The sequence below is a fragment of the Limnohabitans sp. genome, from assembly GCF_034680285.1.
Classification (GTDB): domain Bacteria; phylum Pseudomonadota; class Gammaproteobacteria; order Burkholderiales; family Burkholderiaceae_C; genus Limnohabitans_A.
This window is the reverse complement of record NZ_JAXITC010000013.1, coordinates 57,672-112,595: the sequence shown is the minus strand read 5'-3', so window position 1 is coordinate 112,595 and position 54,924 is coordinate 57,672. Positions and strand designations below refer to the sequence as shown.

The 54,924-nt window shown below is 61.0% G+C and carries 56 protein-coding genes (1 of these 56 cut by a window edge); 25 read left to right on the top strand and 31 right to left on the bottom strand.

Going from position 1 to position 54,924, the window contains the following annotated elements; translation table 11 throughout:
* Positions 1–248, bottom strand: partial view of a cytochrome c biogenesis heme-transporting ATPase CcmA gene (gene ccmA / locus SWE17_RS11855; RefSeq protein ID WP_322993303.1) — the 5' end (the start) only. It extends 394 nt beyond the left edge of the window; the window shows 248 of its 642 coding nt (coding positions 1–248); it begins with the start codon at positions 246–248; its stop codon lies beyond the left edge, outside the window.
* 196 nt (positions 249–444) lie between these two features.
* On the bottom strand, positions 445–771 hold the full coding sequence (locus SWE17_RS11850; protein WP_322993302.1) for a high-potential iron-sulfur protein: 327 nt from the start codon (positions 769–771) through the stop codon (positions 445–447).
* A 193-nt stretch (positions 772–964) separates the two neighbouring features.
* Here SWE17_RS11850 and SWE17_RS11845 point away from each other — a divergent pair, with 193 nt between their 5' ends.
* The 5 genes from SWE17_RS11845 (at position 965) to bchO (ending at position 6,758) form a co-directional block, all read left to right on the top strand.
* Positions 965–1,555 carry an NnrU family protein gene (locus SWE17_RS11845; protein ID WP_322993301.1) on the top strand — a complete coding sequence of 197 codons (591 nt, stop codon included), beginning with the start codon at positions 965–967 and terminating at the stop codon, positions 1,553–1,555.
* Positions 1,556–1,576: 21 nt separating this feature from the next.
* Positions 1,577–2,857, top strand: coding sequence for a Coenzyme F420 hydrogenase/dehydrogenase, beta subunit C-terminal domain (locus SWE17_RS11840; RefSeq protein WP_322993300.1), 1,281 nt, complete (start codon positions 1,577–1,579; stop codon positions 2,855–2,857).
* A gap of 81 nt (positions 2,858–2,938) precedes the next feature.
* The gene (gene bchI, locus SWE17_RS11835; RefSeq protein WP_322993299.1) at positions 2,939–3,964 is read left to right on the top strand and encodes a magnesium chelatase ATPase subunit I; all 1,026 of its coding nucleotides are present in this window, start codon (positions 2,939–2,941) and stop codon (positions 3,962–3,964) included.
* A gap of 13 nt (positions 3,965–3,977) precedes the next feature.
* On the top strand, positions 3,978–5,855 hold the full coding sequence (locus SWE17_RS11830; protein ID WP_322993298.1) for a magnesium chelatase subunit D: 1,878 nt from the start codon (positions 3,978–3,980) through the stop codon (positions 5,853–5,855).
* Positions 5,856–5,861: 6 nt separating this feature from the next.
* Complete coding sequence (bchO, locus tag SWE17_RS11825; RefSeq protein ID WP_322993297.1) at positions 5,862–6,758, top strand: alpha/beta fold hydrolase BchO; 897 nt, start codon at positions 5,862–5,864, stop codon at positions 6,756–6,758.
* A gap of 33 nt (positions 6,759–6,791) precedes the next feature.
* Here the strand turns inward: bchO and SWE17_RS11820 are convergent, their stop codons facing one another.
* The 8 genes from SWE17_RS11820 to SWE17_RS11785 all read right to left on the bottom strand — a co-directional run bounded on the left by SWE17_RS11820 (position 6,792) and on the right by SWE17_RS11785 (position 14,617).
* Positions 6,792–7,625: a cobalamin B12-binding domain-containing protein gene (locus tag SWE17_RS11820; protein WP_322993296.1), complete on the bottom strand. Its 834-nt coding sequence runs from the start codon at positions 7,623–7,625 to the stop codon at positions 6,792–6,794.
* 258 nt (positions 7,626–7,883) lie between these two features.
* Positions 7,884–8,378 carry a TspO/MBR family protein gene (locus SWE17_RS11815; protein ID WP_322993295.1) on the bottom strand — a complete coding sequence of 165 codons (495 nt, stop codon included), beginning with the start codon at positions 8,376–8,378 and terminating at the stop codon, positions 7,884–7,886.
* Positions 8,379–8,465: 87 nt separating this feature from the next.
* The gene (locus tag SWE17_RS11810; protein ID WP_322993294.1) at positions 8,466–8,645 is read right to left on the bottom strand and encodes a hypothetical protein; all 180 of its coding nucleotides are present in this window, start codon (positions 8,643–8,645) and stop codon (positions 8,466–8,468) included.
* A gap of 29 nt (positions 8,646–8,674) precedes the next feature.
* The gene (locus SWE17_RS11805) at positions 8,675–9,883 is read right to left on the bottom strand and encodes a geranylgeranyl diphosphate reductase (protein WP_322993293.1); all 1,209 of its coding nucleotides are present in this window, start codon (positions 9,881–9,883) and stop codon (positions 8,675–8,677) included.
* The gene (locus SWE17_RS11800) at positions 9,880–11,253 is read right to left on the bottom strand and encodes a BCD family MFS transporter (protein ID WP_322993292.1); all 1,374 of its coding nucleotides are present in this window, start codon (positions 11,251–11,253) and stop codon (positions 9,880–9,882) included. The genes SWE17_RS11805 and SWE17_RS11800 overlap by 4 nt, the downstream gene beginning before the upstream one ends.
* Positions 11,250–12,218 (bottom strand): chlorophyll synthase ChlG, encoded by a 969-nt coding sequence (gene chlG, locus SWE17_RS11795; RefSeq protein WP_322993291.1) that lies wholly within the window; start codon positions 12,216–12,218, stop codon positions 11,250–11,252. The genes SWE17_RS11800 and chlG overlap by 4 nt, the downstream gene beginning before the upstream one ends.
* Before the next feature lie 73 nt (positions 12,219–12,291).
* Positions 12,292–13,680 (bottom strand): transcriptional regulator PpsR, encoded by a 1,389-nt coding sequence (gene ppsR / locus SWE17_RS11790; protein ID WP_322993290.1) that lies wholly within the window; start codon positions 13,678–13,680, stop codon positions 12,292–12,294.
* A gap of 130 nt (positions 13,681–13,810) precedes the next feature.
* On the bottom strand, positions 13,811–14,617 hold the full coding sequence (locus tag SWE17_RS11785; RefSeq protein WP_322993289.1) for a cobalamin B12-binding domain-containing protein: 807 nt from the start codon (positions 14,615–14,617) through the stop codon (positions 13,811–13,813).
* Between the two features lie 246 nt (positions 14,618–14,863).
* On the opposite strand from SWE17_RS11785, the gene bchF reads away from it, so the two are divergent.
* Genes bchF through SWE17_RS11710 form a run of 15 tightly spaced genes read left to right on the top strand, consistent with a single transcriptional unit; the run spans position 14,864 to position 32,195 of the window.
* A complete protein-coding gene (gene bchF / locus SWE17_RS11780) occupies positions 14,864–15,373 on the top strand; it encodes a 2-vinyl bacteriochlorophyllide hydratase (protein ID WP_322993288.1) in 510 nt (169 codons plus the stop codon).
* Entirely contained in the window at positions 15,370–16,662 is a 1,293-nt protein-coding gene (locus SWE17_RS11775) for a ferredoxin:protochlorophyllide reductase (ATP-dependent) subunit N (RefSeq protein ID WP_322993287.1), read from the top strand. The genes bchF and SWE17_RS11775 overlap by 4 nt, the downstream gene beginning before the upstream one ends.
* A gap of 16 nt (positions 16,663–16,678) precedes the next feature.
* Positions 16,679–18,328 (top strand): ferredoxin:protochlorophyllide reductase (ATP-dependent) subunit B, encoded by a 1,650-nt coding sequence (bchB, locus tag SWE17_RS11770; RefSeq protein ID WP_322993286.1) that lies wholly within the window; start codon positions 16,679–16,681, stop codon positions 18,326–18,328.
* Positions 18,303–22,133: a magnesium chelatase subunit H gene (locus SWE17_RS11765; RefSeq protein WP_322993285.1), complete on the top strand. Its 3,831-nt coding sequence runs from the start codon at positions 18,303–18,305 to the stop codon at positions 22,131–22,133. The genes bchB and SWE17_RS11765 overlap by 26 nt, the downstream gene beginning before the upstream one ends.
* Positions 22,130–23,041 (top strand): ferredoxin:protochlorophyllide reductase (ATP-dependent) iron-sulfur ATP-binding protein, encoded by a 912-nt coding sequence (gene bchL / locus SWE17_RS11760; RefSeq protein WP_019429120.1) that lies wholly within the window; start codon positions 22,130–22,132, stop codon positions 23,039–23,041. Before SWE17_RS11765 ends, bchL begins: the two co-directional genes overlap by 4 nt.
* 32 nt (positions 23,042–23,073) lie before the next feature.
* On the top strand, positions 23,074–23,784 hold the full coding sequence (gene bchM / locus SWE17_RS11755; RefSeq protein ID WP_322993284.1) for a magnesium protoporphyrin IX methyltransferase: 711 nt from the start codon (positions 23,074–23,076) through the stop codon (positions 23,782–23,784).
* Positions 23,781–25,238, top strand: a complete 1,458-nt coding sequence (locus SWE17_RS11750) for a BCD family MFS transporter (protein WP_322993283.1) — start codon at positions 23,781–23,783, stop codon at positions 25,236–25,238. Before bchM ends, SWE17_RS11750 begins: the two co-directional genes overlap by 4 nt.
* 27 nt (positions 25,239–25,265) lie before the next feature.
* Positions 25,266–26,027: a photosynthetic reaction center subunit H gene (gene puhA, locus SWE17_RS11745; protein ID WP_322993282.1), complete on the top strand. Its 762-nt coding sequence runs from the start codon at positions 25,266–25,268 to the stop codon at positions 26,025–26,027.
* Positions 26,024–26,701 (top strand): photosynthetic complex putative assembly protein PuhB, encoded by a 678-nt coding sequence (gene puhB / locus SWE17_RS11740; RefSeq protein ID WP_322993281.1) that lies wholly within the window; start codon positions 26,024–26,026, stop codon positions 26,699–26,701. Before puhA ends, puhB begins: the two co-directional genes overlap by 4 nt.
* Positions 26,698–27,171 carry a photosynthetic complex assembly protein PuhC gene (puhC, locus tag SWE17_RS11735; RefSeq protein WP_322993280.1) on the top strand — a complete coding sequence of 158 codons (474 nt, stop codon included), beginning with the start codon at positions 26,698–26,700 and terminating at the stop codon, positions 27,169–27,171. The genes puhB and puhC overlap by 4 nt, the downstream gene beginning before the upstream one ends.
* A 38-nt stretch (positions 27,172–27,209) precedes the next feature.
* Positions 27,210–28,292: a magnesium-protoporphyrin IX monomethyl ester (oxidative) cyclase gene (gene acsF / locus SWE17_RS11730; protein ID WP_322993279.1), complete on the top strand. Its 1,083-nt coding sequence runs from the start codon at positions 27,210–27,212 to the stop codon at positions 28,290–28,292.
* Positions 28,286–29,071 carry a putative photosynthetic complex assembly protein PuhE gene (gene puhE, locus SWE17_RS11725; protein WP_322993278.1) on the top strand — a complete coding sequence of 262 codons (786 nt, stop codon included), beginning with the start codon at positions 28,286–28,288 and terminating at the stop codon, positions 29,069–29,071. Before acsF ends, puhE begins: the two co-directional genes overlap by 7 nt.
* Positions 29,072–29,079: 8 nt before the next feature.
* The gene (locus SWE17_RS11720) at positions 29,080–30,663 is read left to right on the top strand and encodes a phytoene desaturase (RefSeq protein WP_322993277.1); all 1,584 of its coding nucleotides are present in this window, start codon (positions 29,080–29,082) and stop codon (positions 30,661–30,663) included.
* Positions 30,650–31,741, top strand: a complete 1,092-nt coding sequence (locus SWE17_RS11715) for a phytoene/squalene synthase family protein (RefSeq protein WP_322993276.1) — start codon at positions 30,650–30,652, stop codon at positions 31,739–31,741. Before SWE17_RS11720 ends, SWE17_RS11715 begins: the two co-directional genes overlap by 14 nt.
* Positions 31,742–31,751: 10 nt before the next feature.
* Positions 31,752–32,195, top strand: a complete 444-nt coding sequence (locus SWE17_RS11710; protein ID WP_322993275.1) for a BLUF domain-containing protein — start codon at positions 31,752–31,754, stop codon at positions 32,193–32,195.
* On the opposite strand, the gene SWE17_RS11705 is transcribed toward SWE17_RS11710, so the two are convergent.
* On the bottom strand, positions 32,168–32,392 hold the full coding sequence (locus SWE17_RS11705) for a hypothetical protein (RefSeq protein ID WP_322993274.1): 225 nt from the start codon (positions 32,390–32,392) through the stop codon (positions 32,168–32,170). The two genes, SWE17_RS11710 and SWE17_RS11705, sit on opposite strands and share 28 nt — an antisense overlap.
* Here SWE17_RS11705 and SWE17_RS11700 point away from each other — a divergent pair.
* Complete coding sequence (locus tag SWE17_RS11700) at positions 32,391–33,038, top strand: LysE/ArgO family amino acid transporter (RefSeq protein WP_322993273.1); 648 nt, start codon at positions 32,391–32,393, stop codon at positions 33,036–33,038. The two genes, SWE17_RS11705 and SWE17_RS11700, sit on opposite strands and share 2 nt — an antisense overlap.
* Before the next feature lie 217 nt (positions 33,039–33,255).
* Here SWE17_RS11700 and SWE17_RS11695 read toward each other — a convergent pair whose 3' ends face one another.
* The 18 genes from SWE17_RS11695 to SWE17_RS11610 form a co-directional block, all read right to left on the bottom strand.
* Positions 33,256–34,653 (bottom strand): PucC family protein, encoded by a 1,398-nt coding sequence (locus SWE17_RS11695; RefSeq protein ID WP_322993272.1) that lies wholly within the window; start codon positions 34,651–34,653, stop codon positions 33,256–33,258.
* A gap of 51 nt (positions 34,654–34,704) precedes the next feature.
* Positions 34,705–34,899, bottom strand: coding sequence for a light-harvesting protein (locus SWE17_RS11690; RefSeq protein ID WP_100120016.1), 195 nt, complete (start codon positions 34,897–34,899; stop codon positions 34,705–34,707).
* Positions 34,900–34,911: 12 nt separating this feature from the next.
* The gene (pufB, locus tag SWE17_RS11685) at positions 34,912–35,064 is read right to left on the bottom strand and encodes a light-harvesting antenna LH1, beta subunit (RefSeq protein WP_019429105.1); all 153 of its coding nucleotides are present in this window, start codon (positions 35,062–35,064) and stop codon (positions 34,912–34,914) included.
* A 104-nt stretch (positions 35,065–35,168) separates the two neighbouring features.
* A complete protein-coding gene (locus SWE17_RS11680; protein ID WP_322993271.1) occupies positions 35,169–36,032 on the bottom strand; it encodes a carotenoid 1,2-hydratase in 864 nt (287 codons plus the stop codon).
* Positions 36,029–37,561 carry a 1-hydroxycarotenoid 3,4-desaturase CrtD gene (gene crtD / locus SWE17_RS11675; RefSeq protein WP_322993270.1) on the bottom strand — a complete coding sequence of 511 codons (1,533 nt, stop codon included), beginning with the start codon at positions 37,559–37,561 and terminating at the stop codon, positions 36,029–36,031. The genes SWE17_RS11680 and crtD overlap by 4 nt, the downstream gene beginning before the upstream one ends.
* Positions 37,554–38,393, bottom strand: coding sequence for a hypothetical protein (locus SWE17_RS11670; protein WP_322993269.1), 840 nt, complete (start codon positions 38,391–38,393; stop codon positions 37,554–37,556). The genes crtD and SWE17_RS11670 overlap by 8 nt, the downstream gene beginning before the upstream one ends.
* 29 nt (positions 38,394–38,422) lie before the next feature.
* Complete coding sequence (pufC, locus tag SWE17_RS11665) at positions 38,423–39,484, bottom strand: photosynthetic reaction center cytochrome PufC (protein ID WP_322993268.1); 1,062 nt, start codon at positions 39,482–39,484, stop codon at positions 38,423–38,425.
* The gene (pufM, locus tag SWE17_RS11660) at positions 39,481–40,458 is read right to left on the bottom strand and encodes a photosynthetic reaction center subunit M (protein WP_322993267.1); all 978 of its coding nucleotides are present in this window, start codon (positions 40,456–40,458) and stop codon (positions 39,481–39,483) included. Before pufM ends, pufC begins: the two co-directional genes overlap by 4 nt.
* A 49-nt stretch (positions 40,459–40,507) precedes the next feature.
* Positions 40,508–41,344: a photosynthetic reaction center subunit L gene (pufL, locus tag SWE17_RS11655; RefSeq protein WP_322993266.1), complete on the bottom strand. Its 837-nt coding sequence runs from the start codon at positions 41,342–41,344 to the stop codon at positions 40,508–40,510.
* A gap of 83 nt (positions 41,345–41,427) precedes the next feature.
* Positions 41,428–41,637 carry a light-harvesting antenna LH1, alpha subunit gene (gene pufA / locus SWE17_RS11650; protein ID WP_053168888.1) on the bottom strand — a complete coding sequence of 70 codons (210 nt, stop codon included), beginning with the start codon at positions 41,635–41,637 and terminating at the stop codon, positions 41,428–41,430.
* Positions 41,638–41,647: 10 nt separating this feature from the next.
* On the bottom strand, positions 41,648–41,872 hold the full coding sequence (locus SWE17_RS11645; protein WP_100120009.1) for a hypothetical protein: 225 nt from the start codon (positions 41,870–41,872) through the stop codon (positions 41,648–41,650).
* Between the two features lie 44 nt (positions 41,873–41,916).
* Entirely contained in the window at positions 41,917–42,060 is a 144-nt protein-coding gene (gene pufB, locus SWE17_RS11640; RefSeq protein ID WP_019425952.1) for a light-harvesting antenna LH1, beta subunit, read from the bottom strand.
* Between the two features lie 143 nt (positions 42,061–42,203).
* Entirely contained in the window at positions 42,204–43,730 is a 1,527-nt protein-coding gene (gene bchZ, locus SWE17_RS11635; protein WP_322993265.1) for a chlorophyllide a reductase subunit Z, read from the bottom strand.
* Entirely contained in the window at positions 43,727–45,280 is a 1,554-nt protein-coding gene (bchY, locus tag SWE17_RS11630; protein WP_322993264.1) for a chlorophyllide a reductase subunit Y, read from the bottom strand. Before bchY ends, bchZ begins: the two co-directional genes overlap by 4 nt.
* A gap of 30 nt (positions 45,281–45,310) precedes the next feature.
* On the bottom strand, positions 45,311–46,327 hold the full coding sequence (locus tag SWE17_RS11625) for a chlorophyllide a reductase iron protein subunit X (RefSeq protein ID WP_322993263.1): 1,017 nt from the start codon (positions 46,325–46,327) through the stop codon (positions 45,311–45,313).
* A complete protein-coding gene (gene bchC / locus SWE17_RS11620; protein WP_322993262.1) occupies positions 46,324–47,277 on the bottom strand; it encodes a chlorophyll synthesis pathway protein BchC in 954 nt (317 codons plus the stop codon). Before bchC ends, SWE17_RS11625 begins: the two co-directional genes overlap by 4 nt.
* Before the next feature lie 37 nt (positions 47,278–47,314).
* Complete coding sequence (locus SWE17_RS11615; protein WP_322993261.1) at positions 47,315–48,529, bottom strand: methyltransferase; 1,215 nt, start codon at positions 48,527–48,529, stop codon at positions 47,315–47,317.
* A 32-nt stretch (positions 48,530–48,561) separates the two neighbouring features.
* Positions 48,562–49,476, bottom strand: a complete 915-nt coding sequence (locus SWE17_RS11610; RefSeq protein ID WP_322993260.1) for a polyprenyl synthetase family protein — start codon at positions 49,474–49,476, stop codon at positions 48,562–48,564.
* A gap of 173 nt (positions 49,477–49,649) precedes the next feature.
* Between SWE17_RS11610 and SWE17_RS11605 the strand changes: the two genes are divergently transcribed.
* A complete protein-coding gene (locus tag SWE17_RS11605; RefSeq protein ID WP_322993259.1) occupies positions 49,650–49,850 on the top strand; it encodes a hypothetical protein in 201 nt (66 codons plus the stop codon).
* A 99-nt stretch (positions 49,851–49,949) separates the two neighbouring features.
* Here SWE17_RS11605 and SWE17_RS11600 read toward each other — a convergent pair whose 3' ends face one another.
* Positions 49,950–51,710, bottom strand: a complete 1,761-nt coding sequence (locus SWE17_RS11600; RefSeq protein WP_322993258.1) for an ABC transporter transmembrane domain-containing protein — start codon at positions 51,708–51,710, stop codon at positions 49,950–49,952.
* Between the two features lie 107 nt (positions 51,711–51,817).
* Between SWE17_RS11600 and SWE17_RS11595 the strand changes: the two genes are divergently transcribed.
* Genes SWE17_RS11595 through SWE17_RS11585 form a run of 3 tightly spaced genes read left to right on the top strand, consistent with a single transcriptional unit; the run spans position 51,818 to position 53,896 of the window.
* Positions 51,818–52,156, top strand: a complete 339-nt coding sequence (locus SWE17_RS11595) for a zinc ribbon domain-containing protein YjdM (protein ID WP_322993257.1) — start codon at positions 51,818–51,820, stop codon at positions 52,154–52,156.
* A 7-nt stretch (positions 52,157–52,163) separates the two neighbouring features.
* On the top strand, positions 52,164–52,505 hold the full coding sequence (locus SWE17_RS11590; protein ID WP_322993256.1) for an ATPase with chaperone activity: 342 nt from the start codon (positions 52,164–52,166) through the stop codon (positions 52,503–52,505).
* Between the two features lie 38 nt (positions 52,506–52,543).
* Positions 52,544–53,896, top strand: coding sequence for an MATE family efflux transporter (locus SWE17_RS11585; RefSeq protein WP_322993255.1), 1,353 nt, complete (start codon positions 52,544–52,546; stop codon positions 53,894–53,896).
* A 25-nt stretch (positions 53,897–53,921) separates the two neighbouring features.
* Here the strand turns inward: SWE17_RS11585 and SWE17_RS11580 are convergent, their stop codons facing one another.
* Positions 53,922–54,794, bottom strand: coding sequence for an amidohydrolase family protein (locus SWE17_RS11580; RefSeq protein ID WP_322993254.1), 873 nt, complete (start codon positions 54,792–54,794; stop codon positions 53,922–53,924).
* Between the last annotated feature and the right edge of the window lie 130 nt (positions 54,795–54,924).

The following is a 54,924-nucleotide window of genomic DNA, read 5'->3' as shown; positions in this document are numbered from 1 at the left end:
ATGTAATGGAGCACTGAGCGATCGGGGCGCGCAAGATGGGAATGTGAAGCAGAAGGCCAGAGCACTTGACCCCGTGAGGCAGGTGACAAGCCGCAGAGGATGCGCAACAAACTGGTTTTGCCGCAACCATTGCTGCCTTCGATGTGCAGCCAATGACCTGCGGGGACGGAAAAGCTCACGCCCTCGAACAAGGTCCGCTGGGCCTTTTGGCAGGCCAGGTCCATCGCTGTGAGCACCCAAGACGCCATGAAAGGGCTTTCTGGTCGGTTGAAGACAAGGCAAAGTGTAATGACAGATTGACACTTTGTGTGTTCAAAGCCTTGATTCAGTCCAGTAAATCAGGGTATGCCCTGACATTGAGCATGCCAATGGGCACAAAAAAACCGCCCTGAGGCGGTTTTTGGGGTCTCAGCAGGTCTCAGACCGCTGAAAACTGCTGGGTCATCAGGCCTTTTTGGCCCATGCCGAGCACCAGGCCTTGGCGGACACTTGCTTGCCTGCAAACAAGGGGCAACCGCCTGCAGCGGCACCGGCCTTGGCTTGGAACAAAGCGCAGTTGGCGCAGTTGGAACCCGCGACGAACTTGGGATTCTTGGCTTTATCGACCTTGGTGGCATCAGCCTTGTAGGCCAAACCAGCAGCCTGGGGGTCTTTCTCATCGACCATGGCTTGGGCAGAGGCTTCGCTCACGGCCAAAACAGCTGTAGCGGCAGTGGCCACTTGCATCATGAACACGCGGCGGGTAGAGGAGGAATTGGCAAAACGGGACATGGACAGCTCCAGAAAGAGATAGCCAGAAAATACTGGACAGTTCATTGTGCGCCACATCAGTCACGATGTCACCAAAAACGGGATACCCGAGCAATTCACACAGGAAAGCCCTGCCATTTAAATGTCAACCGCAGTGGACATGCCCGTGTCAGAATGCAGCTCAAGCTCCCTCCTCCCTCGCAAAGGTTTTGACATGTTGCAACTGCTGATCGGTTTGGCGCTCTTTTTGGGCATTCACTCGCTGCAAAGTCTGACCCCGCAGCTGCGTCAAAGCGGCATTGAGCGCTGGGGGGCGCTGGGCTTCAAGGCTGTTTACGCCGCAGTGGCGGCACTGGGCCTGTACCTGCTGGTGCAAGGCTATGGCTTGGCACGGCTAGAGCCGGTGGTGTTGTGGACACCGCCTCGCGGCATGCAGCATGCCACCATTTTGCTGATGTGGGTGGCGATGGTTTTGCTCGTGGCCTCTTATGTGCCCGGTAACCAGATCAAGGCCAAACTGCGCCACCCCATGACTTTGTCTGTCAAGGTGTGGTCGCTGGGGCATTTGCTGTCCAATGGCAATCTGGCCGATGTGATCCTTTTTGGTGGCTTTTTGGTGTGGTCGGTGCTGGTGTTCCGCGCCGCCCGAAAGCGCGATCGCCAAAGCCTGCACTCTGCGCCTGAAGGCAAGCTGATGGGAACCCTGCTGACCGTGGTGGTGGGCACTGGCGTCTGGGCGGCCTTCCTGATGGGTGGCTTGCACGTCTGGCTGGTGGGTGTGATGCTTTTCACCCGCGCCGTTTGATCGCCAACTGCCGTAACAGCCATGGGTACACCTTCCGCCCTGACCGTTGCTGGGGCTGCTGCTGAAGCGCCCAGCCGCAAGCTCTGCACCGACTGCGGTCTGTCGCGCACCAACGACCCCAAGCGCTGCGGCCAAGCGTGCCAATTCATCCAGCCCGATTACCCGGGGCTGGAGCGCCGAGTGCATGGCCGGGTGCGCCAACAGGGCAATGCCATTCAACCAGCCCAGCCCGACGAGTTGTTTTTCGGGCCTTACCAACAGATTCTGAGCGCACGCCTCGACCCGCCCACCCAAGGCGCGCAGTGGACCGGCATCACCACCCGCTTGGCCGAGGTGTTGCTCGAACAAGGCCTGGTCGACGCCGTGATCGCCATGGCCGCTGACCCGCACGACCGCTGGCGGCCGCGCCCGGTGCTGGTCACCCGCGCTGAAGACATGGCGCAGTGCCGTGGCATGCGCATGGGTTACGCGCCGCTGCTGAGCCTGGTGGAGCCCGCGCTGGCACAAGGCCACAAACGGCTGGCCGTGATCGGCATCCCCTGCCAGATTTACGCCCTGCGCGCCATCCAGCCGCAGCTCGAACGCGAGCAAGGCCTGGAGCAGCTCTACGTCATTGGCACACCGTGTTCCGACAACACCACGACCGAAAACTTCCACCAGTTTCTGGGCCTGATTTCGGACCGGCCACAAGACATCAGCTACGTCGAGTTCCGTGCCGACTACAAGGTGGAGGTGCGAACCGACCAGGGCGACAAGCGCCTGATCCCGTTTTTGAACCTGCCGCTATCCACCTTGCCGCCGGACTTTTTCCCGCTGACTTGCCGCACCTGCGTGGATTACACCAATGTGCTGGCCGACATCACCGTGGGTTACATGGGCGGGCACGGCCAGCAGTGGTTGCTGGTGCGCAACGCACGCGGGCAAGCGGTGCTCGACGGCATTCAATCGCAATTGGTCACCAGCGCGCCCATCAGCCAAGGCAAACGGGATGGCCCGGTGCGCGGCTTCATGGCCAACACCGAGCGCGCCGCAGGGGGCCTGCCGCTGCGGCGCATGCCCGCCTGGATCAAGCCGCTGGTCAACTGGCTCATGCCCCGGGTGGGGCCGCGCGGCCTGGAGTTTGCACGCGCCCGGGTCGAGATGAAGGCCATCGAATCCATCTTGCACCTGCGCCGCGAGGCGCCAGCCCGCATCAAAAACATGCTGCCGCAGCACGTTTGGGATTTGGCGGCGCGTTACGGTTTGAAACCGGAAGGTCAACCCGAATCCGACAAAGTGGGCACCAGCACCCCCAAAAACTGAGCTCAAGTGTAAATTTAACTTGACACTCCGCTGTGTCTTTTGGATGATGGGGCGAGATCAGTTTTGCGGAATGCACCCCCTATGGCATTGACCTTCCCTTTTGCGGCCATCGTTGGTCAAGATGAAATGACCCTCGCCATCCAGGTGGTGGCGGTTGACCCGTCGATTGGCGGCGTGCTGGTGCTGGGCGACCGGGGCACGGGCAAATCCACCGCCGTTCGCGCCTTGGCCGACCTGCTCCCCCCCATTTCGGTCGTCAAAGGTTGCCCTTACCGTTGCGACCCGGCCAAACCGGCGAGTGCCTGCCCGGTTTGCCAAGCCCGCGACCCCAAGGCCAAAGTGGTGACCGAACGCCAGCCAGTGGCCGTGGTCGACCTGCCTTTGGGTGCCACCGAAGACCGTGTGGTGGGCGCGCTCGACTTGGAAAAAGCCCTGTCGCAAGGCGTGAAGTCTTTCGCGCCCGGCCTGCTGGCCCAGGCGCACCGGGGCTTTTTGTACATCGACGAGGTCAATCTGCTCGACGACCACTTGGTGGACCTCTTGATCGACGTGGCCGCCTCGGGCGAGAACCTGGTCGAACGCGAAGGCCTGAGCGTGCGCCACCCCGCCCGCTTTGTGTTGGTGGGCAGCGGCAACCCCGAAGAAGGCGAGCTGCGCCCGCAACTGCTGGACCGCTTTGGCCTGTCGGTGCAGGTGCGCACGCCACAAGACCTGGCCCTGCGCGTGAGCATCATCAAACGCCGCGACGCCTTCGACAAAGACCCCGCCGCCTTCAAAGCGCTGTGGCACAAGGACAACCAGAAGCTGCAAAAGCGCATCCTCAAAGCGCGTGACCTGTTGGACGAGGTCGAGGTGAGCGACGACATGCTGATGTTGTGCGCCCGCCTGTGCCAGCAACTGGGCACCGACGGCCTGCGCGCCGAACTCACCCTGCTGCGGGCCACACGCGCTTATGCCGCGCTGCAAGGCCACAAAGCGGTGAAGGCCGAGCACCTGCAAAGCATGGCTCCGCTGGCCCTGCGCCACCGACTGCGCCGCAACCCGCTGGACGACACCGACTCGGGCGCGCGCGTGCAGCGCAGCTTGCAAGAAGTGCTGGCCGCCTGAATTGGCTGCAAGCATGGCCAGCGAAGCCCCACCACCCTCCTCGCCTTCAGAGCCGCTGGAGCGCTGGAACGATGCGCTGACGGCGCTGCAATTGCTGCAACTCGACCCCCATGGTTTTGGCGGTGTGTGCCTGCGCGCGCCGCACGGCCCGGTGCGCGAGCGCTGGTTGCAAGCGCTGGCGGGGCTGGGCATCGGCTTGGTGAAAGTGCCCGGCTCGGTGGACAGCGAGCGGCTGCTGGGCGGCATCGACCTGGCCCACACGCTGCAAACCGGCCAATTGCACCTGCAAGCGGGCTTGCTGCAACAAGCCGACCAAGGCTTAGTGTGCCTGCCCATGGCCGAGCGCCTCGCGCCCGTCCTGCTCGCGCCTTTGGTGCAAGCGCTGGAGCAAGGCCAGGTGCCGCCCACCCGCCACAGCGCAGCCCCCACACCCACCCGTTTTGGCGTGGTGGCGCTCGACGAATCTTTGCCCGATGAGTCCGGCGTGGGCGCGGCCCTGGCCGAGCGCCTGGGCGTGTGGCTGGACCTGAACGAACTCTCACCGACCGACATCCACGCGGCGTGGCAAGGCGACAGCGAATCGGATGGCCTGCAGATTCGCCTCAGCCCCGGCGCTTTGGTCCGTGCCCGCGAACAGCTGCCGCAAGTGCAAGCGAGCGACGAACACATGCAAGCGCTGTGCGCCGCCGCTTTGGGCTTGGGCATTGGTTCTTTGCGCGTGCCCAGCTTGGCACTGCGCGTGGCTTGCGGCCATGCGGCGCTGAATGGTCGCAGCACGCTGGACGCCGACGACCTCGGCTTTGCCGCGCGCTGTGTGCTTGCGCCTCGTGCCACGCAGTGGCCAGCCGAGCCGTCTGCGCAAGAAGCAGCGCCCGAGCAACAAGAAGACACCACACCGCCACCAGATCCGCCAGAATCACCCGAAGATTCAGGCGAAGCACCTGAGAACGAGGCTGAAGCAGACAACACCCAAGACCCTGGCCCACCGCCCGAACAGAACACCGAACCGAGTGCCGAAGACCTGCAAGAAATGATGGTCGCAGCGGCCCTGGCCAGCTTGCCGCCACACATGCTCGACGCGCTGATGACGCGCCAGGGAGCGGCCAGCCACAACACCTCGGGCCGCAGCGGCCAAACCCGCGCGGGCTCGCAACGCGGCCGCCCCCTGCCCCCGCGCCCGGGCCGCCCCGGCGGTCAGGCGCGCCTGCATGTGCTGGCCACCTTGCGTGCGGCCGCGCCCAAACAGCGTTTGCGGCAAGCGCACAACACGGGTCGCGTCGCGATCCGCGCAGAAGACTTCCACATCCAGCGCTACCAGCAGCGCGCCTCCAGCTGCCTGATCCTGGCGCTTGACGCTTCGGGCTCGGCCGCGCTGCAACGCTTGGCCGAAGCCAAAGGCGCGGTCGAGTTGCTGTTGCAGCAATCCTATGCCCGGCGCGACAGCGTGTGCATCGTCGCCTTTCGGGGCGCGCAAGCCCAACTGCTCTTGCCCATGACACGCTCGCTGGTGCGCGCCAAACGCGCCATGACCGGCCTGCCCGGTGGTGGTGGCACGCCCTTGGCGCTGGCTCTGAAAATGGCGCACGAACAAGCGGCGCAACTGCAACGCCAAGGCGTCACACCCATCTTGGTGGTGCTGAGCGACGGCCGCGCCAACGTGACGCTGCAAGGCCTGGGTGGCCGCGCCCAAGCGCAACTGGACGCGCAAAGCTGGGGCCAGCAGTGGCGCGCCAGTGGCCACCGCGCCTTGTGGATCGACACGTCCATGCACCCCGACGCTCAAGCGCAACAACTGGCGGCCACCATGGGTGCGAGCTATTTGCCCATGCCGCAGGTACAGTCGCAGCGCATGGCCCACGCCATCGAGCGGGTGCGCAGACCGCAGGCTTGAGTCGCCATGTTTGACAGCTTCTACCCCGGCATGGCCTGGGCCGACCACCAGGCCCGACCGGACATTTGGCCGCATGCGCAGCACAGCCGTTTGATTCAAGCGGGCGGCATCCAGTGGCATGTGCAGCAAATGGGCCAAGGCCCGTGCATGCTGCTTTTGCACGGCACAGGCTCGGGTCATTTCAGCTGGCGAGGCCTGCTGCCCGCGCTGTCCCAGCATTTCACCGTGGTCGCACCCGACCTGCCCGGCCACGCCTTCACCAGCCGTGGCCCCGAAGGCGCGCTGTCGCTGCCCGGCATGGCCGAGGGCTTGCGTGCACTGATGCTGCAGCTCAAGCTCTCGCCCCAGGTCATCGTGGGCCATTCGGCAGGCGCGGCGATTGCCGCGCACATGGCGCTGCACTTTGACAGCGCAGCGCGCAGCAAGCTGATCGGCCTGAACCCCGCTTGGTTGCCGCTGCCCGGCGTGGCCTCGTGGTTGTTCGGTCCCGCGGCCAAACTGGCTGCGCTCAACCCACTGTCTGCCTGGGCCACCGCCAAAATGGCCGCCAAACCGGGAGCCGTGGCAGAGTGGATCGCGCGAACCGGCTCCACACTCGATGCGCAGGGGATAGACCTTTATTCCCGCGTGCTCAGCGACTCGGGGCATGTGCACGGCGTGCTGTCCATGATGGCCGCATGGCGGCTCAAGCCCCTGGCCGCGCGCCTGCACGAGATCCGGAACCCGGTGTTCATCCACATCGGTGCGCAAGACCTGACCGTCCCCCCGGCCTTGGCCCATGAGGCCTGCCTGCAATGGCCCCATGCGCAACTTCATTCAACACCAGGCTTGGGACATCTGGCCCACGAGCAAGACCCGATGGGCACGGCGCAACAGATTTTGAAATGGTGTGCAGCCTGCTGAGCGCAGGCTGATTCGATCGCCGTTCAGCAGGACTCAGCGAGCGCGAACCAAACGCTGGACCGCACCAACGGCCTCGCGGGCGTCGGTGAAAATAGCGTCGGCCCCCAAGTTGTCGGGGCTGAAATCATGGATCAAGAAGATCGGACCGCCCAACACCACCCTCACTTGGGGATTGCCTGAGCTGGCCCGCAAGTGCGCGATCAAGTCGGGCAGTGTTTGGAGCTGGGCTTCCAGGGCCACAGAAATGCCCACCACGTCAAACCACTCATTCGCCACCGCGCGCAGCAGCTCGGATTCGGAGGAAGAGATCTCGAGCACCACTTCCGAGCCCGCTTGGCGAAAAAAGTCAGCCACGATGGTCAAGCCGAGGAAATGCTGAGAACCCGGCGCACAGGCCAGCATGACCCGTTCACTCGCGCCTTCTCTGTTTTGCCCGGCTGGCGATTCGTATCCCAGCCGGTAAATCATCTGGTGCATCATCGCCAAGCCGCAGGTCACTTGGGTGAAATCGCACAGGTCTTGCTCCCACAACGCACCCAGATGGCGAGCGGCAGGGGTGATCAGCTCCAAAAAAATACGGTCGTGGGCCAACCCTCTCGCGGTGAGCGAATCCACGATCTGATTCGCCTTCACAGCATCACCCTTCAGGCAGTGTTGCGTGAACGCCTCAAATTCAGGCTGCTCGGCACCCAAGATTTCCTCGGCCGAGTTGGTGGCTTTGCCCGGGAAAAACTGTTGCACATTGAGCAGACGCGGAATGATCTGCTCCTCAATCACCGCCAACAAGGAGTCTTTGCAGTCATCCTGCAGGCTCGCTGCCCGCTTCACACCACCTGCTTGGCCACCCGAAGCACTGAACTCAGACATGCGCATTCCTTGCAGCACGAGCGTGTCAACCTGTCAAAAGGTGAAAACCGGGGCGTGTATTCGCCAGCGAGATAGCTTGCCGGTCCGCAGCTGCAAGGTGTTTATAAAATTTTTGACCTGGGTCAACAAGCATGAGAAACCCTAGGTGTGAGCACCTAAGAATTACATTCAAGCAAGTACTCAGCTTGATTTCAACGTTTTTCCCAAAATTTTTAGTTCAATGGTGGGGCGCTCAGCCGCCTGGACGGCTTCATCCAGTCAAGCAACCAGCCCTTGAAATGGCCCGTTGAGTTGAACCGTTTCCCAATTCAGCACGGCGGCAATGCCGACCCACAGCAAGTAGGGGAGCATCAACCCGCTGGCCAGCCGGGACAAACGCCAAAGGCCCACGATCAAGGCCAAGATGGACAACCACAGGAACACCACCTCGAACAAAGCCCAGTCGGGTCGTTGCAATTTGAAGTACAGCGCGCTCCACAGGATGTTGAGCACCGCATTGGCACCGAACAAGACCCCGACTCGGCGGCACAGAGCAGGGGTATCCGCCGCCTGCCAAGCCAGCCAGCCGCTGATGGCGCAGAGCGTGAAGATGGTGGTCCAGATCACACCAAAAGCGGCATCCGGTGGTTTCCAGGAAGGGTGTTTCAGAGCGAAATACCAAGGGCCCAACTCGGTCAAAGCCCCGCCGATGCCGGCAGTGGCGTAACTCAGCACAAAGGCCAAGGCCAGTCGGGTCCATGCATTTTTTTTCATGCACCCGATTGTCCTAGACTTTGGGCCACTGGCCCTGTGCCCTCATCTCCAGAAGGTCTGTTCAGCCAGGCATGGCCTGCTCAACGCTCAGATGGCAAACATCAGCAGCAACACCATTTGCAGACCGTAGATGATCATCAGGCCCAATTTGTAGGTGTCGCGCAAGGTGTCGGACAGTCGGAGCATTTTTCGATCCAACCACCAATAGGCGGCTCCGGACAAACCCGTCATCAATAAGAAAATCGTGGCCATCATTGAAGGCTGCATACCGCTCTCCCGCTCAACAATCCGTTTTTTCAGGTTCGCGCCAAACCCAGCAGGTGCGCCATGTCTTTGAGGAAAATGCGCACATGGGCCATCGGGTCTTTGCGCGCCAACTCTTTGTTCATGTAGGACTCGAACGTCAGGCGCTGCACATCGCGGTCTTCGCAGATCTTGACGAACTTTTCGCGGCGTTTGTCGTTTTGGTACCAGAAGTACTGCATCACGCCCAAAATCCAGAACACCCGGCCGTGCTGCTTCATGAAGCTCTTGCGGCCTTGCTTCAGGTAGGCGCTGTTGCCGGTTTTCAGGGCCTCATGGGCGGCCTTGGCCACGCGGCGGGCGCAGTCCATGGCGTAGTAAATGCCTTCGCCCGACGAGGGGGCCACCACGCCAGCGGCGTCGCCAATCACCACCACGTCGCGGCCGTTGTCCCACTGGGGCAAAGGTTTGAGCGGAATGGGTGCGCCTTCGCGGCGCAAAGTGGGTGCGTGGGTCAAACCCGCAATTTCTCGCAAACGCACCGTGGCGCTGCGCAGCGAATAGCCCTTGTCGGCGCTGCCCATGCCCACACTCATGGTCTTGCCGTGCGGAAACACCCAGCCATAAAAGTCGGGCGAGACCTCGCCTTGGTAGTACACGTCGCAGCGGGCCGCATCATAGCCGGGTTGGCCCACGGGCGACTCGATGATCTCGTGGTACGCGAACACATACTTGGTTTTGTGCGCATTGGGAATGGCTTGGCGTGCGACTTCCGAACGTGCACCATCGGCGCCCACCACCATGCGGGTAGACACTTTGACGGCTTGAGCGTGCTCCAAGGCCGCATGCTCTTTGGAAGTCACCGGGGTGAAGTGCACCCACAGCTGACCACTGTCATCGTGCTCCAATTTGTCAAAAATGGCCTGACGACGGACGGCACCCGATTGCGCAGCGCGTTCGCGCAAATATTCGTCAAACTCATCGCGATCCACCATGCCGACAAAGCCATTGTCGATCGGGATGTCAACCTGGTTGTCGGTGGGCGAGATCATGCGAGCGCAACGCACCTTGGCCACCAAGAGGTGGTCGGGGATGTCAAAGTCCTTGATGAGCCGTGGCGGAATTGCACCGCCACAAGGCTTGGTGCGGCCTTGCCGGTCCAACAGCAACACGCGCCAGCCTTGACGCACCAAATCGTGGGCGGCGGTCGCCCCGGAAGGCCCGCCCCCCACCACCACAAAATCAAAATCGGTCTGGTTCATGAGCTTGACCCACCTTTCAGCAATACGGAACTGTCAAAACGCATCGGTATGTGAGGGGCGACAGTGCGTGAACGCAAACGCAAGGCCACCACCGCCGACAGGGCGAACATCAGCCCTTGCAAGGCAAACACGGCCGCATAGGCCGCACGTTGTTCGCCCAAGAGCGCGTGGGCCAAGTCGCTGGCGGCTGTGCCCAGCAACCCACCCAAGCCAAAAGCCGCAGCTTGCGCTGCGCCCCATAAACCCATGCGCGTGCCTTCGCGGCCCGCGCCGCCCTCCCCGGCCAAGCGCATCATGGTGGCGATGGCGGCGATCGAAAACGCGCCATTGGCTACACCCAAAAACACCACATTGGCCTTGAGCGGCCATGCGGCAGACAAAGCCGAACTGACCAAGCCCACCGTGGCCAGCGCCGAGAAAAGGCAGCCACCCACCATCCAGGCTTGCACCGAACCCAAGCGTCCCGCCACCCAGCGCGAACCGGCACCAGCCACCGCCAGCATGCCGACCAGCACACCCATGTGGTGCCAGCCCGACAGCTGTGTGGTCTGACCCGGCGTGAAGCCGTGAACCGCACCCGCGAAGGGCTCCAAGATCAAATCTTGTGCGCTGTAGGCCAGCATGGACATGAACACAAACACGGTGAAAGTGCGTGCAGCCGGGTCGGCCCACACCTCTTTGAACGCTTCTTTGAAATCTTGCTTTTGCAAGCGCTCACTGGCCGCGTTGCGCTCAGGCAAGGGCTGCGGTTCACCGTCTTTCTCAAGGCCCCACAAACACACGGCCGTGATCAGCGCGGTCACCACACTCAAGCTCGCCGAGACCTGCAACAAGACTTGCGGGCTGTAGGGGTCGATCAGTTTGCCCACCACCCCGGCTGTGACGGCAAAACCCACAATCATCATCAGCCACACCGTGGTGGCCGCAGGCGCCCGGCGCTCGTCGGGCACGCGCTTGGCCATCAGCGCCAAAAGCGAAGTGCCACACGCGCTCACACCCAAACCAATCAGGCTGAAGGACAGCCAGGCCAGCAGTGCCCCGTAAAACGGCTCGGAGGCCATCCACACCGTGGCCCATGCGGCCATGAAGCCGCCCCCGCCCAACACCAACATGCCGCCCATCATCCAGGGCGTGCTGCGGCGCCCCTTGTCAGCGCCAAAACCCATGCGTGGGCGCACCATTTGCACGGCGTAATGCCAAGCAACCAAGAAACCGGGCAGCAGGGCCGGCAGGGCCAGCTCGACCACCATGATGCGGTTCAGCGTGGACGTGGTCACCACCACCACCGCGCCCAAACAGGCCTGGATCAGACCCAAGCGGACGATTTGAAACCAGCCAAATTGGGATGCCATGGAGGATGTGCGCATCATGTCCCCACCGTGTGTTGCAACATCGACAACTGGCGCAGCCCCCAGGCGCTGACCATCATGCCGCTGACAAAGAGCGGCACGCCAAAGGCCGACACATGCAAGGCACGCTCAACCGGTTGGCGCAAAAACTTGAGCATCAATGGCCCTTGCAAAACCGCCAACGCCAAGACGGCCGCAGCGTGCCATGGCAATTGCCAGTTCACAAGCAAAGCCGCCACCACCAGTTGCGGCACCAACATGAACACGCAGGCCGTGCGGGCTGCGCAGTGCGCACCCAACTGCACGGGCAGTGAGGCCACACCCATTTGGCGATCGCCCTCAATGGCCTTGAAATCGTTCAACGTCATGATGCCGTGCGCCCCCACGCTATAGAGCAGCGCCAGCGCCACCGAATAGGGGCCCGGCCAAGCCCCGCCCAGCATGACGGCCGTGCCTGTGAGCCAAGCCAGTCCCTCGTAACTCAGGGCGCAGGCAGCGTTGCCCCACCAGCCATTGTTTTTGAGGCGAACGGGGGGAGCGCTGTATGCCCAAGACAAAGCAATGGCCAAGGCGCAAGCAGCAAAACCCCAAGGCCCCATGAGCGTGGCCCAGAACAGCGACAGCAAAGTCCAGGCAATGGCAATGCCCAAACCCCAGCGGCCAGGCATGCGGCCCGAGGGAATGGGACGGTTCGGTTCGTTGATGGCGTCCACATGACGGTCAAACCAGTCGTTGACGGCCTGGCTGCTGGCGCACACCAGTGGGCCCGTGAGCACCAGACCCAACAGGAGCAAACCCCACTGCGCACTCAGCGCTTGCCCAGAAGCCACCACCCCACAGGCAAATGCCCACATGGGTGGGAACCAGGTGATGGGTTTGAGCAATTCAGCCACCGTGCGCAGCTCGGGCCGACTCCGCGCCGCTGCATCTGAGTCAGCGTGAGCGGCCTGAGGAGGGTTGGCGTGGGCCAGAGGCGGGGTGTCCATACCCCCATTGTGAAGAGCGAAATTAAAATGTCAACTAGGATTGACACTTAATGTCAATTTAAATTGACGGTCTTCAAAGATTTTCTGTCTCAGCGTCGGCCACCATGCCGAAACGGCGCAGTTTGACGTAAAGACTTTGGCGCGACAAACCCAACATTTCCGCTGCCGACGCGCGGTTGTTGTGGGTCAATTCGAGTGCTGATTCGATGCACATGCGCTCAATCGTGTCCACCGTTTCGCCCACGATGTCCTTGATCGGGCGACGTCCTACCAACTGCGACAAATCGGCAAAGGGGTTCGCCTGGCTTTGTGCCACCGATGCACCACCTTGCAGGCGGCGATCCATGTCGCGGACAAAGAAGGCGTACATCGGTTCGGGCCGAGTGAGGTAGACGGCCGAAACCTCGACGGGCAAGGTCATGCCCGACAAAGTACGCACTTCGGTGGCGAAATTGCGCACCGGCAACTGTTGACGCAAGCTGGTGTTGAGCACACCCCAGTCCACCGCGCCACGCAAGAACCAACGCTCCAGACTTTGCCCCACCACCTGAGAAGAGGCGGTCAGGCCCAACAAGGCCATCCCTTCTTCGTTGACGCTTTTGATGGTGCCCGCGGTGTCCGTGAGCAACCAACCATCCGGGAAGCGCTCCATGGCTTCGCTTAAAACAGCCGAAGACCCAGCCTCATGGTGAGCAACCGCCATGCTTTCGCGAGCGACCAGACGCACCAAGAACTGCGCGCCACCCTCTTGTCGAAACACGGTGGCCGAGACGGTCCAAGCTGTTGGCAAACCCGCCACGCGGGCCGAACACATTTCGATGCGGCCCGTCGCCAGCGCCATGCGCAGCAAAGACTGCACCTCGGCTTGGCTGTCGCCTTCAAAACATTCCCGAACATCGCGGCCCACCAGACGTTTGCCAGCGTCTTTGAGCAAGGTTTGCGCACCCACGTTCGCTTCGAGCACACGCTGTGTCGCAGCGTCCACCATCAGTACGGCCTCGGACGACGTATCAAACAAGACACGGTATCGCGCCTCGATGTGGCGCAGTCGCAAATAGTCGCGCTCCATGGACTGCTGGGTTTCCACCAGGCGGCGCTGCAGTTCGGCCAGACTTTCCAAGTCGCGGCCCATGGCCAGCAGCTTGCCTCCACCGAGCGGCAAGACCACATATTGCAAAGCCACTTCGTTGCCCAAAGGGGACATGTGGTTCACATGCCGCCAGCGCATGACGTCTGGGCTGCCCTGAGATTGCAGCATTTCTTGAATCTTGGGCCGGCTTTCGGTGGTGACGGTGTCCAACCAGCGGCGGCCCAACCATGACTGACAAGACAGGGCGGCCAAGGTGTCACGCCCAGTCGACACATCCTCGATGGTCCCCTGGAGGTCCATGACCAAGGTGACGTCCGACACCACGCCCAGCAACTGGGAAAACGTAGACGGATCGAGTGAAGGAAGCTTCATGTGTAAATCAACGGCGTTTGAGCATCAGGAAGTTGACACTTTAATTTGTCATACAAGTATAGGCGCATCTGCGCACCAAAATACTTGCTTTTCGGCTTTGAATGACGGAAAACAGGTACAAGCGGTCATTTCAAGCCCCTTTTGGGGAACCGCCTGACATGCACAGCGCCAAATGCGCCACTGTGGCGGGCGCATCTTGAGCCAAAACCTCGGCAGCCAAGCCTTTGAGGCGCTCGGGGGAGACAAAAGCCATGGGGCCACCCACGAAAACCCGAAGTTCCAAATTGTCCGAGCTCTCGCGCAACTGCGGCAGCAAATGGGTCAGCGTGTCGAGGTGACGGTCGGTGCTGACCGAAACCCCCACCGCGTCAAACCAATCGGATTGGAACAAGCGCTTGAATTCGGCCACGTCTTGCGGCACACCCACGGTCACGGTCCAACCTGCGCGCTTGAAAAACTCGCTGAGCATGAACAGTCCCATGCTGTGCTGCGCGCCCGGCTCGGTCAACAAAAGAAGACTCCAGCCCTTGCGCTGCTGGGGTGACTCCTGCAAGAACTCGTTGCTGAAGTCGTGCAAGAGTTGCTGCAAATGGGACGAAGCAATGGTGGTCATGGCGAAGTCCAAGCGATCGGCACACCACCAGTCTCCGAGCAATCGGGCGCAAGGCGTGATGCCCTGCATATAAATGTCTTCCAGCGATTGGCCTTGCCGCTGCCAACCAAACACCACCTGCCGCGCAGCATCCAAGCCCTGCAAGCAAGCTTGCGCCAGGATCTGAATTTGCGACAAATCCAGCGCGGATTTGCCAGCGAAGGAAGTCCCCCCGACCAAGCGAGGGCCCACTGGCGTGCCTTGACGCATCGCCTCAGGCAACAGGTGGGCTGGCCCCTGCACCGAGGGCGGGGACTGGGAGTTTTCTAGGTTGAATTTCGCCATGACAAGCACCGATCATCAAAGAGAGACACCAGCGGCAGGCTCCGGGGCGTCGGAGTGCTCGTCGCAAGAGTTGGGTTGAAACAAACCCCTTGGGGGATCTGAAAAACACAGTCTTGAGTGTCCAAGAATTTGGAGGGCTTGTGTTGAGTGTAAACCCTATGATTCTAAATATATGTCAATTAATGTTGACACACTGTGAAGTGCGATTTACATTCATTCCAAGCCCTCACCTCCAACAAGGTCCCCATGCCCACTTCCACCCCCCAGGTTTTGTACACGCCAGCGCAACGCGCCCGGCGTGACGCGACCGCTTGGACGATGGTGCAAGGCATTTTGGCACCCGTGCAGTTCCTGATTTTCGGCATCAGTCTCTATTTGGTCATCAACAGCCTGCACACCGGCGAGCACACCGACTGGGCCCTGGCCTCGGTGGTACTCAAGACCGTGGTGCTCTACGCCATCATGGTCACGGGCGCCATTTGGGAAAAAGTGGTCTTCGGCCAATACCTGTTTGCCCCTGCCTTCTACTGGGAAGACGTGGTCAGCATGGGAGTCATGGTGCTGCACACCGCCTATGTCTGGGCTTGGTGGCAAGGCGCTTGGAATGCCAACGACTTGCTGTGGCTGGCCCTGGCCGCTTATGGCAGCTACGCCATCAACGCCGCGCAATACATCCGCAAGCTGCGCATGGCGCGGCTGCAAAAACACCCCTCATCCATCTCTTTGCCCGATACGGGCGCACAGGCCAGCACATGAGCACTGTCATCCCGATCCGCGCAGAAACTTCCGCTCAAACCTCCGGCTGCACCGACGTTGTGCCCTTGGTCGAACGCGGCCAGCGCGAGGTATTTTGTGGCCTGACCGGCATCATCTGGCTGCACCGCAAGATACAGGACGCCTTCTTTCTGGTGGTGGGCTCACGCACCTGCGCCCACCTGATCCAGTCAGCCGCGGGCGTGATGATCTTTGCCGAGCCCCGCTTTGGGACCGCCATCATCGACGAGCGCGACTTGGCGGGCCTGGCCGATGTGCACGAAGAACTCGACCGCGTGGTCGGCCAGTTGCTGGCACGCCGCCCCGACATCCGTTTGTTGTTTTTGGTGGGCTCTTGCCCGTCTGAGGTGATCAAGCTCGATCTGTCACGCGCCGCCGAGCGCCAAAACCAGATCCACCACCCCAAGGTGCGCGTGCTCAACTACTCGGGCAGCGGCATCGAAACCACCTTCACCCAAGGCGAAGACGCTTGCCTGGCGGCCATGGTCCCCGGACTGCCCGCCAGCACCGACACCGCACCCGCCTTGATGGTGGTCGGCACACTGGCCGACGTGGTCGAAGACCAGATGCGCAGCCTGTTTGATCGCATGGATTTGCAGGTCAGCTTCTTCCCTCCGCGCAACAGCCAGGCCATGCCGGTGGTTGGCCCGAACACCCGCTATTTGTTGGCCCAGCCCTTCTTGGCAGACACCGCCCGCGCCCTGCAGTCACGGGGTGCGCAGCATTTGCCCGCGCCCTTCCCGCTGGGCGTGGAAGGCACGACCGCTTGGTTGCAAGCGGCCGCCACCGAGTTGGGTGTGGCCCCCGAGGTGTTTGAACAAGCCACCGCCGCCCCGCGCCAGCGGGCCGAAAAAGCCCTGGCCGTGCAGCGACAAATGCTGCAGGGCCAACGCATCTTTTTCTTCCCCGACTCGCAGCTCGAAATTCCGCTGGCGCGCTTTGTGCACCGCGAACTGGGTATGGATTTGGTGGAAGTGGGCACGCCCTATTTGCACCGCCAGCACATGGCCGCCGAACTCGCGCTCATGCCCGCAGGCACCCGCATCAGCGAAGGCCAGGATGTGGACCTGCAGCTCGACCGTTGCATCGCCGATGCGCCCGACCTGGTGGTCTGCGGCCTTGGTTTGGCCAACCCGCTGGAGGCCCAAGGGATCACCACCAAGTGGGCCATCGAGTTGGTCTTCACCCCCATTCAGGGCTACGAACAAGCGGCCGATCTGGCCGGTCTGTTCAGCCGCCCCCTCAAACGCCGCCTCAAGCTGGCGGCATAAAGCGCAGGAACACCCCATGCAACTGACGCTCTGGACTTACGAAGGACCGCCCCATGTGGGCGCGATGCGCGTAGCCACCGCCATGACGGACGTGCACTACGTGCTGCACGCCCCACAAGGCGACACCTACGCCGACCTGCTGTTCACCATGATCGAGCGCCTGCCCCGCCGCCCGCCCGTCACCTACACCACCTTCCAGGCGCGCGATCTGGGCGGCGACACCGCAGAACTCTTCAAAGACGCTGCACGCCAAGCCATGGCGCGCTTCAATCCTGCGGCCATGCTAGTGGGCTCGTCCTGCACCGCCGAGCTGATACAGGATGACCCAGGTGGTTTGGCCCAAGCATTGCAGCTGACGATCCCAGTAGTGGCGCTGGAATTGCCTTCGTACCAACGCAAGGAAAACTGGGGCGCGAGCGAAACCTTTTACCAACTGTGCCGCCACCTGGTGCACAAGCCTGCCGCTGACAAAGCCACCAAGGCGCGGCCCACTTGTAACATCTTGGGCCCCAGTGCCCTGGGCTTTCGCCACCGCGACGACGTCAAGGAAATCACCCAACTGCTCAACCAACTCGGTGTCGATGTCGCCGTGGTCGCGCCTTTGAGCGCAAGCGTGGCCGACGTGCAAAAGCTGGCCGAAGCCGACTTCAACGTGGTCCTTTACCCCGAAATTGGCCTGGCCGCCGCGCAGTGGCTGCAGCGCCAGTTTGACCAGCCGTACACCAAGACCGTGCCCCTCGGTAGCCACGCCACACGCGACTTCATCGCCGAAGTCTGCACGCTGACCGGCCTGCCCCAGCCCGCACAAGACCCGAGCAACGCCCACGCCCACTGGTACGCCAAGTCGGTCGACTCGACCTACCTGACCGGCAAGCGCGTCTACATTTTTGGCGACGCCACGCATGTGGTGGCCGCTGCCCGCATCGCCAGCCAAGAGATGGGCTTTGAGGTGGTGGGCCTGGGCACTTACAGCCGCGAATTTGCCCGCGAAGTGCGCGACTGCGCCAAACGCTACGGCGTCGAAGCCCTGATCACCGACGACTACCTGGAAGTCGAAACCCAGATCAACGCGCTGCAGCCCGAGCTGATCTTGGGCACGCAAATGGAGCGCCACATCGCCAAGCGCCAGGGCATCCCCTGCGCAGTGATTTCCGCCCCGGTGCATGTGCAGGACTTCCCCGCCCGCTACGCGCCGCAAATGGGTTTTGAAGGCGCCAACGTCTTGTTCGACACCTGGGTGCACCCACTGATGATGGGCTTGGAAGAACACCTGATCGGCATGTTCCGCGAAGACTTCGAGTTCCACGCCGGCGCTGCGCCGTCGCACTTGGGCAGCACACGGCCTGCGGCAGAGAACGTGGCTCCATTTGTCGCAGCGCCGGTCAGTGCACCCGTCGTAACACCCGTTACAGCAGTTGCTTCACCAACGGCACCCGCACCCACCAACACCCTGACCACCGACAGCGTTCAAAAGGTCGCCGCCCCCGCCCAAGCCGCTTCGAACCAGGCCACCTGGAGCCCCGAAGCCGAAAAGGAGCTGGGCAAGATCCCGTTCTTTGTGCGGGGCAAAGCGCGCCGGAACACCGAACGATTTGCCCAAGACCAGGGCGTGGCGACCATCACCGTGGAGACGCTCTACGATGCCAAAGCCCATTACAGCCGGTAAACAGGCATCCTCAACAACACCGCGCATGAGCGTGGTGCTGTTGACCATGGACAGCCACCTGGCCAGCGCCGCCGAGAGCGCTGCCGAGCGCCTGGCCCGCGACCTGCCCGGCCTGCACCTGCAAACCCACAGCGCCTCGGCCTGGCGTGACAGCGACAAGGCCCTGGCTGCGTGCTTGGCCGCCGTGGCGCAAGCCGACTTGATCATCGTCACCATGCTCTTCATGGAAGACCATTTCCTGCCGGTGCTCGACGCCTTGCAGGCGCGCCGCGAACACTGCGACGCCATGGTCTGCATCATGTCGGCTCCGCAAGTCACCCAACTCACCCGCATGGGCAAGCTGGTCATGGGCCGCGAATCGAGTGGCCTGATGGCCTTGCTCAAAAAGCTGCGCCCCAGCGCCAAGAACAAAGACACGGGTTCTGAGACAGGTGCACCGGCCAGTGCTGGCGCCAAGCAAATGGCCATGCTGCGCCGCCTGCCCAAGCTGCTGCGTTTCATCCCCGGCACCGCGCAAGACCTGCGCCTGTTCTTCTTGACCATGCGCTACTGGCTGGCCGGGTCGGAACACAACATCGAGCACTTGGTCAAAACCCTGGTGCACCGCTACGCCCAAGGCCCGCGCGAGCCGCTGCGCGCCCTGGCCCAGCCGGAAGACCCGATCGAATACCCCGAGGTGGGCCTGTACCACCCGCAAATGAAAAACCGCATCAGCGAACAGCTGAGCGACCTGCCCGGCCATGGTCGCAAAGACCAACCCGCCGTGGGCCTGTTGCTGCTGCGCTCCTATTTGCTGGCCGGCAACACCGCGCATTACGACGCGGTCATCGCCTCGCTGCAAGCGCGTGGTCTGCGCGTCATCCCCGCCTTTGCCAGCGGGCTGGACGCCCGCCCGGCCATGGACCGCTATTTCAAGCAAGGCACGGGCTCCAAGATCCAGTCCTTGGTGTCGCTCACCGGTTTCTCCTTGGTCGGTGGCCCGGCCTACAACGACGCCAGCGCGGCCGAAGTGGCCCTGAGCGAACTCGATGTGCCCTACATCGCCGCGCACCCGCTGGAGTTCCAGTCGATCGAACAATGGGGCGACTCCACCCGGGGCCTGCTGCCGGTGGAAAACACCATCATGGTGGCCATCCCTGAACTCGACGGCTCGATCTTGCCCATGGTCTACGGTGGCCGCCCCGGACCTGCAGGCGAAACCTGCCACGGCTGCGACAAGCGCTGCACCTTCCCCAGCGGCCCCCGCAGCCAAGACATGTTCACCTGCAGCGAGCGTACCGAAATGCTCACCGCCCGCGTCGAGCGCTTGGTGCGGCTGCGCGACAAGCCACGCGCCGACCGCAAACTGGCCATCGTGCTGTTCAACTTCCCGCCGAACGCGGGCAGCGTGGGCACGGCCGCTTACCTCTCCGTCTTCCAGTCGCTCTTCAACACCTTGCAGCGCTTGTCGCTCGAGGGCTACCAAGTGACCTTGCCGGGCAGCGTGGACGACCTGCGCAACCGCCTGCTGCACGGCAACGCCAGCCAGTACGGCACGCAGGCCAATGTGCTGCACGCCATCGACACCAGCCACCATGTGCAAAACGAGCGCTGGTTGAACGAGATCGAAGCGCAGTGGGGCCCTGCCCCCGGCAAACATTTGACCAACGGCCAGTCGATCTTTGTGCTCGGCGCAGACTTTGGCCAGGTGGTGGTCACGGTGCAACCGGGCTTTGGCTACGAGGGTGACCCGATGCGCCTGCTGTTTGAGACCGGCTGCGCCCCCACCCACGCCTTCAGCGCCTTCTACCGCTACCTGCGCGACGACTACGCCGCCGACGCGGTGCTGCACTTTGGCACGCACGGCGCGCTCGAATTCATGCCCGGCAAACAAACCGGCCTGTCGGCCCAGTGCTGGCCGGACCGCCTGATCGGCGCACTGCCCAACATCTACCTCTACGCCGCCAACAACCCGTCCGAAGGGGCATTGGCCAAACGCCGGGGCGCAGCCACGCTGGTGAGCTACCTCACCCCCTCGCTCACGCACTCGGGCTTGTACAAAGAACTGGTCAGCCTTCAGCAGTCGATTGAGCGTTGGCAACAAATGGGCCCTGACCAAGCCCAGGACCGCAAGAGCCTGACCACGCTGATCCGCGAACAAGCGCAAAGCATCGACTTGTCGGTTCCAGCCCATCAGGCGGCAGATCCCACCGCCTGGATCGAGCAGCTGCAAAACCAGCTGCTGGAACTCGAATACGCCCTGATCCCCGAAGGACTGCACGTCATGGGCCAAGCCCCCACCCGCGAGCAGCGCTTGGGCACCCTCAAAGTCATGGCCGATGCCATGGGCTTGACCGGCGCTCAAAACGCCAGCTTGATGGAAGCCCTGGTCGACGGTGCGAGCGAAACGCAACTGAACGCACAGTTCAGCAACGAGCTGCCCGCTGGCGACAAAGCCCAGGCCGAGACGCTGCGCCAGCTGGTGCGCAGCAACCGCCTGCTGGGTGAAGACCACGAAATGCAAGGCCTGATGCGCGCCCTCGACGGCCGCTATTTGCAACCCGCCCCTGGCGGCGATCTGATCCGCAATGCCAACGTGCTGCCCACCGGGCGCAACCTGCACGGCCTGGACCCCTTCCGCATGCCGTCTGCCTTTGCCGTGCGCGATGGCATGCGCCAGGCCGACAAACTCTTGGCCCGTTACCAGCAAGACCACCAGGCCCTGCCCGAGACCGTGGCCATGGTGCTGTGGGGCACCGACAACCTCAAGACCGAAGGCAGCCCCATGGCACAAGCCCTGGCCTTGATGGGTGCCGCCCCGCGCTTTGACAGCTACGGCCGCTTGGCTGGCGCTCAGCTGATTCCCTTGGCCGAGTTGGGCCGACCACGCATCGACGTGGTCATCACCTTGTCGGGCATCTTCCGCGACCTGCTGCCCATGCAAATCCGCTTGCTGGCCGAAGCCGCGTTTTTGGCCGCCAGCGCCGACGAGCCGCTTGAGCAAAACTTTGTGCGCCAACATGCCCTGGCCTACTTGGCCGAGCACGAAGGCAGCAACATGGAGTGCGCCGCGCTGCGCGTGTTTGGCAACACCGAAGGCGCGTACGGCGCCAACGTGAACCACCTGATCGACAGCAGCTGCTGGGAAAACGAAAACGAACTGGGCGATGCCTTCACCCAACGAAAAGGCTTTGCCTATGGCCGCGAAGGCCGCCCGGTGCGCAACACCTCGGTGCTGCAAAGCGCGTTGGCCAGTGTGTCGCTCACCTACCAAAACCTGGATTCGGTGGAGCTGGGCGTGACCAGCATCGACACCTACTTCGACACCCTGGGCGGCATCAGCCGCGCCGTGCTGCAGGCCAAACACCAGCGCGATGGCAACGCTGCCGAAGCACCGCCCGTTTTCATTGGGGACCAAACCCAAGGCGAGGGCGTGGTGCGCAGCCTGACCGAACAAGTGGCGCTGGAAACCCGCAGCCGCATGCTCAACCCCAAGTGGCATGAAAGCATGTTACAGCACGGGTATGAGGGCGTGCGCCAGATCGAAGCCCACCTCACCAACACCATGGGCTGGTCGGCCACCACAGGGCAAGTACAGCCCTGGGTCTACCAACAACTGGCACAGACCTTTGTGCTGGACCCCGCCATGCGCGAGCGCATGGCCCAGCTCAACCCCACCGCATCGGCCAAAGTGGCCAACCGCCTGCTGGAGGCCACCCGCCGCCAGTACTGGCAACCCGACGCCGAGACCATGACAGCCCTGCTGCGTGCCGGTGAAGAACTTGAAGACCGCCTTGAAGGCATACAAGAAGGACTCCCAGCATGATCGAAACCACCAGCATCCCCGTGAACAGCATCCAGAGGGTACGCGGCGCAGACGGCGAAGGCAGCGTGCAGTTCCAGATGGACCCCACCGTCAAGATCGGCACCGCCAAGGTGTTTGCGGTCTACGGCAAAGGCGGCATTGGCAAGAGCACCACGTCGTCCAACCTGTCGGTGGCTTTCAGCAAGCTGGGCAAGCGCGTGCTGCAAATCGGCTGCGACCCCAAGCACGACTCCACCTTCACCCTGACCAAAAAGCTCATGCCCACCGTGATCGATGCGCTCGAAACGGTGGACTTCCATGCCGAAGAACTGCGCCTCGATGACTTCGTCTTCAAAGGCTACAACGGCGTGATGTGCGTGGAAGCCGGTGGCCCACCCGCTGGCACCGGCTGCGGTGGCTATGTGGTCGGCCAGACCGTGAAGCTGCTCAAGGAACACCACCTGCTCGAAGACACCGACGTGGTCATTTTTGACGTGCTGGGCGATGTGGTGTGCGGTGGTTTTGCCGCCCCGCTGCAACACGCAGACCGCGCACTCATCGTCACCGCCAACGACTTCGACTCCATCTTTGCGATGAACCGCATCGTCCAAGCCATTGGGGCCAAGGCCAAAAACTACAACGTGCGTTTGGGCGGCGTGATCGCCAACCGCAGCGACGCGACCGACCAGATCGACAAATACAACGCGGTCACGGGCCTGAAAACCATGGCGCACTTCCCCATGCTCGACGAGATCCGCAAGAGCCGTTTGCAAAAGTGCACCTTGTTTGAGCTGGAACCCACACCCGCCGTCAAAGCCGTGCAAGACGAGTACATGCGCCTGGCCGCTGCGCTGTGGCTGGGGGCCGACCCGCTGCCGTCCATCCCCATGAAAGACCGCGACATTTTTGACCTGCTGGGTTTTGACTGATCCGCACGCAAAACACGCCCTGAAAGATCACGATGAACAGCACCACCGCCTACGAACAACGCCGCAGCCAGATCGAGCACTACTTTGACCGCACCGCGGCCGATGCCTGGGCACGACTGACCTCGAACGAGCCAGTGGGCCGCATCCGCGCCACCGTGCGGGCCGGACGCGACACCATGCGGGAAACCCTGCTGTCGTGGTTGCCACAAGACCTGCGCGGCCTGCGCGTGCTGGACGCCGGTTGCGGCACTGGCGCGCTGGCCTTGCAAGCGGCCTTGCGTGGGGCCGAAGTGGTGGCGATTGATTTGTCACCCACCCTGGTCAAGCTCGCTGCCGAACGCATGGCCGCCGAGCACCCCACCCTGCCCGGCTCTGTGGAGTTTTTGTCGGGCGACATGCTCAGCCCCGACTTGGGTCACTTTGACCATGTGGTCTGCATGGACTCGCTGATCCACTACGACAGCGACCAGATCGCCGAAGCACTGGCCGGGTTGGCCCAGCGCACGCGCGGCTCCATGGCTTTCACGTTTGCACCGCGCACACCGCTCTTGGCCCTGATGCACAGCGCGGGCCGCCTGTTTCCGCGCAGCGACCGCTCGCCTTCGCTCTCACCCGTGGCGCACGCCGACTTGCTGCAGCGCATGCAAAACCACCCCGAGTTGCAGGGCTGGCAAGGCGCGCGCATGCAGCGCGTGGCCAGCGGTTTTTACACCTCACAAGCCTGGGAGTGGACCCGCTCATGAAACTGCGCGTCCCCATGCCCCGCTGGTTCACGGCCTACGGCACACGCTTCATGCCGTTTGCCGATGCGGCCTCGCCCGAACTGCCGATGGCGCGCCTGCTGCGCCTGTCGCTGTTTCAGGTGGTGATCGGCATGGTGATGACGCTCTTAGTGGGCACACTCAACCGGGTCATGATTGTGGAGTTGCAAGTGCCGGCCTGGTGGGTCGCTTTGGCGGTCGCTATTCCCATGGTGTTTGCGCCGCTGCGCACCCTGATCGGCTACCGCAGCGACACCCACCCTTCTGCGCTGGGCCTGCGCCGCATTCCTTACATGTGGACCGGCACCTTGCTGCTGTTTGGTGGCCTGTCCATCATGCCGTTTGCCTTGTTGCTGCTGTCCGAGCCCGAAGCTGCCAACCTGTGGGTGGGTCAGTTGGGCGCATGCCTGGCTTTTGTGCTGGTGGGCGCGGGCATCCAGGTCACACAAACCGCTGGCATGGCGCTGGCGCACGACTTAGCCAGCGACGACAAACGCCCCCGCGTGGTCGCCTTGCTCTACAGCATGCTGCTGGTGGGCATGATCACCAGCAGCGCGGTGTTCGGCCTGGTGCTCAGTGACTTCAGCCCGCAAAAACTCATCCAGCTGGTGCAAGGCTGCGCTGTCATGGTGGCGATGATGAACCTGGCCTCGCTTTGGAAGCAAGAAGCCCGACAAGCCAAACGCGGTCGCCGCGAAGCCGGTGGCTTTGCCAGCAGTTGGCAAGACCTCATGGCTCAGCCACAAATGCGCCGCTTCTTGTGGACTTTGGGTTTGGGCACATTCGCCTTCAACATGCAAGACATCGTGCTCGAGCCCTACGCGGCCGAGATCCTCAAACTTGACGTGGGCGCCACCAGCGCCCTCACGGCTTTGAGTGCCGGTGGTGCTTTGCTGGCTTTCCTCGTGTCAGCCCGCTGGTTGTCGGGTGGCATGCACGCTTGCCGCTTGGCCAGCCTAGGCGTGCTGCTGGGCTTGCCCGCGTTTGCCATGGTGATTTTCTCGGGGCCGCTCGAAGCGGCCTGGATGTTCCGTATCGGCGTGGGCCTGATCGGTTTCAGCGGTGGATTGTTTTCAGTGGGCATGCTGGTCACGGCCATGGGCATGGCCCAGGACGGCAGCCCGCTTGGCCACTTGGGCGGTCTGGTCATCGGCACCTGGGGCGCGGTGCAAGCCACCAGCGCGGGCGCAGCCATGGCGCTGGGTGGGGCATTGCGCGACGGCGTGTCGGTGCTGGCCATGTCGGGCGCTTTGGGTGAAGTGTTGGTCACGCCCATCACCGCCTACAGCTTCGTTTACCACTTTGAAATGTATTTGTTGTTTGTCGTGCTGGTAGCCCTGGGTCCCATGCTGCGCGCGAGCCGTTTGGCTGCACGCGCAGAGGTCCCCCAAACCGGCACCCCCCAACCCTTTGGCCTGGCGCAACTGCCGGGCTGATGCACCGATTTTTTGAAGGAGACAGCCATGAAAACAGGCGCAATCACCCAGTACATCGATGTGGCCCAAATCGTGTTGTACATGTTTTGGGCATTCTTTGCGGGGCTGATTTATTACCTCTTACGTGAGAACCACCGAGAGGGCTACCCCATGGATTCAGGCCGCGAAAACGGCCCCCAAATTCAAGGCTGGCCGCCCGTGCCAGAGCCGGTGGCATACAAGACCGAAGATGGCCACACCTACCTGTCACCTGACCTGAATCGCCCTGACGGCGAGTACAGCGCCCAACCCATCCATGGCTGGAATGGTGCGCCCCTGGAACCCTTGGGTGACCCTTTGCTGGCGGGTGTGGGCCCGGGTGCTTGGGCCATGCGGGCCGACGTGCCTGACATGGAACACGGCCACCCCAAAATCGTGCCCATGCGCATTGCCACCGACCACTCAGTGGCCAAAAACGACGTGGACCCTCGCGGTCTGCCGGTCTGGGGCGCCGACAAAGTCATCGCCGGAATCGTGGTCGAGTTGTGGGTGGACCGCATGGAAATGCTGTTTCGCTATGCCGAAGTCCAATTGGTGAACTCCGACAAACGCGTTTTGCTGCCCATGACGTTTGCACGCATCAAGAAAGACGGCTCGCATGTGCAAGCCATTCTGGCGCACCAGTTTGCCAACGTGCCCCAAACCAAATCGCCAGATCAGATCACCCTTCTTGAAGAAGAAAAGATCACTGCTTATTACGGTGCGGGCACTCTGTACGCGACGCCTGAACGCCAGGAACCCATCATATGAAAGCCACCCACGAGCACGAGTGGGAAGCCGCTCCCGGCTTGCCCAGCGCCTTGCCTGCGGGTGAGCGTGTGGTCTGGCAGGGCGCGCCCGACTGGCAGCGCTTGGCCATCCACGCCTTCCATGTGCGCAAGGTCGCGCTCTACTTCGCGCTCATGCTGGCGGTGCAGGCCATCAACCTCACAGCGCCTGACAGCGGTACGGGGATGAAACCCCTTGCGGTGGTGGATTGGAAACCACTGGTGGTGGCCGCCGGCCTCTACACCCTGGCCCTGTCGCTCCTTTTGGGAACGGCCTGGATGTCGGCGCGCAGCACGCTCTACACCCTCACCAACAAACGCGTGGTCATGCGCATTGGGATCGTTCTCACGCTGACCTTTAACCTGCCGTTCAAACGCATCGCGGGCGCTTCTTTGAAGACCCAAAGCGCTGGGACTGGCGACCTCGCGCTGGCCTTGCACCCCGAAGACCGCATCGGCTGGGCCCACCTGTGGCCGCACCAGCGCGCCTGGCACGTCACCCAGCCCCAACCCACATTGCGCTGCGTACCGAACGGCCAGCAAGTGGGAGAACTCCTGCTGACACTGTGGCGTGCGGAACGTGCGGGCCAAAGTCTTCAGCTTGGAGATGCAGCTGCGGCCACGCCACACACCACCCCACCCGGGATGCTGGCATGAGCACCCTGCCCCACCGCGACTGGCAAACCCAAAGCCAAGCGCCCCAGACGCAAGGCCTGAATCGGCCCATGGCCTGGATTGGCGTGATGCTATTGGCCATGCTGGTGGCCGTGGGACTGGCGCGCTGGTCGGGTCTGGATCCGCGCACACCCGACGCCGCCGTGCAGTGGCAGCGTGACCTGCAGTTCCGAGACGTGGCGGGCGGCGACATCGCCGTGCTGGACCACCGCACCGGACAACAAGTCGCCCAGTTTTCTGGCGAACAAGGTTTTTTACGCAGCACCCTGCGTGCCTTGGCCAGAGAGCGCCACCGTGAAAGCCTGAGCGGCGACGCCCCTTTTTTGTTGATCGGCCGTACCGACGGCCGCATGACCCTGCAAGACCCCAGCACCGGGCAACGGATTGATCTGGAGTCGTTCGGACCCAGCAACGCCGCCGTATTTGCCAGTCTGCGACTGGCTGGTCAATAAGCCCCTTGAACTTGAAATTTTCTGTACCGGAGAACGCCATGAACGCCACCGCTGTCCACACCATCGAAACCGCTGAAGACGCCAACAAAAAGGCAGTGCACGACGACATGATCAGCCCGCGTTTCTACACCACCGACTTCAATGCCATGGACCGCATTAACATCGAGCCCGTGCGCGCCGAGTGGGACAAGATGATGGCCGAGTACGAAGGCGACAACAACCACGACCACTTTCAGCGCGACGAGGCGTTTGCAAGTGAAGTGGCCTCGGGCATGGCCAGCCTCTCGCCCGAGATGCGCCAAGAGTTCATGGACTTTTTGGTCAGCTCCCTCACCTCGGAGTTTTCCGGTTGTGTGCTTTACAACGAAATCCGCAAGAACGTCACCAACCCCGACATCAAGCAGCTCATGACCTACTTGGCGCGAGACGAATCGCGCCATGCGGGCTTCATCAACTTGTCGCTGCGCGACTTCAATCTGGGCATCGACCTGGGCAATTTGAAGCGCACCAAGAAATACACCTTCTTCAAGCCCAAATACATTTACTACGCGACCTATCTGTCCGAAAAAATCGGCTACGCCCGCTACATCACCATCTTCCGCCAGCTCGAAAAGCACCCCGAAAAACGCTTTCACCCCATCTTTCGCTGGTTCGAGCTGTGGTGCAACGACGAGTTTCGCCATGGCGAATCGTTTGCGCTGATCATGCGCGCCAACCCCAAGTTGCTCAGCGGCGGCAACAAGCTCTGGATTCGCTTTTTCTTGCTGGCCGTGTACGCCACCATGTACGTGCGCGACCACACGCGCCCCATGCTGCATGAAGCCATGGGTCTCGATTCCAGCGAATATGACTACCAGGTGTTCCGCATCACCACCGAGATCACCAAGCAGGTCTTCCCGCTGGCCCTGGACACTGATAACCCTGACTTCCGCCGTGGCTTAGAGCGGCTGTTTGCCTTGTCGCAAGCCATGGCCAAAGCCAAGACCCGCGGTGGCGTAGTCGGCAAACTGCAGCAAGGCGTGTGCGCCGTCAAAGCCGCAGCCACCTTTGCCCGCCTGTTCTTCATGCCCGTGATTCAACAAGATCTGTCGCCCCAAGTGCGCATGGAACCGGCATGGTGAATGAAGTGGTCTGGGCTTGCGTTTTCACGGCCCTGTGCTGGTGGCTCGGTACGGGGGTGATTTTGTGGCTCGACCGGCTGCCTGCGCGCAGCTTCCGTTTCAGCTTGGCTGGCTGGACGGTGCTTTTGGCTTTGAGTTTTTGGGGCGTGGCCCACAGCATGCAAGAGGTCAGCGTGTTCAACGCCTACCTCGCCTTTGGCAGCGTGATCCTGATGTGGGGCTGGCACGAGCTGGCCTTTTTGACCGGCTGGATCACCGGCCCCCGCAAAACCCCGCTGGATGCGGGCGCCACCGGTTGGCCGCGTTTTGTGCAATCGGTGCAAGTCATGCTCTACCACGAGCTGGCCCTGCTGGCCAATTTTGCCGTGTTGTGGTGGATGCAAGAGGGCCAAGTCAGCCATGTGGCCATTTGCACTTTTGCGATGCTGTGGTGCATGCGCCTGTCGGCCAAGCTGAATTTGTATTTTGGTGTGCCGCAAAACGGCGCGCAATACCTGCCCGAACATCTGAAGTACCTGGCCAGTTATTTCCGAACCACACGTGGCATGTCGCTGTGGTTCGTGCTGTCCATGGGCGTGGCCATGGGCACTTGGTTCTGGCTGGTTTGGCTGGCGCAACAAGGCGCGGTGGCCATCACCACTGGCTGGGTCATGTTGGCCACGCTGCTGGGGCTGGCCATCGTTGAACACTTCATCATGATTTTCCCTTGGCCACTGGAGCGCTTGTGGGGTTGGGCCATGGGCCACACCCGCAAAACGGCTTTGACCACAACCCCCTGAAGGCCGCCATGAACACCCTCACCAAACCCACCGCCCATGCTTTCCGTTCCGAGGTTTTTGGCATCCCGGTTTCGCCTCAAGGACCTGAGAAGACCGCAGCATTCAAGGCGCGCCAGCGACCCGTGGCTGTGGTCATTGGCAGTGGTTTTGGTGGACTGGCCGCAGCCATCCGTCTGAGTGTCAAAGGCTACGAGGTCAAGGTCTTTGAAAAGCTGGATGCCCCCGGCGGCCGTGCCTATGTGCGCCACCAAGACGGCTTCAAATTCGACGCGGGTCCGACCATCATCACCGCGCCATTTTTGCTCGAGGAATTGTGGGCGCTGTGTGGTAAAAAATTTGCAGACGACGTGAAGCTGGTGGCCATGGACCCGTTTTACCGGGTGCTTTTTGCAGACGGCACCTGGTTTGACTACAACGGTGACGCTGAGCACATGCGCGCCGAAGTCGCCCGCTTTGAACCTGCCGACCTGCCCGGCTACGAACGTTTTTTGGAAGAAGCCGAGCGCTGCAAGACTCTGGGTTTTGAGGGCATGGGCGACATGGCTTTTGACAAGGTCAGCGATCTGATGGCCGCCATCCCCGACTTCTTGCGCATGGGCGCCTGGCGCAGCCTGTACAGCTTGGTGGCCAAACACATCCGCAACGACAAGCTGCGCATCGTGATGAGCTTTCACCCGCTGTTGATCGGTGGCAACCCCTTTGCCGTGACCTGCGCCTATGCGCTCATCAATTCGCTGGAACGCACCTGGGGTGTGCACTCGGCCATGGGCGGCACCGGGGCGATTGTGAAAGGCTTGGTCAGCCTGCTGGAAGAACGCGGTGTGCCGCTGCGCTGCAACGCGCCCGTCACACAAATTCGCATTGAAAACGGCCGTGCGTGTGGTGTTGAACTGCAAAATGGCGAGTTCGTGCCCGCCGACATCGTGGTCAGCAACGGCGACACCGCCTGGACCTACAAAAACCTGGTGGCCCCCGAACACCGTCGCGTGTGGACCGACCGCAAGATTGCCAACGGCAAGTACTCCATGGGTTTGTTTGTCTGGTACTTCGGTACCTCCAAACAATACCCCGATGTGCCGCACCACATGATGGTGCTGGGACCACGCTACAAAGGCCTGTTGCAAGACATCTTCAAAAAACACAAATTGGCTGAAGACTTCAGCCTGTATTTGCACCGCCCTACCGCCACAGACCCGTCCATGGCGCCAGAGGGTTGCGACACCTTTTATGTGCTCTCGCCCGTGCCGCACCTGGACAGCGGCACCGACTGGCACGCTTTTGCCGAGACCTACCGCGCAGCCATTGCCGAAAGCCTAGAGGCCAGCGTGTTGCCGGGCCTGCAAGCCAACATCGTGACCAGCAAGGTCAGCACGCCACAGGATTTTCACGACAACTTATGGTCTTACAAAGGCGCAGGCTTTGGCCTGGAGCCATTGCTGCTGCAAAGCGCGTGGTTTCGCCCCCATAACCGCAGCGAAGATGTACCGGGCCTCTTTGTGGTGGGTGCCAGCACCCACCCGGGTGCGGGTGTACCGGGTGTCCTCATGTCGGCCAAAGCTTTGGAAACGGTGGTTCCCCATGTCAACGTCTGATCGCGCGGCCCCCGTGGCCAACCCTGAATTGAACTTCGATTCGACCGACCTGCAGGCCTGTGTGGCCATGATGCAAGGCGGCTCCAAAACCTTTTTCGCCGCCAGCCGCTTGCTGCCCCCACGCGTGCGCATCGCCGCCATCGCCCTCTATGCGTTTTGCCGTGTGGCCGACGATTTGGTGGACGAAGCGGCCGCTGGTGATACCCCGCTGGATGTGCTGCAAGAACGCTTGGACGCGATTTACGCCGGAGCCCCGAACGACCATGTCGAAGACCATGCCCTGAGCCTGGTCGTGCAACAGTACAAACTGCCCCGCCATTTGCTGGATGCACTCATCGAAGGCTTTGCATGGGACGCCGGAGGCCGCACTTACGACAGCATCGAAGACTTGCACGCCTATGGTGCCCGCGTGGCCGGCAGTGTGGGGGCGATGATGAGTTGGATCATGGGACCGCAGAGCATGGACACCCTGGCCCGTGCCTGTGAGCTGGGCGTGGCCATGCAGCTGACCAACATTGCCCGCGATGTGGGTCACGACGCCAGGATAGGCCGTCTTTACTTGCCGCGTCGCTGGCTGATCGAGGCTGGCGTCAATCCGGATGCGTGGATGGCCCAGCCCACCTTCACCCCGGCTATTGCACAAGTGATTGAGCGCTTGTTGGACGAAGCCGATCGCCTGTACAAACAAGCCCACTCGGGCATCGCCGCCTTGCCCCCGGATTGCCGCGCCGCCATCTGCGCCGCCAGCATGATTTATTCCGAAATTGGCCACCAACTGCGCCGCGAAGGTCTGAACTCGGTGAACAAGCGCACCGTGGTCAGCACCACCCGCAAGCTCATGCTGCTGGCCAGCGCCTGGACCCAGGTGCATTGGATTCGCGTGGCCCCCACCAGCCCCGAACCCCTGGCGGCCATTGTGGGCCTGGTGCAAGGCTGCCGAGACGCCACCCAACAAACGGGCAACAAGGCTTATTTCCCCAACCGGGCCATGCCAGAGCGCGTGGCTTGGATGCTGGATTTGTTTGAGCGCCGTGAAAATGAACGCCTCGACCGCAACGCCTTGCAGCAGACACCATGAGCCCAACACGATGAGAGTGCCCAGCCACAGCACCTTGGTTCGCTTGTTGTATGTGAGCCGCGCGGTCGGACCACAAACCACCACGATGACCACCTCCATCCTGGCTCAGGCCCATGCGCACAACCCGGCACAAGCCATCACGGGTGTGCTGTGCCAAGGCCAGGGTTTTTTCTTCCAAGTCATCGAGGGCGAGCGCAGCCGCGTCAATGCGTTGTACCGGCGCATTTGCGTGGACAACCGGCACAAAGATGTCGAAATCCTGCACTACGAAGAAATTCATGAACGCCGTTTTGGCCATTGGTCCATGGCACTCGTGCATTTGTCGGTGGACGACCCCATGGTCAGGCTGCAACACCCCGACTTTGACCCTTATTCCGCCTCCGGCCCCCAGGTGATGCAGCAAGTGATGGATTTGCTGGAAGCCGGTCAACCGATACGGATGCCTGTGGTTTGAGTGATCAAGCTGTTTTGAGCCGCTTTCAGCACAGCGCGACTCAGGCCCTCCATCACGGCGGATGCAGCGCGGGTTTCCTGCCAATACAAAGGCACAGCCAAGGGGGTGTCCGGCACCACTTCCAGCAAGGCGCCGCTTTGCAGATGAGGCGCTATCAGGGTCAATGGATGCAGGCCCCAGCCCATAATTGATGCCATGAATTGGAATGACATACTTTTGGGGGTCTGGCCCGTCTTTGTCCAGGGACTGTTCTTGAGTCTGGGCCTGATCGTGGCCATTGGCGCGCAAAACGCTTTTGTTTTGCGCCAAGGTCTGCGCCGAGAGCATGTAGGCAGCGTGGTGGCTTTTTGTGCGGTCGCCGATGCATTGCTGATCACGGCAGGTGTATTCGGCATGGCCCAAGCCTTGGGCGAGCGGCCCGTGCTGGCGCGGGCTTTGGCCTTGGGCGGGGCTGCGTTTTTGGCGGTGTATGGCTGGCGTGCCATTCAGCGGGCTCGCCAAACCAGCGCGCTGGATGTGACAAGCACCGGTCAGGGACTTGGCCTTGGCGCGGCGCTGGCCCAAGCGGCGGCATTCACTTTGCTCAATCCGCATGTGTATCTGGATACCGTGCTGCTGGTGGGCAGCATCGGGGCGCAACAGCCATCGTCCATGCAGGGCTGGTTTGCGGCCGGGGCCAGCTCGGCCAGTTTGCTGTGGTTCAGCGCCTTGGGCTTTGGGGCACGTTGGTTAGCGCCCTGGTTTGCCCGTCCCCGTGCCTGGCAGGTGCTGGACGCCCTGATCGGGGTCACCATGTGGGTGCTGTCGGCTTTGCTGCTTCACCATGTTCTGAGCTCGCCCTGACAGGCCAAGAAGCTGGACGAAGCCCACAAAAAAACCGCCTCAAGGGCGGTTTTTTAAATGGAAATCGTCCAGCATCACTTGCGTGGGTTTTTGGGACGGTTGAACCAGTTGGCCAGCATGAACAGGCAAAAAACCACGAACATGATGATGAGAATGTGCTTGATTTCCATGGTTTTTCCTTGAGTTGAGGTGAAGGTAGAGTCAATCTGAAGGCAGATTATGCAGATTTGGGCGTTGCCCGTACAGAGGTCTGGGCTGGCCGCATCATGGGCGCCATGGCCCACAGGGTCAGTGCCAGCAAGACAATCTCAAGCCCATAAACCGCTGAATAACCGAGAACGGAGCTACTGCCCAGGGCCACGCCATCGCGCACCAAGCCGCCTGCGGCCATGCCCACACCCGCCGCCGTGGCCTGCACCGCCCCCCAAGCGCCCATGGCCAAACCCACCTGCTCTGGCGGGGCCATCTGCATGGTGGCCGTCAGGGTGCCGTGGGCAAACAGGCCGCCGCCCAAACCGATCAGGAAAATACCCAAGGCAAACAAAACCGGTGAATCCATGGGGGCTGAGGCGATCACACAGACGAATGCAGGCACACCCACCCATGCGCCCCAACTGGCCATGCGGTAAGCATCTTGGCCCCGGCTGAGCACACGCGAGGCCCAAGCAAATCCGATCAGACCCCCCAAAGCCAGCGTGGCCGTGAGCATGGTGGTGGTGGACACACTGAGGTTGAGAATTTCGCCACCATAGGGCTCAAGCAATACGTCTTCCATGGTGAAGGCCATGGTGCCCAAACCCACGGCCAACAAACGGCGCACGGTATTGGGGCCTTCGCAAAACAACTGCCAAGCTTGCCCAAAACTGTGCTCGATGGGTGTGCCGGGTTTGCGCATGCGGCTGCGAGGCTCTTGCTTCCACAGGGCGACCACGTTGAGCACCAGCGTCATCACGGCCACGGCTTGCACCACGCGGATCAGTTGGCCTGGGCTGTAGTCGCGCAGCAAGTGGCCCAGCATCAGGGCGCTGCCGATCATGCCAACCAGTTGCATCACATACATGAGGCCCACCACCTTGGGTTGGCTCTCGGGCGGCGCCAAGTCGGTTGCCAAGGCCAGGCCAGCGGTTTGCACCGTGTGCATGCCTATGCCCACCAACACGAAGGCACCCGCAGCACCGACCAGCCCTACCCAAGCGGGGGCCTGGCTGGACTGACCCGCACCACTGAGCACCAGCAGCGCAAAAGGCATGATGGAAAAACCGCCGAATTGCAGCAAGCTGCCCATCCAGATGTAGGGCACACGCCGCCAGCCCAGTTGAGAGCGGTGGTTGTCCGAGCGAAAACCGATGAGCGCCCGCAGCGGCGCAATGAGCAGCGGCAAAGCCACCATGAAGGACACCAGCGTGGCGGGAACTTTCAGCTCCACAATCATCACGCGGTTGAGGGTGCCCACCAGCATGACCATGGCCATGCCAACAGAAATTTGAAACAAGGACAAACGCAGCAAACGCGACAAAGGCAAATCATCGCTGGCGGCGTCGGCGAAGGGCATGAAACGCGGCCCCAAACTGGCCAGCGAGTTCGCCCAAGAAGAACGAGATTTGGTTTTGTTCATAAATCAGAAAGACCAAGCGCTTTCGCGCTTGGCCGTTCGGGCTTTCACCCTTTACTTCTTCACCGCAGAATCCGCAGCAGGCGCCGCAGCGACCACTTTGGTACCACCGTTCAAGAAGCTTTTCACCCAGGTGGTGTTGGTTGTCAGGGCCAAATGCACGCTGAACGACGAGATCGCCACAGCCGCAATGAACACTGGAATACCCACCGAAGGTTTCACCACGCACCACATTTTCGAGTAGATCATGATGGTTCTCCTTTACTTGAGCCAGGGTGAGTAGATGTAGGCCAGCAGGTGAGCAAAAGCGGCAATCATGCCGAAGATCTGCGTACCCTGGATGAGATTGCGGTGAATCTCTTCCGATTCGGCCTCGGTCAGTCCCGTTGGCCAGACTTTGTCTGAGTTAGACATAGTTTTCTCCTTGCAGAAGACGTGCACGGCCCGCACGAGGGCTATTCTTGGCCACCATGGCCAGGAATGGGGTTGCCTTGACATGACGTTCAAGGTTGTTCATCTCAAGCCCGCCTCGGCATGCGCCAGGGCAGCATGGCTTGAACCACCGGTGACACCAAACGCGGCACCGACAGGGTTTCATGGAAGGCGAGCAAAGGCTCGCCTGCGTGATCAAATTGCAGCAAAGCACGCTGGTAAAAAGGCGTGTCTTCGAGTTGTTCATGCACACGCACGGCTTGTGTGCTGCGCATGCGGCGCTCAATGCGCCAGCCGGTCTTGGGCAGGCGCTGCACTGGCGGCAGCGTCACTGGCTCCACCGTGCCCTTGGGGGTGAATCGCAGCGAAAGCGCACGGTCGCTCGTGCCCGGGGCTTGCATGTCGTAAAAAACCAAGGTGCTGCCATCGCGCATGCGGGCGCGTGACCAGTCCCAAGTGTGAAAACCCCGATCCACAGGTTCGTCGCCTTCGTTCGAATCGAGGTAAGCGTGGCCTTGCCATTTCAAGTCGGGCGCACTCAGATCCACCTCGATGCGAGAGGCTGGGGCCAAGGGCCCCCAACGGTGGTGGCCAGCGGCATCCAAGGGCGTGGAATAGCCAAACAATTGCTGCGGCCACAGCTTGATACGGCCTCGCACACGGCGAGGGATGGGGACACAGACTTCATCGATGTCAATCGTCAAGCAATCGCCATCCCAGCTCATTTGGCTGGGGCCAATCTTGAATTGGCGCTCGCTGCGGTGGCAATGGCGCTGACCGCGTTCGGTCATGGCCCAACGGCCTTGGCCTTTGCTGTAAATCGCCACATTCAAAGCACAATGGTTGTCAGGGTTGGTCGGGCCGCTCTTGCGAGCCCAAGCGTAGTAGGGCGAAAACACACTGCCGACAAAGGCAATGAGGGTGATCCCGTGTTGGCCGTCGTCACTCATGGCGTCGACATACCACCATAGGTAGCCCCCATCGGGAACGTGCTGGTCGAAGCGAGGCTCGCCATCACGGCCTCGGCCGCTCGTTGCCCGGACAAGGCCGCCATCGGCACGCCCGGCCCCGGATGCACGCTGCCCCCCGCCAGATACAGGCCCTGCAGGGGTGTGGCGGAGCCAGGTCTGCTGAAGATGCTGGTCCATCCGTGCGTCGCCTGCCCGTACAGGGCTCCCCCGCTGGCTGGAAAACGTCGATGGAAATCCTGGGGCGTCGTGCGCAGGCTGTTGGCTGCCGTGGGCTGCAGGTGCAGACCCAGTTGGCGCAGGTGCTGAAAAGTTTGCGTTTGGCATTGTTCTAAAGCCTCCTCGGTGATCGCGTTGCCATCTCCGCAGGCAGGGGCGTTGACCAAACAAAAAATACGCTCATCGGCGCCCTGGGGCAGCGGAGCCGGCCGGTCTTGGGCACAGACGTAAACAGTGGGCTGCTGCGGCAGTCGCTGGCGCTCGAAGATGTCCTCGAACTCGCTGGCATAAGTGCTCTGAAAAAAAACGTTGTGCCGATCCAGCGCCACACCAGTAACGCGGGTGTGGATAGACCAAGTCAATGCCGACAAGGAGCGCGGCGGCGCGGTTGGGGGCACTGCTTGGCGGATCTCTTCACCCAACAAACCTTGGCGCAATGCCCCTGCATCGCCATTGAAGATCACGCGATCAGCGGGCAAGAACTCGCCCGACTTCAAATGCACACCACACACGCGGCCCTGGCGCTTTTCGATGCGCTGACAAGTGCTTTGGTAGCGGAACACCGCGCCATGACGGCGTGCAACCCTTGCCAATGCTTGGGCCATCCCGACCATGCCCCCTTCGACGGACCAGACCCCGTCCATCTCGACCTGTGCGATCAACATGAGGGTGGCGGGAGACTGCCATGGCGATGAACCGCAGTAAGTGGCGTACCGCGCAAACAACTGGCGCAAGCGCGGATCGGTGAATTGGTGGCCCAGTTGTTGCCACAGATTGCGCATGGGACCCAGTTGAGCCAAAACGCCCAAACCCTTGAGTCCTAAATCGCCCATGAAGCCGCCCATGCTGGGGCGCTGGGCGCGGATCATGGGGCCTTCCAGCGTGGCATAAAGTTGGCGAGTGGTTTTGCAAAAATCACGGAAGCGCCGCGCCTCGTCGCCGCCAGACCATGCGGCGATGGCGGCTTCGCTTTCTTGGGCGTTGGCCGACAAGTCGAGTTGGCTGCCATCGGGCCAAAAATGACGCGCCAACACTGGCAGGGGTGAGATGCGCATCTCGGCTTCGAGACTGGTGCCTACCTTGCGAAACATGTCGTCGAATACCCAGCGCATGGTGAACACCGTGGGGCCGCTGTCGATGTGGGCACCATGGATCTCACGGCTGTGCACTTTGCCTCCGGGTGCGTCCGAAGTTTCCACGACAGTGACATCCAGGCCTTGATGCGCCAACAACAAGGCACTGCTCAAGCCGCCCATGCCCGCACCCACGATGACGACCTTGTGCTCAGACATGGCTGGGCTCTGGCGTGAACGCATCGGCTTCAGAGAACCGGTCAACACCTTCTGAGGCCCTGGCCTCGGTGGTATTGGGATAACGGTAAGGCTGCCCTTTCCACACACCTGCCATTTGCAGCACCTGCATGCGAACGAACAGGGACTCCGAAAAAAACTGGTGCTTGTAAGCCGCCGCACTGGCCACTTGGTGAGCGCCTTGATGGGCGTAATGGAGCATCGACGCTGTGTCTTGCCACAGACTGAAGGTGCATTGGCGCACCAATGGAGCCTCCCCCAAACCCATGGCCAAGAGACAGCCTGGGGATTGGTCCAAATCGGCTTGAGCGGCGGGGGCATAACGCCAAAACGCCATGGCCTTGGTGGGGACGATGCTCGCGCGGGTCAGCACCGCAAAAGGGGCCGAGTTGGTCGGAGCGGACAACACAGCAGCATGACCCGACTCACCCAACGCTTGCGGCGTGCTGGTTTGCCAAGCCTGTTTGTCCCATTGTCCGCGAGCCGATTGAACCGCCATCACGCCGGTCCAGCATTCACGGGCACGACTGCGGTAAGCCTGCACAACCGGACTGTCCAAAAATTTCAAAGCCAAGTCGAGGTGGCTGAATGTGCAGATCAGGCCCTGGTGGGTGGCGCTGGGGCGCAGACTGAAACCGCCCGCATGGCCACTGCCCATGACCTTGACCATGGTCAGACCCGGCACCTCTTTGTAGGGGTTGGCCCCTGCGACCAAGCGCAGCCAGCCCCAACCTTGGTGTTGCCGCAAAAAGTCGGCCAGCAAAACCACCACCACGCCGGACCGCGGGTCATGAAGTGATGTGATGGCTTCCATGACAGGTGTCCGGTCAAGCGTCAGTGAATCTACTTGGACGCCACTTTGGCAGCGGCCAAAGCAGGTTTCAGCAACTCGGGAAAGTCTTTGGCCATTTGTGCGCCATTGAGTGGCTTGTAGGCGCCTTGGTGGCAAGTGGCGCAGTTGAGCTTGGCCACATCACCCAGCGGGCCCTTGCGGTGCGCCGGAAAGACTTCGGTCAAAGGCTCCATGTAGGTCAGGTTCAGGTCACGGGCCATGCGTATACCGTGCCAAGCCGTCGTCCGCTGGGGTGGGCTGTTTTCCCAGTTTTGGAAGGATTGGGTGTTGTGGCAATACGTGCAATTGACGCCCAAGGAGGTCGACATGTGCGTCATCAGCCCATAGGTCCATTCGGCCTGCTTGATCGACGTGCGGTTACCCGACGGCAATGCGGTGGGGCCATTCACACGAATCTGCTGGTCACCCAGCAAGAAAGGGGTGAAGGGATCGTTGGGCAGCGAGGACAAATTGACCACCGGTGAAGGGGTGTTTTGACCTGTTTTGTCACCCATGAAGTTGGAACCATAAGGCTGTGGATCGGCCTTGAACCAGATGGCATTGGGCACGGGCTCACCCCTGTGGCAGGTGTAGCAGGTCACTCCGGTTTTGGCGACGTGGGGCTGCCAATCGGCGTTGATGTGCTGGGTCATCTCGACCATGCGACGCGCCACCACCTTGGTGTATTTGCTGTCGTCTTCGAAATTGGGCAACGCATGGCAATACGCGCAGCCCTCGTTGGGGGCGACCCAACTGGACATGGAGACCATCAGGCGGTTGAAGTCACCGACGCTCAAATCGCCCAAAACCTTGACGTTTTTGTAAACCTGTGAGGCTTTGGGGCCATCCGACCCACCCGAAGGAATGGCCACAGGTGGTTGATTTTTTTCGGTTTTGACTTCGAGCAGGCGGGCGTTGTAGATCTGCGCCATGCCGGTGCCACGGTAACCGCTTTGCACCGTCTCAGGGACAGGGCGCTCGCAGCCAGCGAGCACCAGACCGGCCAATGCCAGGCCCAGGCCTTTGGCCAAGCGGGCTGCCCAGCGGGATGTGTACAAGGTATTCATGTTCATGGCTTGCCTCCAGTGCTCAATGCGGGGTCCACCATCGCGGGGAAAATTTCAGGGTACGGTGGCGCCACGCCATGCTTGATGGCCCAGAGGTACCAGTTGTCCACCACGGTGCCCGTCAACAAGATGCCGATACCACCCGTGATGGGGCACAACACCGCAAACCACCAAGCCCAGCGGTGAATCGATTCCATGGTGGCGTTGAAGCCCATGGTCCAGCGCCAGAACAAAGCGGCACGTTCAGAGGCCGTGCCCCGGTCGGTGATCTGCTCGATCTCGCGTTCGCCACCAAAGCGTGTGACCGCCAAAATGGTCGCACCGTGCATGGCAAACAACAGGGCCGATCCATAGAGGAACACGATGGACAGCGCATGGAAGGGGTTGTAGAACAGGTTGCCATAGCGCAGCGAGAAAGCCGCCGTCCAGTCGAGGTGGGAGAAGATGCCGTAGGGCACAGCTTCACCCCATGAACCCATCAAGATGGGGCGGAACAGGCCCAACACCAAGAACAACCAGATGGCAGCGGCAAACGCCCAAGCGATGTGCGTGCCCATGCCCAGCTCCACCGCACGGCGGTAAGTGCGCGCCCACCAGAACAAAACCGATGCGGTGAGGAACAGTCCGACGATGAGGAACCAGCCGCCCTGATTGAGTGGGGGCAAGCTCAGGCCATAGCTCGGTGGCGGCGGCTCCAGCGACAGCCAGAACAGCTGGCGAACAAACTGGATCGGGTCGTAGTTGACCGAAGCCAGCATGTTCATGCCAATCAGGGTGAAGGCGATCAACCCAAAGATCAACGAAGCCAAACCGAGACCGCCCAAGTAGATGGGTCCCAGCTGGGCATTGCCCACCTTACCCACCCAGTAGTTGATCAGGGGTCGCCCGGTGCGTGGGCTGTTGCCATGTCCCAGTGGCACCCCTTGGTGCACTGGACCCACGGCTTGTACCGTGGTGAACAGGTTTTGATAGTCGGCCATGTGCTGTACTCCTCAATTCTTTGGATTCGGGCTGTGTGTTCAGTCCGACTCAAACGGGCCACTGGGACCAGATGGGCATGTTCAGCCACCAGCTCCACCACTCGGGCCAACCGCGGCTCCAGAAGGGACCACTGAGCACAATGCACAGGGCGCTGAACAACACAGCAGCCAGTGCCATGAACAATCCCAGGCGGTGGATGCCCAAGGTGCCGATCGAATAACCAATGATGTCGCGGAAGAACGTGTCTTCGTGTTCGGGTGTCTTGACCACGGTGCCCGGTGCAGGGTTGGTGGAGGACAAAATCAGGCCACCGTGCAGCGACAAGGCAAACACACTGGCGAAGAAGAAACTCACGGCGATCATGTGTGCCGGGTTGTAGTGAAAGTGCAGGTACTGGTAGCCCACGTTAGAGACCCAGTCCAGGTGGCTGTAGATGCCGTACGGGAAGCCGTGGCCCCAAGCGCCCATGAGCACCGGACGGATGACCACCAAAGTGACATAAGCCGAGATGGCCACACCATAGGCCACAGGTACATGAAAGCCCATGCCCAGCTTGCGGCAGATTTCCACCTCACGCATCATCCACGAGCCAAAGGCGCCAATCGCGCACACCGTGATGAGCTGCCACAGGCCGCCTTCCATCAAGGGCGCAAAGCGCAAACCGTAGGACAAATCAGGCGGTGCGATGCTGATCTGCCAAATGTTCCAGGTAGGACCTTGTGAGGCACCCCACAAGATGAGGGCAGTCCCCAGGAACGAAAAGAACAGGGTTGTGACGCCGAAGAAACCGACGTAAAACGGTCCGACCCAGAAGTCAAACAAATCACCACCCAGCAGGGTACCTCCGCGGACACGGTACTTTTTCTCAAAACTCAGCATGGCCATGGTTGGGTCCTCCTGCTTCAGTGGATAAACAGATGCCGCATTGACACGGGTTCAATGACGGCATCTGAACGGCAAGTCCTGGATCAGGACTTGGGGGCCGCAAGCGAAGCCACCGCAGTCGGCAGCGGCGAGTTTTGCGCCGATGCTGCTACGGGTTTTTTCGCGCCGTCGAGCCAGTTGAATTTGTTGGTGCTGAGCAAGATGAGGTGAATCATCGCGGCCAGGCCAAACAAGAAAATACCCTGCAGCACCATGGCACGCAAAGGGTCGTAAAGTCGCCAAATTCTCCACATGGTGAATCTCCTAAATGATGTGGGACATGAAGGTGTACACAGCAGCTTTGACACCCTGACTCATGCTCTTGGCATCTTCTGCACCAGGCAGCAGATCCCGCCAGTGAACGCCGACCAGTTTGGCCAGTACGACGACCACGAACAGACATCCGAATCCGATGAGGAAAATGGACCAGAACGCAGGGGACTCATCCGCACGCGAATGGTCCTCGTTGAGGTGGGTTGTGTTTTGCATGACAGTGACTCCGTCAATCTATGGATGAAAAAACAGGCTCTGAATCAGAACCAGGGACGCCACGCCCAGACCAGGATGTGGGCCAGTACAGCGACTGCTGTAAAGCCTACGGTGCCCTGCATCCAGTAGTGATGGAACTCCTGGGCTTCCTCATCGGTGAGTCCGGAAATTGATGTCTTGGTGGACATGTTTTGCTCCTTTTAAAGAGGCCTTGCGACCCGGGTTGCGCACAGCCCGCGCAGATGGGCATCCGCAGCCAAAGGCCACGACATCAGAGAAGCGGCGCCGCACAAGGCAGCACCAGCTTTTGTATTGAAGAGGGTGGGTGCATTCATGCCGCCACCCCCAAGCCCAACTCGCGGCTGGCCGCGTTCACATGGGCTTCAGTCACCTCGTTTTGACCCTGGGCATGCGACAGCTGTTCAGCCTGATCGCGCAAGCGTTTCGCTGCAGAAATTTGCACCAGCACAGGTTGGCTTTGCACGACATCGCGCAGACGTTGTTGTGCTTCGTCCTGCCAGCTGGCGTTGGGGGCCACAACGCCACGCGCTTGCGTGGCTTCGACTTTGTCCATCTCGGTGCCCAGAGGCAAGATATGGAACAACGCATCAAACAGCGCGTTGCACACCTCTTGGATCACGTAGGTCGCACCGCTGTACCCCATGAAGGGTGTACCGGTGTGGCGGCGGATGATGGCGCCCGGAAAGGATGCGGGAATGAAAGCTGCACGCATGGGGCTGCCGCCTGAGATCTCGCTCAGGTACATGCGCTCGTTGTAGCTGCCGAACATGATCAGCGGTGTTTGCGTTTTGACCATCTCACGCACGGCGGCGTTGTCGGTCTTGTTGCCAGCAGTGCGTGACACACTGAAGCGACAGGGCAAGCCCATCTCGTGCTCGAGGAAGTTTTTCAAACCGCGTGAATAGGTCTCACCTGCCACCACGGCAAAGCTGGCGGTGGCAAAAAAGTCTTGCGTTACTGAGCGCCACAGGTCCCACATGGGCTTGAGCGTGGTGTGTTTTTCTCGCTCGATGAAGGGCTCTGGGTCCAGGTGCAGCAGTTCGCCCAACTTGCGCAAGAAGTTGGTGGTGCTGTGCAGGCCAATGGGCGCTTGCAAATAGGGGCGCTCCAGCGCCTCGCAGAGCATGCGGCCAAATTCACGGTACATGCAAATGTTCACATCGGCTTCGACCAATCGCGACACATCGGCCAAGTGGCTGCCCAGAGGGAAGACCATGTTGACTTCGGCGCCGATGCCTTGCACCAGACGGCGGATTTCGGCGAGGTCACTGGCGCTGTTGAAGGTGCCGTAGCAGGGGCCAATGATGTTGACGCGGGGCTTTTCGCCCACAGGGCGTTCTTCAAAAGGCTTGCGTGCAGGCACTTTGCGCAGGCCGTACTCGCTCCAGAGCCAGTACATGGCGCGGTTGGCACATTGCCACTGGTCTTCGTCGATGGTGCGTGGCAAAAAACGCGCGATGTTGGTACCTTCGGGCGTCACGCCGCCACCGATCATTTCGGCGATCGATCCGGTCACCACCACAGCCGGCAGTTCGGGATCCAACGTGGCATGGGCGCGCTTCATCGCACCTTCTGTGCCTTCGCGGCCCAGCTGCTCTTCGGCCAAGCCTGTCACCACAATCGGCAATTCGTGCGGAGGCAACGCATCGGTGTAATGCAGCACCGAAGTCACCGGCAGGTTTTCGCAGCCCACGGGGCCGTCGATCACGACCTGCAAACCCTTGATGGCGGTGAACACATACACCGCGCCCCAGTAACCGCCTGCGCGATCGTGGTCGAGGATGAGTGGCGACTTGGGCTTGGCCACGGTGCTGGGTGGAGGATTGATCTGGTTCATGAACCCATCTCCTCGGCTTTGCGCTTTTTCAAAATCTTTTCGATTTGGCGGCGGGTTTCGGCTTTGAACTCAGGCCGGTCTTTGGGCACCGATTCCCAGACGCCTGCCGCATGGCCTGCGCCCACATCGCCAAAGAAATCTTTCATGGCGTCAAAGCGGGCCTGGTTGCCCATGGCCGCTTGCACCACTTGCACCAGCGAGCCCGCGCCGGCCACACCCATCAGGGGCCTGGCCGAAATCAGGTTGGTGAAGTACAGGGACGGCACGCTGTTTTGCTTGGCGATCTGCACCACCGGGGTGGTGCCAATGGCCAGCTGTGGCCGGTATTCGTACATGGCGTTCAGGTCTTGCTCGAGCGAGGCACGCATTTGCACCTGCACGCCCTTGGCTTGCAGCCAGGCGATGTCTTGTGCGTTCCACTCTGTGGCGGGACAGGCAGAGCCGACGTAACGCAAATCGGCCCCGCACTCAACGAGAAGTCGGCCCACCAGCAATTCGGACCCTTCGTAGCCACTCAAGGTGATGCGGCCTGAGATGGGCTTTTGCATCAAGAGGCCACGCATTTGCGTGAGAGACTGGTTGCGCGCCACATCGATCTGCGCCTGCGCAATGCCAGCGGCCTGTCCAATGTTTTGCAACCAGTCTTGTGTGCCTTCCAGACCCACCGGGGCAGAGCCCACAACAGGGCGGCCAGCGGCTTTGAATTCGCGCACGCTGGCGGTGTAAAACGGGTGGATGGCAGCAGCCACCGAGCAGTCAAGCGCTGCGTACAGCTCACGCCATTCGCGGGTGGGCACCACTGGGCCAGCGGCCAAGCCCATGGGGGCCAGCATCTGACCGATGATGACCGGATCAGCCGGGAACATTTCGCCGAGCAGCGCCACTGTGGGCTTGTCACCCCGACCTGCTCGGGGCGCAGCCACTGGGCCGCTGATGATTTCTTCACGGGCGTATTTCAGCATCGCCCCGGCCAACACGTCTTTGGCTTCGGCATGCGTCGGTACGCCAAAACCGGGCACGTCGATGCCAATGACACGCACGCCATTGATTTCTTTGGGCAGCAACTGCAGCGGCACACCGCTGGCGGTGGGCACGCACAGGTTGATGATGATGACGGTGTCGACTTTGCTCGGATCGGCTTCGGCGTGCACCGCTTCGCGGATGTCTTCAAACAACTTGCCGGTGACCAGCGACTCGGAGTTGAAGGGCACATAGCCCACACTGCGGCGCGCGCCGTAGAAATGGGAAGTGAAGGTCAGACCATAAACGCAGCAGGCCGAACCCGAGAGGATGGTGGCGGTACGCTTCATGCGCAAACCCACGCGCAGCGAACCAAAGGCCGGGCACATGCTTTGCGGCTGGTCGTGTGGACCGGCATCGGGCTGGCGCGGGTAATCGCGGGCGTATTGGTCGAGCACCTCAGACTTGCCGGCCTCTTTGGCTGCGGCCACCATGGCTTCGGTGCCGGCGTGGCAGCCCATGCCGTCACCCTGCAGGCCTGCGGGGTTAGGGGCTTCGGTGCTGGGGTGAATCGGGATGGTGCGTGTCATGGCCGTGTCCTGTGGATGGGTCTTCGCGAATCAGGCCGCGTCGTAGACGACTTCCAGCGATGGCTTGATGTCTTCGTGCTTGCCCACCATGTCGAACACGGTCGCAGGCTCGAGCACCACGTTGCGTCCGACCACATCGGCACTGAACAGACCCAACAACTGGTCTTGGGTCTGAGGTTTTGGGCGTTGTGGAGGGGCTTCGGCGACGTTTTTGGCCAACTCGGCAAACAGGGGGCCCCACTCACCATCAGGACGGCCAATGATTTCGTAACTGGCACTCTTGCGGCGGATGTCTTCGTTGGCCGGGATGGCAGCCAGCACGGGGATGCCAGCGTTGTCGGCAAAGGCTTGGGCTTCGCCGGTGCCGTCGTCTTTGTTAATGACCATGCCCGCCACGCCCACGTTGCCGCCGAGCTTGCGGAAATATTCCACCGCCGAGCACACGTTGTTGGCGACGTACAGGGACTGCAAGTCGTTGCTGGCCACCACAATGACCTTTTGGCACATGTCGCGGGCAATGGGCAGGCCAAAGCCACCGCAGACCACGTCACCCAAAAAGTCGAGCAGCACGTAGTCAAAACCCCAGTCATGGAAACCGAGTTTTTCGAGGGTTTCAAAGCCGTGGATGATGCCGCGCCCGCCGCAGCCGCGACCGACCTCGGGGCCGCCCAATTCCATGGCGAATACGCCATCGCGCTTGAAGCACACATCGCCAATGCTCACGGCCTGACCTGAGAGCTTGAGACGGGATGACGTTTCGATAATGGTGGGGCAAGCCTTGCCGCCAAACAGCAAACTGGTGGTGTCGCTCTTGGGGTCACAGCCGATCAGGAGCACTTTTTTGCCCTGCTGCGCCATCATGTAGGACAGGTTGGCCAAGGTGAAGCTTTTGCCGATGCCGCCCTTGCCATAAATGGCAATGATTTGCGTCTCTTTGGTCACCTCGGAGGTGCTGACGGCGTCGGGCTCGACGTCGGCTTCGCGCCGAAGCACCTCGACAAATTTGATGGGTTGTGAGGTGTTCACGGTGTCAGTTGAGGTATTCATGAGGAGGCACTCCAATCCAAGATCATCTTGAGACAGCTCGCATCTCCGAAGGCGGTCTCGTAGGCAGAACCAGCTTGTGTCGATGGCTGGGTGTGGGTGATCAAACCGTCGAGCGACAAACGACCGGTGTTCACCAGTTCGTTGACGGCCAACAAATCGGGACGCTTCCACTCGGCGGCAATGCGCATGCGCGCTTCGCGCATGAAGGCCGGGGCGTAGGCAAATGAGAGGTCTTGTTTGTAAAAACCGGCCAACACCAATTCGCCACCGGGGCGCAGGCGCTGAATCAGGCCGTTGAGCAGACTGCCGTCGCCGCTCACGTCGTAAATGGTGTTGTAGTCTCGGCGCGGATCGTCTTGCGGCTGCATGACGGTGTAGCCCTGTGCGCCGGCAAATCGTTCCACTTGGGTTTCCCAAACTGTGGGGGCTGGCAAGCCAGCAGCCACCGTCAAGCGGGCCAATAAACGGCCCATGACGCCGTGACCGATGATGAGTTCAGGCGGTGCGAACGGGTCTTGCTGTCCCCCACCCGATACCGCGTGGTAGGCCGTGGCAGCCAGCGCCAAAAGCACCGATTGAGCACCCGAATGCTCAGCCACCGGCACCACTTTTTGCTCGGTCACCACCAGTCGCGAAGCCGCGCCACCAAACAGGCTTTTGACACCCGTGAAGCAATTGGCACCTGGCACAAACACACGCTGACCGACTTGGAAACCCGTGTCTGAGGCGCTGCGCACCACGCGCCCCACCGTCTCATAACCCGGCACCAAGGGGTAACCCATACCCGGGAAGGGAGGCATGCTGCCGTCCCAGAGCATGCGCTCAGTGCCGGTGCTGATGCCACTGTATTCGACGGCAACTTCAAGCTGACCGGCCTGCAATTCAGGAAGGTCCAAGGCCTGCAAGGACAGACTCCTGGGGTTGTTGAAGACAACGGCTTGGGATTTCATGATTGTATTTTTTGCTTTACATCAATACATGTCAAATCTAATTGACACTTTTATGGGAATCATAGGGTAAACACTGAGATTTACGACCCAAAAGAATTCGGGCATGGATGGGCATGGCGTTGGGCACCTCCTCGACGTGGGTGAAACCCGCCTCTTGCATCATGGTTTGCAGCTCTTGCGGCGTGCGCAGCCGCCCTGCCCCCATGGCCAGCAGATAAAAGTGAAAGTAAGCGTCAACCGAAGCACTGGGTTGGCCCGCTTCGCCCTCGGGCTGCGCCATCGGCTCGGCCAATAGCAATACACCACCCAAAGGCAAAGCCGCATGGGCTTTTTGCAAGATCTGACGGACCACGGCATCCGGGTGGTCGTGTGCGACACGCACCAAAGTGATCAGGTCTGCGCCCTCGGGCAAGGGGTCGTCCAGAAAGCTGCCAGGGTGCAAAGCCACACGCTCGGTCAAACCCTTGGCCTGCAAGCCTTCGCGGGCAAGCGCCAGAACGGGGGGCAAATCAAACATCTTGAACTTCAGGTGCGGTGCGTGCGCGGCCAGTTCGCTCACAAAGCGGCCCTTGCCGGCACCCACATCCAGCACGCAACGGTGTTCGTCAAAAAAGTAGGACGACAAGATTTCTTGCACCACAAAGCCTTGCGATGCGGCCATGAGTTGCGAATACCGGGTGAACTTGTCCACCTCCGATGCAGGCATGGCCACCGCAGGCTTTTCATGGGCATAAGGCCAATACTCGGCCATACCACCGCTCCAGGCGTTGTTCAAAAACTGCAGCGGGTCTTGCATGTCTTGGTAGAGCAGGTGGTTGTGCTCGATCATTTGGGCAATGCCCTCGTGCTGCGCCAGCGGCACACCCAATGGACCCAGGCCAAAACGACCTTGGCTGCGGTGCTCCAACAGCCCCAGCGCTACGGCCGACAGCAAAAGGCGCTGCAAAACTGCAGGGGCCAAGCCGGTGCGGCGTGCCAAATCGTCCAAATGGGCCGGGGCTTGGTGAAGGGCTCGAAACAGATCAAGCCGCACACAACCGAGCAGCACTTGGCTGTGCACAAAACCGGCCATCAAATCGAACAGCTTGCGGGTACGGCGACGCGTCAGCCAGCGTGTGAAGGGATTGCCAAGCGACCAACGGTACAAACCGGGATGGGCATACCAACGCTCCAATCGGGCTTGCCAAGCGTCCTTGAGAGAGGTGGAAGCGTTCGGGGCCTGCATGGCGGCCAGATCCAGGGGTTGGGACATGGTGCTTCCTTCGCGTCTTGAGGGAACGCCGCTCAATGCGGGGCACTGATGCGGCCAACGGCCACTTCAGGGTGGGTCTTGAAATAGCCTTCACAGAGCGCTTTGGGCACCAAGCGCTCGGCTTCGACCTGAACCAATTGGCGCAGCATGTCGCGGCATGAGCAGACCGGGATCGATTCAGCAGCCTGATCGATCAGGTGGTCAAAGTGGGCAATCGCACCCGTCAGGCCCAGTGCTTGGGCTGAGCTGGGGCGCGCATGCAAAGCATCTTGGCCTGCGGGCTTGCCCAATGTGGCGGCATCGGCGATCACGTCGCGGATGTCATCGGCTACTTGGTAAGCCTCACCCAAAAACTGGCCCAAATGCGCCCACGGCTCGGGTGCTACGCCACAACTGAGGGCGCCCGCGCAGGTGGCAGAGACAAACAGCGCACCGGTCTTGGCGCGTTGGTATTGGCCCAAATCGGCACTGGTTTCGCATTCCCAGGCTTGTCCGGCCACGATGCCATGTGGCAAGCCCACACCCGTGGTCATGTTGTCCATCAGGGCCATCAAGCGCTCAGGCTGCTGCGCACCCGCTTGCAACAAGACCCGATAGGCCATGACGATCAGGCCATCACCTGCGAGCAAAGCCAATGGTTCGCTGAAAGCTTTGTGCACCGTCGGGCGACCGCGCCGGGTGTCGGCGTTGTCAAAAGCAGGCATGTCGTCGTGGACCAAGGAGGCGCAATGCATCAACTCGAGGGCCACGGCGGCGGCATTGGTCAGATGGGGCGCGTTATCGCCACAGGCTGTGGCCACGGCCATGCACAGCTGCGGGCGGATGCGTGCCCCGCCCGAAAACACGGCGTGTCGCATGGCGGCCACCAGCCTTGGCGGCGCACCAATGCCCGCAGCTTGCTCAAAATGCGTGCTCAGGGCTTGCTCGGCGCGTGTCATCAAGCTCATGGGACCTCCGAAAGGAAGGCCTGTCAACCCAAGCTGACAGGCATGGGTGTAAATGTAACCAGATTCAATAAGCTGTCAACATTTATTGACACAAACTCTCCCCCAAGCACTTCAACTTCCGAGCAAAATCTCAACCATCTTGACCAAACGGCCGCAACAACAGAAGGAATCCCATGGGAATTTGGATAGAACTGGGTATTTTTGGCCTGGTGTTCCTATTTGCCTTTTGGCAAATGCACGATGTGCGAAAAGCACAAGAACAAACGCGCCAACAACGGGCGCTTGAAAAGGTAGAACAAGCAGCTGAGGCGGCGCTGGCGGAGTCAAGTCAAGTTAAACCCGAGCCCACCCAAAAAGAGCAAAAACAAGGGTGATTGCCCTGCCCGAGGAGCGATGGGCATGGGTTCGCGTGGATTTGCGTGGTTTTTTTCGCGGCGAAGGTGCTGGTCTTGCTCAGCCGCCCTGAGCCGCTCTCAGACGGCCAATTCGGCATTGAACTGCAAGGCCGCTAAGCTTGCGTAAAGCCCGCCCTTGGCTTGCAGCTCGGCGTGGGTGCCTTGCTCCATGAGACGTCCGCGCTCCAAAACCCAAATCACATCGGCGCGCTGCACCGTAGCCAGACGGTGCGCAATGACAAGCGTGGTACGGCCCACCATGGCTTTGTCCAGTGCCGCTTGCACCATTTTTTCGCTTTGCGCATCGAGTGCACTGGTGGCTTCGTCCAGCAGCAAAAGAGGTGGGTTCTTCAAAATGGCCCGTGCAATCGCGATGCGCTGGCGTTGACCACCCGACAAACGCACCCCCCGATCACCCAAATAGGTGTCAAAACCCTCGGGCAACTCGCGGATGAACTCTTGTGCATAAGCCGCTTCGGCAGCAGCGTGCACCTCTTCCAGACTCGCATCAGGACGGCCATAGCGGATGTTTTCGATCACCGTGCCCGAAAAAATCACAGGTTCTTGCGGCACGATGGCCATGCGCTCGCGCAAGTCGTGCAGGTCCATTTGGTCGATCGGCACACCGTCCAGCACGATGCGACCCGTCTGGGGATCATGAAAACGCATCAGCAAATCGAACAAGGTGGTTTTGCCTGCGCCACTGGGGCCCACCACGGCCACCGTCTGCCCCGGATGAATCTGTCCACTGAGTTGATCCAACGCCCAAGTGTCGGGGCGCGAGGGGTAATGAAAGCGGACCGACTCCAGCTGCAAAGACGACCCGCCCTGCGGCCAAGGTGCTTTTTTGGGCTGGGCAGCGATTTTGAGGTTGGACTCGGTGTGCAGCAATTCCATCAAGCGCTCGGTCGCGCCAGCAGCGCGCAACAAGTCGCCATAGACTTCGCCCAGAACCGCAAAGGCGCTGGCCAGCAAGATGACATAAAAGACCGTCTCGCCCAACTGGCCAGCTGTGCTCGTACCCGCACGCACAGCCAGGGTGCCCATGTAAAGGCCCCAGAGCAAGACAGCGCTCGACGCCATGATGATGAAACCGACCAGCACGGCCCGAGCGCGAATGCGGCCAAGTGCCGTACCCAAGGCACGCGCCGTAGATTCAACAAAACGGCGGGTCTCGCGGCCCTCGGCGGTATAACTTTGAACCACACTGATGGCGTTGAGCACTTCGGAAGCGATGGCACTCGAATCGGCCACACGGTCTTGGTTGGCGCGAGACAGACGGCGCACGCGACGGCCCAGATAGACGCTTGGGAAAATCACAGCGGCCAGCACCGCGACCACCTGCAGCATGAGCACCGGATTGGTCCACACCAGCATGATCAACGCGCCTGCGCCCATGACCAAGTTGCGCAGTCCCATCGAAAAAGAAGAACCCACCACGGTTTGAACCAAGGTGGTGTCGTTGGTGAGGCGAGAGAGCACCTCGCCCGATTGCGTGGTTTCAAAAAAAGCCGGGCTTTGCTTGAGCACATGGCCATAGACCGCGTTGCGCAGGTCGCCCGTGATGCGCTCGCCCAACCAACTCACGGTGTAGTAACGCCCCGCAGAAAACACCGCCAAGGCGGCCGCCACAACAAACAACTGCAAAAAATTACCCGACAGCTGATCGGCTGTGGCACCACTGGCCAGGCCTTGATCAATCAACTGACGCAGAACCCAGGGAAACGCCAAAGTGGTGCCTGCGGCCAGCAATAAAAACACCGCGGCAAAGCCCATGGCCACGTGGTAGGGCTTGAGGAATGGGGCAAGACCGGTGAGCGATTTGGGGGTGGTGGCCATGTCAACAAAGGATTAAAAACAGTCGCGTGAAGCATAACGTCAAAAGCGCCCGACCCCATTTCGCTTGTTTTGGCGACGACAATCTGTGTTTTCAGAAAATTTCCCCCATGAGCACACTGCCACCCTGCCCTCAATGCCAAGACGAGTTCACCTACCAAGATGGCAATATGTTGATGTGCCCCAGTTGCGGGCACGAATGGAACCCAGCGGAAGCAGCGGCGGGTGAAGTGGCCAAAGTGTGGAGAGATGCCCATGGCAACGTGCTTCAGGACGGTGACTCCGTGACCTTGGTCAAAGACCTGAAGATCAAGGGGTCGTCTGCCGTGGTCAAGGTGGGCACCAAGGTCAAAAACATCCGCTTGATCGAAGGTGACCATGACATCGACTGCAAAGTCGAAGGGTTTGGCCCCATGCAACTGAAAACCGAATTCGTCAAAAAAGCCTGATCCAGCCATGAGCGACGACAACCAGCTGTATCTGCCGGAAAGTTTCACAGCACTGTATGTGCCGCCGGGCAAGGTCAAACCCAGCATCAGCCTGCGAGACATGGCCCAGCGGTACGAACTGTGTGAAGACTTGGCCAACTTGCTGACCGAAAAAGCCGCCAACATGCAGTTCACATTGGGCATCACCGAAGAGCTGGTGTTGCAGCAATGCGAGTTGGGCCTGCTCACCGAGCCTACCGTGGTGTCGCCTATCGAAGCACGCTGGGTGGTGTGCCGCTTAGCCGAACTGCTCAACTGGCCGATGGACCAGCTGCTGCAAGCACCACCGAATGGGACATCTGTCGCCTAAATCCTGACAAGGCGCAAGCCCAAGGTCATGATCTAAACATGACCCAAGTCTCCAACGATCTGCAGCGCCTGCTGACGGCGCCCATCTTGCCCACCCTGCTGCGCTTGTCCGCACCCAATGTGTTGGCCATGGTCATGACGGTGTTGGTCGGCATTGCCGAAACCTATTACGTAGGTCGCTTGGGCACAGCCCCTCTGGCAGCCATGGCACTGGTTTTCCCGTTTGCCATGCTCACCCAAATGATGTCGGCCGGGGCCATGGGTGGTGGGGTGTCTGCCGCCATCAGCCGGGCATTGGGCGCGTCCGACGTGCCGCGAGCGCAAACCTTGTTGCAGCATGCCTTGCTGATTGGTGTCGGTTCTGGGCTGGTCTACAGCGCCATCTTTGTGGTCTGGGGACCATCGCTTTACCAACTTTTGGGCGGGCGAGACGCCGTTTTGCTTGAAGCCAACGCTTACGCCCTGGTCCTCTTCAGTGGGGCCTTGTGGGTGTGGCTCATCAACACCTTGGCCTCGGTGCTGCGCGGCACGGGCAATATGCGCACGCCCTCCGTCGCCTTGATGGTCACGTCGGCCCTGCAAATCATTTTGAGTGGTGTGCTGTCTCTGGGCGCGGGGCCTGTGCCCGCCATGGGCATGGTGGGAGTGGCTTGGGGCCACATCATCGCCACGGCCGCCGGCGTCGCTTATTTCCTTTGGTACCTGATCACAGGTCAAGGGCGCCTAAAGCTGCAGTTGCAAGCCTTCGAAATGCAACGCCGTGTGTTTGCAGACATCCTCAAAGTGGGTGCCATAGCTTGTTTGTCGCCGGTGCAATCGGTGTTGGCAATTTTGATTTTTACCGGGCTGCTGGCCCAGCTGGGCACCGAAGCCTTGGCAGGGTATGGCATTGGTCAGCGCCTGGAGTTTTTGCTCATCCCCATCGCATTTGGCATTGGTGTGGCCTCTGTCCCCATGGTGGGCATGGCCATGGGCGCAGGCCGTGCAGAACGTGCGCGGCATGTGGCTTGGGTGGCGGGTGGTGTGTCGGCGTTCAATTTGGCGGTGATCGGGGCCGTGGTGACACTGGCCCCTGATCTGTGGGCAAAGCTGTTCACTCAAGACGAGGTGGTGCTGGGTTTTGCCCGGCAATACCTGGTGACCGCTGGACCAGCTTTTCCATTTTTTGGCCTGGGCTTGACCTTGTACTTTGCTTCGCAAGGCGCTGGGCAGGTCATCGGGCCCGTGCTGGCGGGCACGGTGCGCCTGGTGCTGGTTGCGGGGGTGGGTTACTGGCTCACCCAACACCAAGGCACAGCCGAACACTTTTATGGGCTGGTGGCCGTGGCCATGGTGCTTTATGGCGTTGTCACCGCAGCAGCCGTCAAAGTGACTCCGTGGGGTCAGCGCTGAGGAAATACACGCACAACTCTTAGCGTCACGCAGCCTTGTCCAGCCCCAACAAACGGATCGCATTGCCCTTCAAAATGCCCGGCATCACCTCGGGCTTGAAACCGGCGACTTCAAAGTCTTTCATCCAGCGCTCCGGCGTGATCAGTGGGTAGTCGCTGCCAAACAAAATGCGGTCTTTGAGCAAGGTGTTGGCGTACTGCACCAATTGCTTCGGAAAGTACTTGGGGCTCCAGCCTGACAGGTCGATCCAAACATTGGGTTTGTGCGTGGCAACGCTCAGCGCTTCGTCTTGCCACGGAAAGCTCGGGTGCGCCATGACGATCTGCATGTCAGGCCAATCGATGGCCACGTCATCGAGGTGCATCGGATTGCTATAGGCCAGGCGCAGGCCACCGCCGCAGCGCATGCCTGAGCCAATGCCACTGTGCCCAGTGTGAAAAATAGCTGGCAATTTGTGCTCATTGATCACGTCATAAATCGGCCAAGCCATCTTGTCGTAAGGGTGGTAGCCCTGCACAGTGGGGTGAAACTTGAAGCCCTTGATGCCTTCTTCCTTGATCAGGCGCTCGGCTTCGCGGGCCCCCATTTTTCCTTTGTGCGGATCGATGCTGGCAAACGCAATCATCATGTCGCTGTTGTCGCGGGCCGCCTTGGCGATTTCTTCGTTCGGAATGCGGCGGCGACCCAGTTGTGATTCGCTGTCCACGGTGAACATGACCAAACCGATCTTGCGCTCGCGGTAATAGGCCACGGTTTCTTCGATCGTCGGGCGGCGGTTGCTGCCAAAGAATTTGTCGGCGGCGCGGTCGTATTCCTCGCCGTAGTTGTCAAACGGGTTCCAGCAGCTCACTTCGGCGTGGGTGTGGATGTCGATGGCGATCAGGTCTTCGTGTTTCATGGCTTTCCTTTACGGCAAGTATGGGGGGAACAATAGCCGATGACGAATGCCTCGCCCGTCACCAGCAGGACCACACCGTCCATCGACCCTAGGGCGGGGCTCCCATAAAAAATGGGCTGAGATGGTCCTA

What these genes read in the sequence shown, in the direction of transcription:
- puhB (WP_322993281.1), top strand. Translation starts at nt 26,024, where the DNA reads ATGAAAGCCACCCACGAGCACGAGTGGGAAGCCGCTCCCGGCTTGCCC.
- SWE17_RS11700 (WP_322993273.1), top strand. Translation starts at nt 32,391, where the DNA reads ATGAATTGGAATGACATACTTTTGGGGGTCTGGCCCGTCTTTGTCCAG.
- bchL (WP_019429120.1), top strand. Translation starts at nt 22,130, where the DNA reads ATGATCGAAACCACCAGCATCCCCGTGAACAGCATCCAGAGGGTACGC.
- SWE17_RS11695 (WP_322993272.1), bottom strand. Translation starts at nt 34,653, where the DNA reads ATGAACAAAACCAAATCTCGTTCTTCTTGGGCGAACTCGCTGGCCAGT.
- SWE17_RS11765 (WP_322993285.1), top strand. Translation starts at nt 18,303, where the DNA reads ATGCCAAAGCCCATTACAGCCGGTAAACAGGCATCCTCAACAACACCG.
- pufB (WP_019425952.1), bottom strand. Translation starts at nt 42,060, where the DNA reads ATGTCCACCAAGACATCAATTTCCGGACTCACCGATGAGGAAGCCCAG.
- pufL (WP_322993266.1), bottom strand. Translation starts at nt 41,344, where the DNA reads ATGGCCATGCTGAGTTTTGAGAAAAAGTACCGTGTCCGCGGAGGTACC.
- SWE17_RS11830 (WP_322993298.1), top strand. Translation starts at nt 3,978, where the DNA reads ATGGCCAGCGAAGCCCCACCACCCTCCTCGCCTTCAGAGCCGCTGGAG.
- SWE17_RS11705 (WP_322993274.1), bottom strand. Translation starts at nt 32,392, where the DNA reads ATGGCATCAATTATGGGCTGGGGCCTGCATCCATTGACCCTGATAGCG.
- SWE17_RS11845 (WP_322993301.1), top strand. Translation starts at nt 965, where the DNA reads ATGTTGCAACTGCTGATCGGTTTGGCGCTCTTTTTGGGCATTCACTCG.
- acsF (WP_322993279.1), top strand. Translation starts at nt 27,210, where the DNA reads ATGAACGCCACCGCTGTCCACACCATCGAAACCGCTGAAGACGCCAAC.
- SWE17_RS11750 (WP_322993283.1), top strand. Translation starts at nt 23,781, where the DNA reads ATGAAACTGCGCGTCCCCATGCCCCGCTGGTTCACGGCCTACGGCACA.
- SWE17_RS11710 (WP_322993275.1), top strand. Translation starts at nt 31,752, where the DNA reads ATGAGAGTGCCCAGCCACAGCACCTTGGTTCGCTTGTTGTATGTGAGC.
- SWE17_RS11815 (WP_322993295.1), bottom strand. Translation starts at nt 8,378, where the DNA reads ATGAAAAAAAATGCATGGACCCGACTGGCCTTGGCCTTTGTGCTGAGT.
- SWE17_RS11610 (WP_322993260.1), bottom strand. Translation starts at nt 49,476, where the DNA reads ATGAGCTTGATGACACGCGCCGAGCAAGCCCTGAGCACGCATTTTGAG.
- SWE17_RS11805 (WP_322993293.1), bottom strand. Translation starts at nt 9,883, where the DNA reads ATGAACCAGACCGATTTTGATTTTGTGGTGGTGGGGGGCGGGCCTTCC.
- SWE17_RS11840 (WP_322993300.1), top strand. Translation starts at nt 1,577, where the DNA reads ATGGGTACACCTTCCGCCCTGACCGTTGCTGGGGCTGCTGCTGAAGCG.
- bchB (WP_322993286.1), top strand. Translation starts at nt 16,679, where the DNA reads ATGCAACTGACGCTCTGGACTTACGAAGGACCGCCCCATGTGGGCGCG.
- SWE17_RS11600 (WP_322993258.1), bottom strand. Translation starts at nt 51,710, where the DNA reads ATGGCCACCACCCCCAAATCGCTCACCGGTCTTGCCCCATTCCTCAAG.
- SWE17_RS11590 (WP_322993256.1), top strand. Translation starts at nt 52,164, where the DNA reads ATGAGCGACGACAACCAGCTGTATCTGCCGGAAAGTTTCACAGCACTG.
- SWE17_RS11785 (WP_322993289.1), bottom strand. Translation starts at nt 14,617, where the DNA reads ATGGCGAAATTCAACCTAGAAAACTCCCAGTCCCCGCCCTCGGTGCAG.
- SWE17_RS11680 (WP_322993271.1), bottom strand. Translation starts at nt 36,032, where the DNA reads ATGAGTGACGACGGCCAACACGGGATCACCCTCATTGCCTTTGTCGGC.
- SWE17_RS11775 (WP_322993287.1), top strand. Translation starts at nt 15,370, where the DNA reads ATGAGCACTGTCATCCCGATCCGCGCAGAAACTTCCGCTCAAACCTCC.
- bchC (WP_322993262.1), bottom strand. Translation starts at nt 47,277, where the DNA reads ATGAAATCCCAAGCCGTTGTCTTCAACAACCCCAGGAGTCTGTCCTTG.
- SWE17_RS11800 (WP_322993292.1), bottom strand. Translation starts at nt 11,253, where the DNA reads ATGATGCGCACATCCTCCATGGCATCCCAATTTGGCTGGTTTCAAATC.
- puhA (WP_322993282.1), top strand. Translation starts at nt 25,266, where the DNA reads ATGAAAACAGGCGCAATCACCCAGTACATCGATGTGGCCCAAATCGTG.
- SWE17_RS11615 (WP_322993261.1), bottom strand. Translation starts at nt 48,529, where the DNA reads ATGTCCCAACCCCTGGATCTGGCCGCCATGCAGGCCCCGAACGCTTCC.
- crtD (WP_322993270.1), bottom strand. Translation starts at nt 37,561, where the DNA reads ATGTCTGAGCACAAGGTCGTCATCGTGGGTGCGGGCATGGGCGGCTTG.
- SWE17_RS11625 (WP_322993263.1), bottom strand. Translation starts at nt 46,327, where the DNA reads ATGAATACCTCAACTGACACCGTGAACACCTCACAACCCATCAAATTT.
- puhC (WP_322993280.1), top strand. Translation starts at nt 26,698, where the DNA reads ATGAGCACCCTGCCCCACCGCGACTGGCAAACCCAAAGCCAAGCGCCC.
- SWE17_RS11810 (WP_322993294.1), bottom strand. Translation starts at nt 8,645, where the DNA reads ATGCAGCCTTCAATGATGGCCACGATTTTCTTATTGATGACGGGTTTG.
- pufM (WP_322993267.1), bottom strand. Translation starts at nt 40,458, where the DNA reads ATGGCCGACTATCAAAACCTGTTCACCACGGTACAAGCCGTGGGTCCA.
- SWE17_RS11605 (WP_322993259.1), top strand. Translation starts at nt 49,650, where the DNA reads ATGGGAATTTGGATAGAACTGGGTATTTTTGGCCTGGTGTTCCTATTT.
- pufC (WP_322993268.1), bottom strand. Translation starts at nt 39,484, where the DNA reads ATGAACATGAATACCTTGTACACATCCCGCTGGGCAGCCCGCTTGGCC.
- SWE17_RS11670 (WP_322993269.1), bottom strand. Translation starts at nt 38,393, where the DNA reads ATGGAAGCCATCACATCACTTCATGACCCGCGGTCCGGCGTGGTGGTG.
- SWE17_RS11595 (WP_322993257.1), top strand. Translation starts at nt 51,818, where the DNA reads ATGAGCACACTGCCACCCTGCCCTCAATGCCAAGACGAGTTCACCTAC.
- SWE17_RS11820 (WP_322993296.1), bottom strand. Translation starts at nt 7,625, where the DNA reads ATGTCTGAGTTCAGTGCTTCGGGTGGCCAAGCAGGTGGTGTGAAGCGG.
- pufA (WP_053168888.1), bottom strand. Translation starts at nt 41,637, where the DNA reads ATGTGGAGAATTTGGCGACTTTACGACCCTTTGCGTGCCATGGTGCTG.
- puhE (WP_322993278.1), top strand. Translation starts at nt 28,286, where the DNA reads ATGGTGAATGAAGTGGTCTGGGCTTGCGTTTTCACGGCCCTGTGCTGG.
- ppsR (WP_322993290.1), bottom strand. Translation starts at nt 13,680, where the DNA reads ATGAAGCTTCCTTCACTCGATCCGTCTACGTTTTCCCAGTTGCTGGGC.
- chlG (WP_322993291.1), bottom strand. Translation starts at nt 12,218, where the DNA reads ATGGACACCCCGCCTCTGGCCCACGCCAACCCTCCTCAGGCCGCTCAC.
- bchF (WP_322993288.1), top strand. Translation starts at nt 14,864, where the DNA reads ATGCCCACTTCCACCCCCCAGGTTTTGTACACGCCAGCGCAACGCGCC.
- SWE17_RS11580 (WP_322993254.1), bottom strand. Translation starts at nt 54,794, where the DNA reads ATGAAACACGAAGACCTGATCGCCATCGACATCCACACCCACGCCGAA.
- SWE17_RS11585 (WP_322993255.1), top strand. Translation starts at nt 52,544, where the DNA reads ATGACCCAAGTCTCCAACGATCTGCAGCGCCTGCTGACGGCGCCCATC.
- SWE17_RS11850 (WP_322993302.1), bottom strand. Translation starts at nt 771, where the DNA reads ATGTCCCGTTTTGCCAATTCCTCCTCTACCCGCCGCGTGTTCATGATG.
- bchI (WP_322993299.1), top strand. Translation starts at nt 2,939, where the DNA reads ATGGCATTGACCTTCCCTTTTGCGGCCATCGTTGGTCAAGATGAAATG.
- SWE17_RS11715 (WP_322993276.1), top strand. Translation starts at nt 30,650, where the DNA reads ATGTCAACGTCTGATCGCGCGGCCCCCGTGGCCAACCCTGAATTGAAC.
- bchY (WP_322993264.1), bottom strand. Translation starts at nt 45,280, where the DNA reads ATGACACGCACCATCCCGATTCACCCCAGCACCGAAGCCCCTAACCCC.
- SWE17_RS11690 (WP_100120016.1), bottom strand. Translation starts at nt 34,899, where the DNA reads ATGATCTACTCGAAAATGTGGTGCGTGGTGAAACCTTCGGTGGGTATT.
- bchO (WP_322993297.1), top strand. Translation starts at nt 5,862, where the DNA reads ATGTTTGACAGCTTCTACCCCGGCATGGCCTGGGCCGACCACCAGGCC.
- bchZ (WP_322993265.1), bottom strand. Translation starts at nt 43,730, where the DNA reads ATGAACCAGATCAATCCTCCACCCAGCACCGTGGCCAAGCCCAAGTCG.
- pufB (WP_019429105.1), bottom strand. Translation starts at nt 35,064, where the DNA reads ATGTCTAACTCAGACAAAGTCTGGCCAACGGGACTGACCGAGGCCGAA.
- bchM (WP_322993284.1), top strand. Translation starts at nt 23,074, where the DNA reads ATGAACAGCACCACCGCCTACGAACAACGCCGCAGCCAGATCGAGCAC.
- SWE17_RS11645 (WP_100120009.1), bottom strand. Translation starts at nt 41,872, where the DNA reads ATGCAAAACACAACCCACCTCAACGAGGACCATTCGCGTGCGGATGAG.
- SWE17_RS11720 (WP_322993277.1), top strand. Translation starts at nt 29,080, where the DNA reads ATGAACACCCTCACCAAACCCACCGCCCATGCTTTCCGTTCCGAGGTT.